Raw genomic sequence first — 57,671 nt, 5'->3', positions numbered from 1 at the left:
CTCGTCATGTGACCGAAGTGTACGCCAGCCTCTAAAAGGTCTTTTACATTTGCTTTTGCCATGTTTTCTGTTTTTGTTAGTTTACTTTCCGTCTTTTAAACAATCAACAACTTCTTTAGATGGGAGAAGCGTTTGGATGCTAAACGTAACGGGCAATTTTAAATTTAGATTAATAGATTTCAGATATAAGATACCAGACAAAAAAAGTCTGAAATCTGACATCTCCAATCTGATGTCTGAAAAAAAATTAACGTTTTGAGAATTGGAATCTCTTTCTTGCTTTTTTCTGACCTGGCTTCTTTCTTTCCACCATTCTTGCGTCTCTTGTAAGTAAACCAGCTGGCTTTAATGCTAATCTGAACTCAGCGTTGATTTCGCATAAAGCTCTTGAAATACCTAATCTGATAGCCTCTGCCTGACCTGTATTACCACCACCGAATACGTTTACGGTAACGTCATACTGACCAACAGTCTCAGAAAGGATGAACGGTTGGTTTAATTTGTAAACCATCACGTCTGTAGAGAAATATTCTTTAGCATCTTTACCGTTTACTGTAATGTTTCCAGAACCTGGTCTTACATAAACTCTTGCTACAGAAGTTTTTCTTCTTCCGATTTTGTGAACTATAGACATAATTAATTATTTAAATTCGTTAACATTAATTGTTTTAGGCTGTTGAGCTTCATGTTTGTGCTCAGTTCCTTCATATAAATAAAGATTTTTAAGGATAGCAGCTCCTAATCTGTTTTTAGGCAACATACCTTTTACAGACTTCTCTAATACCTTTAAAGAATCTTTCTTTTGAAGTTCAGCCGCAGTCATAGACTTCTGTCCTCCAGGATATCCTGTATGCCAGATGTAAGTCTTATCAGCCCACTTGTTTCCGGAAAGTGTAATTTTCCCAGCATTCAAAACGATTACGTTATCACCACAATCTACGTGAGGTGTAAAATTCGTTTTGTGCTTACCTCTCAAAATCTTTGCAACCGTAGAAGCTAATCTACCTAACGGCTGTCCTTCAGCGTCTACCACAACCCATTCTTTATTAGCAGTAGCTTTGTTCGCTGAAACAGTTTTGTAACTTAATGTATTCACACGTTTTAGTTAAAGATTAAACATAATTTACCCCTAAAAGGGTGTGCAAAGGTACAAATAATTTTTATATCTCAAAAACATATTTTATTTAATCTATAGAAAGCTGTACCCGTTAGATATTTTTAATAGATTTTAACACATCCTTAAGCTTTGGCATAAAACTTGTAAATTGTTGTTGCGATGAAAAAAAACGTTTAGAAGATTCTAAAAACACAACTGATAAAGTAAGAGTTTCTTCCCTCAACTCTTTCTTTATTCAATTTACTTTAAAAATTCCCACAAAAACTTATCGATATCATTATTTTATCTTTCGAAATATTTATCTTTGCTACAAACTTTTTCATCCATGAGCCACGGAAAGATCAGAGAAGACAAAACCTGTCTGAACTGCGGACACCACGTCGAAGAAAGATTCTGCCCACACTGCGGGCAGGAAAATATTGAAAGCAAACAACCTTTTCATTTCCTCTTTACCCACTTCATTGAAGACTTTACCCATTACGATGGCCAATTCTGGAAAACCATACAATACTTGTTTACCCGCCCCGGCAAACTTACTCAGGAATATTTAGCCGGTAAAAGGCAAATCTATGTAGCCCCTGTAAAACTGTATATTTTTATAAGTTTTATTACTTTCTTTTTACCTTCTCTTTTTTCACATTCTAAAACGGAGGACAATACGCCCAACAGAGACAATACTCTCCAGGTTATAAAAGAAAAGAAGGAGACTCCAAAAGAAATTGCACAAATTACAGACACCCTGAAAAAAAGAATTACACTTCACAAGGAAGATATAAATCTTCCGAAAGAGGATGAATCTATAAAACTTAATGACATAAAAGATGATTCTGACACCAGTCTTATCGATAAAGCATCCAATGGAAAATTAATTATTCTGGGCGCAAAGAATATGGAACAATTTGACTCCATTTCCCATGTGAAGAAAGATATTGCTTATGCTTACATAAGACCCTTTGCTAAAAAACTATTTCATCTTCAGGACAGCGGACTTAGCCATGATGAAATTTCAAAACGATTTACAGAAACTTTGGTTCATACACTTCCGAAAGCTTTATTTGTTTACCTGCCTGTATTTGCCTTCTTCTTATGGGTGTTTCACAACAAAAAAAGATGGTGGTTTTTTGATCATGGAATCTTTACGCTCCATTATTTTTCATTCCTGCTACTGAGCACTCTTATTTTGATATTTCTTCCCAAAATACGAAGTTTATTACCTGATAACGGTATCATTACCTTCGTGATGATATTGCTATATGCTGCTGTATTGGTATATATGTCTGTATATTTCTTTGTAGCTCACCACAGAGTATACGATACCAAAAAGAGCACAAGCATTCTAAAGGGAATGGCATTATTTATCGTAAATTCTATTGGTATACTGATTATGTTCCTGATTCTGCTATATGTCAGTTTCTGGATGATGCACTAGCGACGAAGTGATTTATTTCCTCTGAAGCTGGCAAATAAATAGTAGGCCACAAAAACCGTAGAAAACTTTAATATCGAAGGGATCGCCAATTTAAGGTCAAAAAGCAGAGTTCCTATTAAAACAAGAAGTCCCATAGCCACAAAAGACAATCCTAATTTTTGTGGTAACGTAAAGTTGGGAGTATCTAAATAATAAGCTATCCCCCAGGCAGAACCAAAAGCAAAGGCATAATAAATATCCAATCCAATATTTTGTGAACTTAAAAAGAAGTAATTGATAAGGAAACTTACTACTGTTCCCAACGCGAAATATATCAAAGCTTTTTGCATGTCTGTAAAATATGATGCAAAAGTAAAAATTTTAATTCGAGAATGTAAGGATATACCAATTTGTAAATGAAATCTTGCAATCTTTTTTAATTCTGCAACTACCGAACCTGAACACTTTTAAATTATCAAACCTAAAACTGGAGAGTTTTTATTAAATAAAGCATCTCAAAATATTGAAAGTCAACAATATAAAATCAAACACAAGGTTCTTTTTTTATTATTATATTTGAAAACTTAGAAACTTTCTAGAATTTTTATGGAAACCCAAAAATATACTCCAACCAACAAGGTAAGAATCGTAACAGCGGCCTCATTATTTGACGGACATGATGCTGCGATCAATATTATGCGTCGCGTCATCCAGGGAACCGGATGCGAAGTCATTCACTTAGGACACGACAAATCAGCAGAGGAAGTTGTGAATACAGCAATCCAGGAAGATGCCAATGCTATTGCGTTAACATCCTACCAAGGAGGTCACAACGAATATTTCAAATATATCTATGATCTTTTAAGAGAAAAGAATTCACCACAGATCAAAATTTTTGGTGGCGGTGGCGGTGTAATCCTCCCGGAAGAAATCAAAGACCTGATGTCTTACGGTATCGACAGAATTTATTCTCCGGATGACGGCCGCGAACTTGGCTTACAAGGAATGATTGATGATTTAGTACACAGATCAGACTTTGCTACCGGAAAAGATGTTACCCCAAAAGATCTGGCAGCCATCAGTTTTGAAAACCCTTCAAGTATTGCACAGATTATTTCTGCTGTTGAAAACTTTTCGGATGAAAAACCAGAATTGGTAAAAGCTATCGACGAGCAATCCAAAGATTTAAATATCCCGATTATCGGTATTACAGGTACCGGAGGTGCAGGAAAATCTTCTTTAACAGACGAATTGGTTAGACGTTTTCTACGTTCCAATATCGATAAAAAAATTGCTATCATTTCTATTGACCCTTCTAAAAAGAAAACAGGAGGGGCTCTTCTCGGCGACAGAATTCGTATGAATGCCATCAATGATCCCAGGGTCTATATGCGTTCTATGGCAACCAGAGAAAACAATGTTTCTGTGTCTCCATTTATCCATTCCGCATTGAATGTATTGAAACTGGCTCATCCTGATGTGATTATCCTTGAAACTTCAGGTATTGGACAATCAGGTTCAGAAGTGTCGGACTTTGCAGATGTTTCCATGTATGTAATGACTCCCGAATATGGAGCCTCTACACAATTGGAAAAAATAGACATGCTGGATTATGCCGATTTAGTGGCATTAAATAAATCTGATAAGCGTGGTGCTCTTGACGCTCTTCAAGCGGTAAGAAAACAGTTCCAGAGAAACCATTTATTATGGGAACAACAATTGGATGAAATGCCGGTTTACGCAACAAAAGCATCTCAGTTCAACGATCACGGGACAACAGAATTATACAATAGATTAGTTTCTAAAGTAAATGAGAAATTTGCTGATTTACATTTAAAAACATTTGTTGAACAAGAAGTTACAGACGAAGTAACAATTATCCCTCCAAAAAGGGTTCGTTATCTTTCTGAAATTGTTGAAAATAACAAACAGTATGATACCAATGTTGAAAAGCAAGCTGAGCTAGCCAGAAAAATGTATCATATTGAAGGGGTTAAAAATATAATTTCTAATGAAGCTTTAGACACTGAATACCAAAAGGCAGAAAAAGAGCTTCAGCAAGATAATATCGATTTCCTAAAAACTTGGGATGATACAAAAAAGGCTTTCCATGCAGAATTTTACTCTTATTTTGTAAGAGGGAAAGAGATTAAAGTGGAAACCTCAACAGAATCCCTATCCCACTTGAGAATCCCAAAAATTGCATTACCAAAGTACAATGACTGGGGTGACCTTATCAAATGGAAAGGGCAGGAAAACCTTCCGGGAAGTTTCCCTTATACAGCCGGAATTTATCCATTCAAGAGAACGGGAGAAGATCCTACAAGAATGTTCGCAGGAGAAGGAGGTCCGGAAAGAACCAACAGAAGATTCCATTATGTATCTGCAGAAATGCCTGCAAAGCGTTTATCTACCGCTTTCGATTCTGTAACATTATACGGACAGGATCCTGCTTTACCACCGGATATCTATGGTAAAATCGGAAACGCCGGAGTATCTATCGCTACTTTGGATGATGCAAAAAAACTCTACTCAGGGTTTGATTTGGTAAATGCATTGACTTCCGTTTCCATGACCATTAATGGTCCAGCTCCAATGCTCTTAGCTTTCTTCATGAATGCAGCCATCGATCAGAATGTTGAAAAATATATTAAAGAAAACGGATTAGAAGCTAAAGTTGAAGCTAAGCTTAAGGAAAAATTCGATGATAAAGGACTAGAAAGACCCCAATATAATGGTGAACTTCCACCATCCAATAATGGATTAGGATTACAGCTTTTAGGGTTAACGGGTGATGAAATTATTCCTGCTGATGTTTATGCTGAAATTAAAGCTAAGACAATTGCTACAGTCCGTGGTACTGTTCAGGCTGATATTTTAAAAGAGGATCAGGCCCAGAATACTTGTATTTTCTCTACTGAGTTTGCTTTAAGATTAATGGGTGATGTTCAGGAATATTTTATCAAAGAAAAAGTAAGAAACTTCTATTCTGTTTCTATTTCAGGATATCATATTGCCGAGGCCGGCGCAAACCCTGTTTCTCAGTTGGCATTCACTTTGGCAAATGGTTTCACGTATGTAGAATATTACCTATCCAGAGGAATGGACATCAATGATTTTGCTCCGAACCTATCTTTCTTCTTCTCTAACGGTATCGACCCTGAATATTCAGTAATCGGTCGTGTAGCAAGAAGAATCTGGGCAAAAGCGATGAAATTGAAATATGGTGCTGACGAAAGAAGCCAAATGTTAAAATACCACATCCAGACTTCCGGTCGTTCCTTACACGCTCAGGAAATTGATTTCAATGATATCAGAACTACGCTTCAGGCATTGTATGCTATCTATGACAACTGTAATTCTCTTCATACAAATGCTTATGACGAAGCAATTACCACTCCTACTGAACAATCAGTAAGAAGAGCTATGGCGATTCAGTTGATTATTAACAAGGAATTAGGTCTTGCTAAAAATGAGAACCCACTTCAAGGGTCATTCATTATTGAGGAATTAACAGATCTTGTAGAAGAAGCTGTTTATGCAGAGTTTGACAGAATTACGGAAAGAGGAGGTGTACTAGGTGCAATGGAAACGATGTACCAACGCTCTAAAATCCAGGAAGAATCTATGCATTACGAATGGTTGAAGCACACTGGAGAATATCCAATCATCGGAGTGAATACATTCCTAGGGAAAGATGGTTCACCAACAGTACTCCCGGGAGAGGTTATCCGTTCTACTGAAGAGGAAAAACAAGCTCAGATCCAGGCACTTCACAACTTCCAACAAGCCAATGAAGGAAAATCAGAAGAAGCCTTGAAAAAACTACAACACGCTGCTATCAATCAACAAAACTTATTCGAAGTTATGATTGATGCTGTTAAATTCTGTTCTTTAGGACAAATCACCAATGCTTTATTTGAAGTAGGTGGCAAGTACAGAAGAAATATGTAAGAAGCAATTTGTCTTCCAAAGTATATAAAACAAACCTAACAGGATTCAGAATCCTGTTAGGTTTTTATTTGTTTTCACTACAAAATAAAAACCGCAGAGCGATCTGCGGTTTTACTTTTGAATATTTATAAAATTATTTTTTATTAAAATCTCCGGCAAAAACAGAAGTCAGTTTGTCTTCATTGATGTATTTTCTAAGAACATCATTTACCTGGCTTACCTTTAATGCAGAAACCTTAGTTTCCAATGCATCATAATCATCTAAAGGAATACCATATTGAAGCTGGCTGTTAACCAATCCCATTAAAGTTCCGTCATTTCCTAAACCTGTTTTTCTTGAAGTCAGCCAAGAATTTAGGTTCGATTTCAATTCCTCTTCACTGAATCCTTCTTTTACAGCTTTATTTACCTCTTCTTTTAATGCTTTATTCACAGCATCTTTCTTTGTAGGATTAAAGAACGCATACCATCCCCAAGACGCTACAGTATTATCTGAAGGAACATTAATATAAGATCCTGCACCATAGCTGATTCCTTCTTTTTCACGAAGTCTTGTAGGAATTCTTGATGTTAAGAATCCTCCGCTTCCCAGCATTTCATTAGCAATTACCAATGCCGGATAATCAGGACTCCTTTTATCCATGCTGAAACTGATTTTTCCAACAGCAGCTCCGTTTTCTTTATCCGGAGTTAAATATTCTTTATCTTGTTTTTGGGTAGCAAAAAGTTCAGGCTTTACCTGCTCGTAATTCGATTTTGAATTCCATTTTGCAAAAGTACTTTCCATTAATGAGGAAGCTGTTTTAGCGTCCAGATCTCCGATCATTGTCCCTACTCCATTATTACTTCCTAAAATCTTGTTATAAAAATCTACAAGCTCTTGTCTTTTGATGGTTTTATTAGTCTCAATCTGTTCTTTGAAAGACGGTGTATAGAAAATACTTTCTTTAGGATAATTTTCCGTAATTTTTTCAATTTCGGTAAATGCCAAAGCCTGGGGATCATTTAAAGAGCCTTCCAGATAAGTATTGTATTCATTGACTGTTTTTGCTAATTCAGCTTCAGGGAAATTCGACTCGGTAAGAATCTCCTTCATTAATCCCATTACTTTTGGTAAATGCTCTTTATAAGTACTTACATTTGCATATAAAGTCTGTCCGTTGAATGAAAAACTAATATTTGACTTCCACTGGTCAAGCATATCCTGGATTTGTTCTTTTGTATGAGTTTTAGTTCCGGTTTTCATAACCTGAGCCATCAAAGCTCCTATTTGGACTTTTCCACTCAAATCTTTCGCATTACTTACAGGAAAACGGAAGCTTCCTAAAACTTTCCCTCCTTTTATTTCCTTCTTAATCACTCCATACTTCATTCCGTTGCTTAGTTTCCCTTCTGAAAGATTCGCTTTTAGGTTTTTAATGCTGGCTTCAAAAGGAGCCACTTCTTTTTCTAATGCTTTTCCTTTATAATCCTTCGTCAGGCTGGCAATTTGATCGTTGGAATATTCAACATTCTTGACTCTAACCTCATCTTTAGTGGGGATAAATACACCTACTGTTCTATTATTTGTTTTAAAATATTTATCAGCAACTCTCTGAACATCTGCCAGCGTTAATTTTTCAATATTATCGCGATACAGCATTCCTAGTTTATAATTCCCTGCTCCAACAATTTCCGTTAAACTAATCGCAAAATTGATCGTATTGTTTTTGGTGTTTTCGATTTGTTTTAAAATCTTAGCTTTTGCTCTTGTAACATCCTGTTCCGTATATTTAATGGCTGCTACTTTATCTAATTCTGCTCTGAAATCATTTTCTACAGCTTTGACATCTTTATCCGCAGGAACTTCCAAACCAAAATACATGTACGCAGCATCCCTTACTGTCGGCTGATAAGAGTATACTGAAGCTGCTTTATGAGAATCAATCATAGCTTTATACAGGTATCCGGAAGGGTCTGCTGTTAAAATTTCCGATAATGCATCCAAAGCAGCATAATCTTTATCTGCGTAAGGAGCTGTATGATATAATGCTCCTACAATTTTACTGTCTCCCGAGCGCTTCAACTCTATAAAACGTTCTCCATCCTGAGCAGGCTCCACAGTATAAGTTTGGTCTAAAACCCTTGATGGTCTCGGAATCGTAGAGAAATATTGAGAAATATAGTTTAAGGCTTGCTTTTCATCAAATTTACCTGCTACAACAAGTGTTGCATTATCCGGCTGATAATGTTTTTCGTAGAATTTTCTAAGTGTTGGGGCTTTTACTCTTTCAATATCTTCTTTACTTCCGATGGTACTGTTTCCGTAATTATGCCATAAATAGGCCGTTGATACAATACGTTCCATCAAGACATCTCCAGGTCTGTTTTCACCGATTTCAAATTCATTCCTTACAACAGAAAATTCTTTATCTAAATCTGTCTGAAGGATCGTTGCATTCACCATCCTGTCGGCTTCCATTTCTATCGCCCACTTCAGATTCTCCTCGCTGGAAGGAAAAATTTCATAATAATTTGTTCTATCATACCAAGTGGTTCCATTAGCATCTCCTCCTTTATCGGACAGTTGCTTTTTAATATCGCCTAATTTTTTAGTACTTTTAAACAGCATATGTTCAAGTAGGTGAGCCATTCCTTTTTCTCCATATCCTTCATGTTTGGAGCCTACATTGTAAATAATGTTCACCACCATATTACTCTGAGAAGGATCCGGAATCAAAAGAACCTTCATTCCGTTATTCAGGGTATATTCCTTTATACCTTCCGTATTACTCACGAATTGGGGAGACTCAGCTTTTTGCGAAAATACAGGATTCGCCACTCCCGTAAAAAACAGGACTGCTGTCCCGATTAATAGATTTTTCATGTGTTTTATTTAATTTTGTTTAAATGTAAGGTTTTATCATGTTATTTCAATAATAATTAGACAATATAAATCACCAGAATGTTACAATTTCATAATAAAATTACATTTTAATTATACCATCATCAATGAAGCCCAAAGCCCTATTCAATTGGAGCAGTGGAAAAGATTCCGCATTAGCTCTTTACCATATTTTAAAAGAAGACCGATATGAGATAAGTACTCTGTTAACGAGTATTAATGAAGAGTTTCAAAGAATTTCCATGCATGGTGTTCATGTATCTCTTTTAGAACAACAAGCTTCCAGCCTTGGAGTTCCTTTGGTAAAAATGGAACTTCCCAAGGAGCCATCCATGGAAGAGTATCAGAAAATTATGAGTAAAACAATGTCCGAAATTCAATCTACAGGAGTTACACATTCCATTTTTGGAGATATCTTTCTGGAGGATCTTCGCCGGTATCGTGAAGAACAATTAAATACAATCGGGATGAAAGCTATTTTTCCACTTTGGAAAAGAAATACCTCAGATCTTATTCATGAGTTTCTTGATCTTGGTTTTAAAACCATTGTCACATGTGTCAACGGAGCATATTTGGATAAGAGCTTTGCCGGAAGAGTCATAGATCATGATTTTATTAAAGATTTACCCAAAAATGTAGACCCATGTGGAGAAAATGGTGAATTTCATACGTTTGCCTTTGATGGACCAATTTTTAAAAAGCCAATACCTTTTGAAATTGGAGAAACAGTGAAAAAGACCTACCCCAAACCAAAATCTACTTCCGAAGACAATGATGAAGAATACATTTTCTGGTTTTGTGATCTGGTTCCTCAATAGTTTTTTGGCCACTAATGCACTAATAATATTATTTCGCTAAATTTATATATTGTGATTTTTTAAAATTATATAAATATAGTCCTAATAATGATTCTTAAAAATACAGCATTAAAATATTCGTGCATTAGTGGCATAAAATTTTACTTCAATTGTGTAATAACTTCATTCATTGTCTCAAAAATCAATTGAATATCATTTTCACCTGTCATCCAATTGACAAAAGCTGCCCGAATTCCACTATGTCCGTTATAAAAAGTAGGAGTCATAAATACTTTTCCGGTATCATTAAGAGTCTCTAAAAATCGTCCAACCTCATCTTGTTTTTCACTATCTTTTAAGGTAAAACAAACTGTATTCAGCCGTACCGGAGCTAATAATTTAAAATCATTACTGCGCTCAAGCAATTGCCCGAACTGATTGGCCAACGATATATTTTGATTTATAATATTCTTATAGCCTTCTCTACCATAAGCCATAAGGGAAAACCATGCAGGAAGCGCTTTTAATCTCCTTGAGTTTTCAGGAAGAAAGTTTAGATACCCAAAATTTTCCAAAGGATCTCCCAAATAAGGAGCATTGGAGTTTTGAAAGGTTTCCACCTGTAAAATTTTGTATTGTTCTTTGATTAAAAATACAGCACTTTCATAAGGAACATTCAGCCATTTATGGCAATCTACCGTAATACTGTCTGCATATTCCCATCCTTTCACAAGATGACTATGAGTTTCCGAGCAAGCTGCAAAACCTCCAAAAGCAGCATCAATATGCCACCAGAAGTTATATTGTTCTTTTAATTTTTTGATTTCCATAAAATCGTCAAAATCAACAGTATTTACTGTTCCACCACTGGAAATTAAAATAAATGGTTCCCCATTAAGTTTTATCATCTGATCTTCTAAATCTCTTATACAAATAGCTTCCCGTTCTCCTTCTGCTGTTTTAACTTTCACAATATTATTACTTCCTAATCCCAAAAGTGATAAAGATTTTATGGATGAAGAATGTGGTGTCGCCGTAAGGATTTTAATTAATCCTGAAATCCCTTCTTTAGCAATATCCTTCCCCTGCTCTTTTCCCACCCACTGACGAGCAACGCCCAGGCAGGTAAAATTAGACATGGTAGCTCCTGTTACAAATCCTCCCAAAAAGCTATCCGGAAGCCCTAAAAGTTCTAATATCAGATGTATGGTTTCCAGTTCTATATTTGCAGAGATATCTCCCTGTCCTATGGTAGACTGAGTATTCTGATCATAGATTGAGGTTAGCCAGTCTCCTGCAACGGAAGCAGGTGTAGTACCTCCTGTCACAAATCCAAGATACCGGGGCCCTGATGAACCCACCATAATGGGCTCAAATCTTTGATTAAATATTTTTAATGTTTCTTCCGTTCCGTAGCCGGATTCCGGAAGATTCTGTGTTTCCCATAAAGGAATATGATTTACAGATGTTGGCCTAGCGCCGATAAGCTTCAGGTATTCAACACCTTGCTTTTTTATGATGTCTAATAGATGATTAATTTGTTCTAAGTCGTGTTTCAAATGTTCTTTCATGATTGTTGGATAATGAATAATCTATTCAAAAGTATTAAATAGTCTCTAAACGAATATTGTCTATTTGTCATGATAGAAAAAACCTATTCTAGCATGGATTTTGCATCCTTTAAGACTTTTTAAGATTTTACTATCTTTAAGATTACAACCTAAAATAATAAACACCCGTGATTAAAAATTTAACGTTCCTTCTTCTTTTTTGTTTTTTATTTTCATGCAAAACAGAAACATCCCGAGCTCCTATTGATAAAAAAGCTATTATTGATTCTACGATTACTGCTTTTCAGAAAACACTTTTAGAACAACAAATTGATTCTGTTTTTAAAAAATATCATTTCAACGGAAGTGTTGCAGTTTTCAAAGATTCCCTACAGCTTTATGAAAAAGAAAATGGGTTTTCTGATTTTAAAAGAAAAACAAGAATTGACAGCAATACTATTTTTGCAATCGGATCTGTAAGTAAACAATTTACCGCCGTTATGGTTTTACTTCAAATGGAGCAAGGAAAACTGAATATTACGGATAAAGTTTCAAAATACCTGAAAGAATTCCAGACTAAAGAATATGAAAATATTACCATTCACCAACTTTTGAACCACACTTCAGGATTAAATATGTTGGGAGGAAAGCTTATGTTTAAAAGTGGCAGCAACTTCTTTTATTCCAACGACGGGTTTAATGCCTTGGGCAAAATTGTTGAAACAGTCTCAGGAAAATCGTATGATATCAACGCTCAGGAGCTTTTCAAAAAAGTGGGAATGAATCACTCTTCCACAGGCAATATTTTTAAAGGGACTCATTTCGCCAGTGCCTATCTTGGCAACGGAAGCAAACATGAAGAGGTTCCCAATATGCCGAAAAGATTAGGCGGAAAAGAAATTGGTACTCCTGCCGGAGGAATACTGTCTACGATTCAGGATCTCCATATTTGGAATAATGCGTTGTATGGCGGAAAAATCTTAAAACCTGAAACCCTCAAACAATTTATGGCTCAAAGCGCAGAAAGACATCATCCTATTTTTGGAAAAATGGGGTATGCTTATGGGATTATGCTGAATATAGGGAAACCCACTTCTTATTTCCATAGTGGATATGTAAAAGGATCTCCATCTTTGAACATCTATTATCCGGAAACAAGAACCTCTGTTATCATCTTGTCTAACATTGCCGATGAGGAAAAAGGGAAAAGCCTGATCTTCAAGCCACATATCGAAATAAAAAAGATTACGGATCATCTTGAAAACACGATCAATCAACTTAAAGCACCCGCAGTCCTGGATAAGAACTAGTGATTTGAAGTCAGGAGCTGGAAGTTATGAAAGCCATTAACAATAGCTGTTTTCTCTTTTTAAAGTGAATTTAATTATATGGTGAGTGTACTTATTATTACCAAAAACAACTTCCAGCCTTTAATTTTAGCTTTCTTATTCCGAACTCAGCTTAAAGTAAAAATTAACTACTTTAGCTTTGGTTGAATTTCACCCTTATGAAGAAATTATATTTCATTGCCATCTATCCGCCACAGGAAATTATAGAGGAGGTCAAAGTTTTTAAAAAGGACCTTGCAATCGGATATGGTAATTCTAAAGCATTGAAAAATGATGCCCATATTACTCTTTTTCCTCCTTTCTCCAGAGAGGTTGAATTGGAAAGCGATATCTTCACGGCATTTCAAAAAATCGATATACAAATGCCTCCTTTTGAAATTGAATTAAATGGTTTTGGCAGCTTTGCCAATCCAAAAAATCCAGTAATTTTTGTTCATCCTGAAAACAATTTAGATTTAAAAGAACTTCACAATAGGGTAAAACAACAATTTAATTTTATCCGTTATTCTTTCACTCCTCATATGACTGTGGGATACAGAGATTTGACATGGGAGAATTTTTTGAAAGCATGGAAAAAATACGAAACACTGGAATACAAAACTAAATTTATAGTTGATAAAATTCTTCTTTTACGCCATGATGGAAAGTGGATTCCCATTGCAGAAAAGATACTAGGATAAAAAAGACCCCGGTTATTTAAGCCGAGGTCCTTTTTTACTCTTTTATTATTTTTTGGGAGATAATCTGTTGTCCGTCTTCAACAACATTTATCAAATATGAACCCGAGGGAACATTCTTAATGTTCACCAATAGTGTTGAAGAATCTTTCAATTCCCATCGTGCAGGTATCCGTTTACCGGAAGCGTCGTATATTTCAAGGTTAATCTTTTTTGCAAAATCCTGTTTCCCTCTTATATAAAATTCTCCATCTATAGGATTCGGATAAATGCTATATCTTCTTTCTGCAGCTTTTACAAGTGTTGACGCACTCAGAGTCCATGTAATATTGGTAAAATGAAGAGTGCTGTGGTTATTAACTTTTAAAAGCGGATTATTATCCGTTACCGAAAACACTAAAGTATTATTTCCATTGTTTAGCTGAGCTGGGGCTATCGTTACTGTATTTCCGGTTGCTGCCAGCGTTGTTCCATTTAGGTTCCATGAATTTACCAACGTGTTGGGAATGGGAAGAATTTCATTAACAGTAAAAGTAACATTTCCGGCCGCACTCACTGTTGTATTATTGGCAGGGGTATAAGAATCTACCGGAGAAACCAATGAGTGGATTTTTTCAATAATTGCTTCTTTACACACAGAGCAAAATTGTTGGTTAAGATACCTCATCTCGCAGCTCTGGTGAGGCCTGAACCAACTCGGACTTTCCGTATATGGATAAACCCCTACATTGTTCAACCCTACCCAATTTTTCCATTTTATTGTTGAAGGATTGGACGTTTGTGTTTTATTAGGAGATTCTCCTGAACCGGCAAACCAATATTCATCAGCCAGTTTACCAAAAGAGTGTCCCAATTCATGAACTACAATCTCATTGGAAGATCCGTTTAACGATGCAAATGCATAGGCTCCTCCACATCCTCCATATTCAGTGGAATTTCCTAAAACATAGGTAATATCGTAATCAGGAACATTAGCCGATAATACTTGTCCTACTTTATTGGTTGTACTGCTGTAAATACATCTATGCACACCATTATCAAATCCGGATCCAAGATAGTTGTTGGGATTGGAAACAGGGATGACCGGCTCCGTAACATCTGTAGCAGTTCCCGGATGTTTCACTCCTGATTCTGCAGAAACTACTTTGACTGCATAGGCATTGAAATAATTTTTATATTCAGTATAAGGACTTTTAGTAAAAAGATAATTAATAGTTGCCTGTGCCGAAGAGACAAATGAAGTTTGTTGTGTTGAAGTAAACCCGTCTCCTAAAACGGCAATGATAATACGCTTATCATTAGCTCCGTTCTGCAAAAGAGAAACTTTTTCAAATACCTGAGCAAAACAAGTACTGCTCATTAAAAGGGATAATAAAATTTTTTTCATGATTATAGTTTTTGAGTGAATAATAACCGAAGTCCCGAATCTGTGTATTTTTCAATTTTCACAGAACGGATATCTTCAGAATAGGAAAATCTCACACTGAATTCAGCATTTTGAAGAGCAGCCTGATGTCTGGAAATACCTTCTTTTTCGTAGACTTCCAGTTCAGGATGTAATGGATTTTTCACAAGCTGCTGTGCAGCCTCTTTTCCATCTGCTTTTATAAGTGTAATCATAAAGTCTCCGGTCCGGATTTCACTTCGGTCAAAAGAAGGGGTAAATTTCAATCGTCCTTCTGAAATTTTAGTCTCCTGAAGAACAATTTTCTCATTTCCGGACTCGTCTTTTTCTGCTTTAAAAAACAGATACATAATCCGGTCGCTCATTTTCGTTGGCGTTTCCACTGTCGAATTCCAACATAGCTTTAATTCACTGTCTTTCTGAAAACTATAAAACAAAAAGACAGGAACAATTAATAAGTTAAGTAAATTTTTCATGACCATTTTTTCTTAAAGTTAAAAAAGATTTAAATACAAATCACCAGTCTTTGATTTTTTTTCGTTATAAAAAAGATTCCAGAAAGTCCTATCTTTGTCTCAATGATTTCAGAGAAAATAATTTTAGGTATTGACCCCGGAACGACTGTAATGGGATTTGGTATTATCTCCGTTAAAAAAGGTAAAATGGAGATGGTTTCTATCCATGAGTTGATCTTAAAGAAATATCCTAATCACGAAACGAAACTCAAATATATTTTTGAAAGGACTTTATCGCTTATCGACGAATTCCATCCTGATGAAGTGGCTCTCGAAGCTCCGTTCTATGGAAAAAATGTTCAAAGTATGCTTAAACTGGGCCGTGCACAAGGTGTTGCGATGGCAGCCAGCCTCTATAGAAATATTCCGATTACCGAATATTCTCCTAAAAAGATTAAAATGGCGATTACCGGAAACGGAAATGCCAGTAAAGAACAGGTAGCCGGAATGCTCCAAAATCTTCTTAAGCTCAAAGAATTCCCTACCAAATATCTGGATGCTTCCGATGGTTTGGCAGTAGCGGTATGTCATCACTTTAATTCCGGAACGATAGCAGATACAAAATCCTACTCGGGCTGGGAAAGTTTTTTGAAACAAAATCCGGATCGATTGAAATAAAAAAGCCCTTTTTTCAAGGGCTTTCATTTTAGTTATTTAAGAATTTCTTAGATTCTTTTTTATTTTTATCTGCGTAGTTGATGATAAATACTCCTTTTGGAAGCTCTTGGTTGATTTGAATCTCAGCCGACCTCGTATTTCCTTTCTGAATAAGCTTACCGCTCAAATCATAGATTTGATAATCTCCAAACACATCATTTTTATTCCCTGCCAACTGCAATTTATTTTCAGACTTTAAGTATACCACTTTTGATTCTGAAGTACCTTTTATTTCTACAGTTCCTAATGAATTGTTGACAATTCTTACCGCATAATCTTCTATTTGACCATATTGCAGCTGAGAACAGGCTGAGACATCCGGAAGTATTGCACCACCATATGTTGCTGCATCAACTGCAACTCTCATTCTTAAATAAGTCCCTGTAACCGCATTGGCAAGAGGAGTGATATTATTGGTAAGGGTTACTATATTTCCTGATGCAATAGGATTGGGTGAAGTATTATTAACAACCAGTTCAGACACCTCAAAAGAACCATTGTTATTATAATCTATCCATACCTTTGTAGTAAACTTCTCGTTCTGACTGAATCCATTCAAATAACTCACTTTCAATTCAGAGCTTGAATTTAGATCAATATCCGTATAATAAGCTGGTCTTATACAAGTCGCTGTAGCATAGTCTCCATAATACACCGGAGATGCTTCATCGGAATCATAGCCATTTGTTGTACTATTTATGGCACCTAATTCAACTTTGAATGGGCCAATGGCAAAGTTATTGTTTGTAGGATGCGCAGTACCCTGAGGCGTACACTGTGCTGCTACTACAGAAACTGGAGACGGTACTACAACAGCAGGATCTATCGCGGCTGTTGAATTCAGTAAATTCTTTCTGGATTCCATCATCTTCATAATAGCCCGATCTCTCTGCCCTGCAGTAAATTTACGGTTAGAATTGGTATAATTCATTACATTATACTGTGTTCCATCATAATTTACACCTGTACAAGGGTCAATACTGTTATTTGTTGGTACAGCAACTCCATACATACTTCTGGATGGAGAAGTATCACAAACTCTATCTCCATTTACTGTACAGTCAGTGTTTGTCGGGCATGAAGTCTGGTTTGTATAACTCACTCCTTGGAAAGTATGGTACAATCCAAAAGCGTGTCCCAGCTCATGCGTAAGTGTTGTATCATTTGTATTTTTAATAGTTGCTACCTTCATAAAGCTTTCATACGAATAGTCATAAGTCTCAGGAAATGCAGCATATCCCATTAATCCATATGATAATTGCTGTTGACCATCAAAACCAATAACCACATAAATATTAAAATATGAAGTCTCCGGCCAGTGAGGAGCCAAAGTTTTTACCTGACTATCACTCGCACCGTTACCGGCACCGTTAGAATCTACCCCTCTCGTATCATACAAAGGAAGTGAACTTCCATTATACCTTACGATCCCTGTTGTAGGAGCACATTCCGGATTTCTTTTTGCCAATACCAGTTTGAAAGGAATTACATTACCCCCGTTAGGTCCTGTTCCTTCCGGATAAAACCCATTTCCAAAGGTCGTTGCATACATTTTATTAGCTCTATCAATCCAATTAATAATTTCCTGATCCGTTAAGCTTAGATTAGTATTAGCTGTAGCATTGGATTCAATTACGTGAACTACAACAGGAATTTCAAATGTTTGTCCAGTATATAATCCATTCCAGGAAGTATTGCCTCCAACTTTATTAAGATACGATGATCTATCAATCTTACTTAATTTTTCATCTATTGCCTCTCGTCTTTTCTTTAATTCGGGATATTTTTCATCTATTCTTTGCATATGATCATCAAAACCACAATAATGATCTTGAATTTGAGAAAAAGCATTAACAAACAACAAAACACCTAAAACAGTAGTTATTTTCTTCATTTTATACTATATTTTTATTTAGAACAAAACAAAAATACATATTTAACAATCAATCATCAAAAATAACAATCTAAAATTTAATTTATTTTTTTATTATATTCACAAAACTCATCTAATCATAAGGTATATTTCAGGAACATGTAAAGAAAAACTGTTGCAGCTGCCAATGGATAAAATATTAGAGGTACAAAAAAATAAAGGAGAACGATAGACAACACTTCTTCGCACTCTTTATTTTCTCAAACAAACTAAACTGCAAAGTATTTTATAAATACCAAAGCCACTTGAACGAGTGGCTTTGGTATTAATTGAGTACAAAGTAGATTTAAATTATTTCAAGTTCGTATCCTTCTTTAATTTTCATAATATCTTGTAATAAAATGGTATCTAAAGTATCTAAATCAAAAGTAAATGCTTGGTAAACCACATCTTCTATAAGTACTTCATTAAGCTCTTGTATAGGTAGTTTTGTATCCTCACTAATTAATAAACTATTAGATTTATTGATATTCTTTTTATCAATATTTTTTATTACTCCAGCTACAACTAATTTCTTTTTATAGCTTAATGTAAAAACTCTTTTAATTATAAAAACCCACATATTATTTTAATTTTTGTGCCCCCCGGCTGGCGAGCTTCTAGCTCGTGCTACTAACAATATTTTTTAAATTTACATTTATTTCCAAATTATAAAAATAAAACCTCCACAATAGCGGAGATTTTGCTTTATTCTGAGCACGAGCTTCTAGTTCGTGCTATTTAACAATATTTTTTAAATTTACACTTATTTCCAAATTGTAAAAATAAAATCTCCACTATTGCGAAGGTTTTGCTTTATTCTGAGCACGAGCTTCTAGTTCGTGCTATTTAACAATATTTTTTAAATTTACACTTATTTCCAAATTGTAAAAATAAAATCTCCACTATTGCGAAGGTTTTGCTTTATTCTGAGCACGAGCTTCTAGTTCGTGCTATTTAACAATATTTTTTAAATTTACACTTATTTCCAAATTGTAAAAATAAAATCTCCACTATTGCGAAGGTTTTGCTTTATTCTGAGCACGAGCTAGAAGCTCGCGCCAGCTGAGGTGAAGTAAAACCATCTATTGAGATGGCCACACAGCTGGCAGAAGCCCTGGAAGTATCTCTGGATTATCTCGTAGGTTCTACGGATATTCTACTGGATAAAAATATTGTCGCTAAAATTTTAGATATACAAAAACTAAAAGAGAACGATAGACTGCATGTCTTTGCTCTCCTTGATGCATTCCTTAAACAAACTAAGCTGCAAAGCATTTTATAATACAACAAAGCCACTCAAACGAGTGGCTTTGTTGTATTGATACTATTTAGTATTTTGAATTAATGGAAAAAAATAAAAATAGAGTACAAATATTATTAGAGGTGTACACAAAATAATATTCCAAAAACTTTTTTTAAAGATAAGAACCTTTATAAAAAGATAAGCTGATATAATTAAACCTATTAAATTCGTCGGAAAGCAAAAAAATAAATATATTTTTTTAGCTGTTCCACTATATGTATAAATCTCTCCAAAAACATCTATTAAAAGATAAATGAAAAAGTTAATAATAAATATTCCCAGTGGAATATAAGCTATTTTAAGTATTCTTATTTTTTCCATCCAACTTTATTATAATTATATCCATTAGTAATTGCACGCTGATCCGCTTGTGAATCTTTCCCTTTCCCTGTTAAAACACTACTTGTATTTGCTCCATTTTTCAAAATATCTAAAGGGGCTCCAATCATTTGGAAAGCCTTTCCTGTCATGAAGTTACCCGCATCATATACATTATATAATGTATTTGTTCCTTCAAATCTTATGAAGCCACCCGTTCCATCCGGAGGAGTTGCACCACCACCTTGCGATGGGGGATAATTACCTCCTTCTTGCACAACTGTTCCCATATCTCCTGCAAAATCAAATTGTCCATGACCTAATGAGCCCATATACATCATCCAAGGAGCCATAATATATGATTGTTCACCAAATGCTTGAAGATATTGAGCAGTATCTTTTATATCTCCTATTCCTACTTGATTGAAACTATCCGCCATCTGTTGAGCTGAATATGGAGAGAATAACCTTATTCCAGCATCTTCTAGTTCGTAATCATTCATTGTTCTTCCATATGAGGCAATAGCATCTAATTGCTCTTGATCAAATTTTGAATCATTAACGTTTAACTGGTTACCGTTTTCATCAACAACAGTATGAGGAATACTTGGGTCTTGCACTTCAATTTGTGTTACATATCCTTGAGCATTGACTTTGATAATATCTTCATTTTGCCTCCCGTCAGGATCGATAAAACGAATCGGATTATTAAAGGCATAGTTATACGGTGACCATCTTCTTGATTTTTCTGCTAAAGGATCTACCACACCCCATCTTCCAATATCCGGCATATAAAATCTCGCTCCATAATCATACATCCCAGTCTCCTGTAGCTCCTTGCCGTTGTACTTGTAGCTATAATAACTTCCAAAGTTAGAATTCAACGATCCACCGATATGATTTAACCCAAATGGGTAATAATTATTCTTATCTATAATTTGAAGAACACCTGCGGTATTCTTAGTATAGCTTATTCTTATATTTCCTAAATGATCCTTGTACTGGTAAATATAACGATTTTCTGCAAAACTGTAAAAACCTTCTGAAGTAGATACAAAATCAAGCTTCCAAGCTGGTGTAAGAGGAATTCCGGGATCAATGATTTTACGATAAGCCTGCTCTTCATAAGCAGATTCAGTTCTACATGTAAAGCACATACTTCCATCGTCTATATATTTATATTGAAATCCATCCAGGTAATCTGTCATACGAGTTGTAGGAAGCCCCATATGAGGGGCCTGGGTATATGTTTTACGAAGTTTTATTCCATCCGCTCGGTAAAGGTAATCTATTTCAGAAGTGCTTACATATCCTATTGGATTAACATTCTTCATAGCAATTATGTTAGGTAAATTCAAATAATTATAAGTAATATTCTCTATCCTTTTATCTTTCATACTAATCATATTCCCATTTACATCATAATCAATTGGATTATTCCCGCCTTCATAACCTGCGGTATTTGTTGAATGGTCAATTATCTGATCTAAACGGTTGCCGGTATATTTATATTCAAGGTCATCAACTTGAGTTGCTGTAGTTCCGGATACCGGATAGGCATTTCTTTTCAAGGTTTTGATATTTCCATTAGCATCATAAGTCAGACTTTCGTTGAAGTTGTTATTATACGGATTGGTAGAATTGGGTTCTGTATAAATGGCATCTTTTAACCTGTTCAAACCGTCATAAGCATAAGAATATCTTTTCAAAACATCTTCTGAAGAATTTTTCCAGTCGACCTCTGCAATATTTCCATTAAATCTGCCTGAAGTGAGATTGATATAAACAGGATTGATATATTTCATCTCATACCCAAATAGTTTTCCGTTCAGATTCACAGGATCATTGATCTTAGTCATCCAGCCTCTGATATTATAAGCATAATCAATACTTTGTAAATTGTTTCCGACTTTTTTATTGGAAAGTTGAGACAACTCATTATATGTATTTTCTGCCAGTAATTCCTGAGGGTTACTATCTACCTGATGCCAATGCTTCTTTAATCTGTTTTGGGAATCATACTCAAAATTTTCTGTAATGACTCTTTCCGTATCGGTATCCAGTCTCTTATGACGGGTAATGACCTGCCCAGCTATTCCTGCAAAATCAAGTTTAGATTCTGTTTTGGTATACCCTCCCAAGTGATTGATAGAATGAGTGCCTATAGCTCTTCCTTTTTGGTCATAATAGGTATAATTCTTTGTCCAATTATCATCTTCGATATTCTTCACCAAGCTCATCACAGGTAAGCCTTTGGTGCTTCGGCCATCTGATGTCGGAGTTTCCGTTAAAGTAGGTTCTCCCTGAATACTGGTAGGGAAAGCCGGATTGAAGCTGTATTGTGGATAAGTGTCATAATAATTAATCGTATATATTTTTTCAAGATGTTGTCCCGGATAAACTGAGTTCGTATAATTAACAGCTATGCCTCCAAAACTAAAACCTGCTACTGTTCTTTCTTCTGTAGCCGGGCTTCCGTTATCAACATAATAATAAAGACTGTTTTGTACCTGTTCTCTGGCAAAATGCGCTCCTATGTTGGCCACACCTGTAAAAACAATACGTGAGAATTTATCATATTTATTAAACAACCATCTGCCTGAGGGGCGCATATTGGCATCCTGAGTCATGATGAGTCTGTCTGCTTTATCATACACCATATATTCCCAACCTTTCCCGGGAACCTTTTTTTCTACCAATCGACCTCTGCCATCATAACGATATTCATAATACAACTTCTCTACTGTATCTTGGACCACTACCTGAGCAGAGGCTAAAGGAGGGATAACAAATGCTAATTGATCATATTCATTATACACATAATAAGTATCTGCATTTTCTGAAGCATTTAAAACTTTTCTCGATAAAAGAAGCTGGCCTTTTCCATTTTTAAATTCTATGGTTTTATTTCCATCTTCATCAGTGACTGTATTTTTGTATAATTGGGAAGCCCCGAAATACTGAAGAAGTTGAACAGAAGTTTGTGTTCTCCCTTCAACCCATGTTGTAGTAGTTTCATATTTTCTTACGTAATCTTCCCATATATTGGCTTCGTAATCCAATTTGACAGATTTATTAGTCCAGTCATTACCCACCTGGATCTGTTGCTGTATTCTATCCAAAGGTGAATTTTCCAAGACCTTTTCTGAATAGATCTTTTCTCCTCCATAAACAGAGGAAGCGTTTCCAAGAGGTGATGTATAGATAGCTCCATTTTGAGTCCCTGATTGTGGAATAGGAAGATAATCTTTTGTTTGTCTTCCAAACTGATCGTATTCGATATGGGTGACCACATCTTTTCCTGAAGGAGAAGCTTTTACTCCGACCACTTGTTTGGGTCTTCCCAGTCCGTCAAAATATTGAACGGTTTCTGAGGATTTTGCGGGTGTGGTCCCGTTATAATCCAGATAGGTTTTGGTCTGGACATAATTTTCCGTATTAGGAAGTGGGGTAAGCTGGGCTTGCAAAGTACTTGTAACAAGCAAAGCACTTATAGGAATTATAATTTTTTTCATCGTGTTAGTTTTTATAGTTGTACTTCATTTCCTTCAGCACTTTACCGTTGGCATCAACCACTTTTTCAAGCCTGTTCGCTGAATCATAAAGGTAGCTTTCTCTGATTCCTGATGGTGGAGTAATACTTCTAACTCCAATTAATGGATCATAGGTATAAGTGGTAATTTGATAGTTAGGTAAAGCATTTCTAAAGTCTTTGAAAGCATTCAATAAATTGGTTTCATCGTTATTAGTTCCTGCTGCAGCATCTGTATCAGAAGCACCTACAATAGCATTGATTACAGATGGATTGATATCTGATAATTTTGCATTTTCTATTTTAGCAATAGGTTTAGTTTGGTTATAGCCCCAGATGATTACTGTAGATATTCCATCTTTTGTAGTGTATTGCTGTAGATTTCCTTTGGAGTCGTATTGGTCATAAGTAACTTCGGTTACAGGGTTATTCTGTAAGTCATAGGAAAATACAGATGTAGGCAATACTAAATTTCCTGTTTGTGGTGTTGGAACTGAAGTTGGATATATTGTTTCTGTTCTGGATAATGTCTTGGTCACACCATTAGCTACTTGAGTAGTAATCGTTTCTAATGGATAACTAATCATATTTTTACTAATCATCAACTGATTCCCTTTTTCATGAGCATAAGAATATCCTACTTCTATTTTATTGCCATCCGGAAGCACCTTATTTTCACGTGTTAAGTTTTGATGAGAATCGTTTTCATAATAATAATTAGCTTCAGTTTTTAACTGTTTTCCATCTAAATACTCTATGATCTCTTTTTTACTTAAATCATTTTGATAATAATATAATTTATTGGCTTGTGAACAAATTCCTGAATTATGTAATACCGTAGTAAAATTAGAAAATCTATTAGGTGATTGATTATAAATAAAATTTTCTATTCTTTTTATATTATTTGAATTATCAAAAATTGTTTTTGATTTTAATTTCCCTCTTTCAACACTTGTATCATTATAAAATAGCCCAATATAATTTTTCATTAATTCATTATTGTTACTAACAGCCAAAGGATGATTGCTAATAATTTTTATATTAAAATCATTGATATCAGGGTTTGATACATAGTTGGTAAATTCTGTAACAATCTTTCCATTATTAGTAAAGTTTTCCGTTACTTTAGAATAATTGATTAATCCATTTTCATATAGTGCAGAATTTATGCTTACTGATCTAAAGAAGCCATATTTTTGATATCCATTTTCCAGTATCATTACATATCTTGGCCAATTTTGCAATATACTATTCTCATAATTAAAAGTTTTATCATTAAATACAGTACCATTTTCATCCTGATCATATGTTCTATATACTCTTATACCTCCCGCTACTCCAGATGTATTAATAACCTTAGGCATGAAATTATTGCTACTCAACCTTTCTATCCTTGATGTATATTGATTGGCTTCATATTCAAAATTAGTTGCTCCTTTGGTGGGGTAAGTTATTTTTTTCAGCGATCCTATAATAGAAAAATTAACATTTGCATCTCTAATATCCGAGGTTATAATCTCATCTCCTTGTGGGGTCTGGGTAGTGGCTGGAAACAAGTATACATTCGAAGGTTCATTACCTATTTTTCCATTATAAAACCCCCAATGGTCTATTTGTTTAGTAACAGGAGAAGGTAGGATAATATTGCTATCCAAATTATATTCAAAAATATAAGGATTCTTATTTTTTTCAACCAATTCATCTAAAAAAAGTCGAGGATTCGACCCTGTAGCAGTAGTCCCCCCTTTTAACGAATATTTAAATGAAAATCGATTTATTTCTTGTAAATTACGATCATATAATACGATTGCATCCAATTGCAAATCTTTTGTAGAGCTAAAAAAAGATCCAAAAGTACGGTTAAAGAATTTATATGGTTGTTGAGAATAATTAAATATAAATTTAAAATCAGTTCCTTGTACCTCATCTAAAATAACTTTTTTCGTTAAAGAATATGCTTTAGTTGAAGATTCTGTAGTAATACAATCTAAATTTATATTTCCAGCTCCAGGAGCAGTTACACATTTAAAATCTTGTAAATTGCTTTCATTATAAAGTATAAAGTTTCTTTTATTAACCATAGCCGGACTGGTCTGTGCACCATGCCATTCCATTGCTTGATTATTACAAAAACCGCTGGTCAAAATTGAATCATCCCTATATTTATAATTAATTACCTCTCCGTTCTGATATTCAATTTTTGTTAAAAACCAAGATGTGATGATTGGAACTCCCGATTGAGATGAATTACTATTAACATCACTTGCATTTAGAAAGATATTATATTCCAAATTACTTGAACTCCCACCAAAATAATATACATTTCCTTCATCATCGGTAATCTTTATTTCAGAAGCTAAAGGTTTACATAGGTTGGTATAGGGTTGGAATGACATATTTGAAATATCAATTCGCATTTTTTTTCCTGACTCTGAAACAATTTTGAATTCCCCATCATTGGCCATGAAAAATTTTCCTGTTTTACCATCAAAATTAAAGTTAAAAATATCAGGATTACCTTCGTAATCTTCCTGAATATTACAACCTTTTAAATAATAATCAAAATCTAACTTAAACATTCCCGCAGCAGGATTAAAGTTAAATAAATCATCATTTGAATATAAAGGTAAACATTGTCTTTTTTTAGTTATTCCTACAATAAAACCATTTTGCAGCTGACCTGCTATTCCTCCATTTGTTGCACTTGCTCCTATTTGATCATCTGGTGTAGAATTAATTGTTCTAGAAATAACACCACCAACATTTAAATGCCAATTTAACCCAACCATGTCTGGTCTCTTATTGGGTATAAATCCCGAAGAATTATAACCTAGAGAAATTTTTACAGGCTTGTTTCTGGTATTAATATTATACAAAGGAATATCTATCTGGGCTTCTCCGATATATAAATTCATAGGTATGTTTCCATATTTAATAAATTCAGAAACCTGAGGACTTTTAGTATTCGCCAACGCATCATACCCTACTGATCCCGGAGTAAATTGTGAAAAGAGATTATTGAAAAATAGAACACCCGTAATAAAAATTAAATTTTTAGTTGTATTCATGATATTAGTTCTTAATAATTTTAGTATTCGCCGTTTTATTAGTATCCGTTTTTATAGTCACCAGATAAGCTCCCTGTATCAAAGCAGAGGTATTTATTTTAGTTACTTTATTCTTTGTTTTTAAACCTTGTAATTGTCTTCCCGACATATCATATAGTAAAATCTCCGCTTCCTTAAAGTCGAATCCGATTTCTACATAAGCATAATCCGAAACAGGATTTGGATAGATTTTGATGTCTTGTTTTTCGATCAGTTGATCAACCTGTTTATCCCCAAGCTTTACAATCTTCCAGTTTTCCTTTCCGAGTTCTTCTGCGCTGGTTCCTGCAAGCACGATTGACCCATCTCTGTTCAATTTCAAATCAGAAAGTCTTTCTTCTTTCTTTCGAGATTCACCTTTCACGTGCTTTCTCCACTGCTCATTGCCATTTCCATCCAGATACAACATCCAGAACGTTTCATCATCTGTTTGGGCTCTTCCTTCTGCCTGTGTATAACCGCCCAATAAAATTCCTGTGGTAACATCTTGATTCTTGGTTCTTGTATCTTGGCTCTGAATCACACTCATTCCCATTAAAATATCCCTGTTACCCAAATTATAAGACTTTTGCCATTGTTCATCTCCGTTGTTATTTAGAGCAATCAACCATAAATCAGTACCCTCTTCTACACCTACCGTTTTATTTCCGGATCTTTCAGATCTCGATTCTCCACCAATGATATATCCGTTTGAAGTCAAGGCTAAAGTCCTGATGTGATCATCTCCTTTTCCGCCAAAGTTTTTTTCCCATTCAACTTTTCCGTTTTTATCCAGCTTTATGACTAAATAATCTCCTTCGCCAAAATTGCTACTGGCTTTTGCATGATAAGCAATGGGTAATGAGTAATTAGCAATGGACTTTGAGTTGTTAGAAGAAGTATTACTCATTACTGATTGCTCATTGCTCATATTGCTCGCTCCACTTCGGGAATAAATTCCTAATAATGCTCCGCCATCTTTTGTTGGAATAATCTTCTCAATTTCGTCTAAGCCTTTTCCGCCAAAAATCAATTGGGATAATTCTTTTCCGTCTTTGTCTAATCTTACAACCCAAACATCTTTAGATCCATACCCTTTGGAAGAATTTTGTACATTACCTGCTACAATAAATCCCTGATCTATAGTTTGAATGACAGCTCTGGCCTCTTCATCTGCTGAAGTGCCTAAAGTTTTTTGCCATAACTCATCTCCAAATTCGTTGATTCGGATCAGCCAGGTATCTGATCCTCCTTTGGAATCTTCTTTTTTATCCAATCCTTTTCCTGAATAAGAAGTTCCCGCTAATAGAAAGCCTCCATCTTGTGTAGTCACCGTAGCAGATAAATAATCATGGTTCTGTCCTGAAAAATATTTTTCCCAAACCTGCTCTCCCTGTTGGTTGAGTTTTACTAAATGGAAATCATAGCCGTTATTTTGCTTACTGCCTGAAGCTTCAAGCCTACTGCCTTGAATACTGCTTCCCGTAATAAGATATTGCTGATCGATTGTTGTGGTAACCTGGCTTAGAAAATCCTGTGAGGAAGACTTTATGTCTCGTTGCCAGACGACATCTTGAGCAGACAAACCCAAGATCGTACACATCGTAAGTGCACTCATGTAAAGCTTTTTCATCTATTATTGTTTTTAAAATTATTACTAGATTAATTTTTCGCAAATTTAACAATTTTTAACATTCCAAATCATATTAATGTGACTTAAAATAAAGTGTACTAGTTATAAACTTTCATACCACAAAACTAATGGCACAAAGCGACAGAAGTTGACGTATTTTGCAGTATCTCCACTGATAATTTAATTAATTAAAAATCAAATACTTAAATACAAACACTATAATTACTTGGTAAAACATAATACCATCCTTTACATTGGTATGATTTTTAGTATTACATTTGTATAAATTTTCATTATGAAAACAAACCAACAAACTATAAATCAATCGAATCATAAAATAAATTGGTTCCAGAAGTTTCTTATGGTATGTTCAGGCGGGAACATCCATATTCTAAGAAAAACTCCAAGCGAATGGAATAAATTTTCAGGAATTGGAGGAATCGTACTTTTCACCGCAGTTTTCGCCACTCTTTCTGCGGGTTATGCCATGTATACGGTATTCGATAATATTTGGGCTGCTGTAGGATTTGGAATATTATGGGGATTAATGATCTTTAATCTGGACCGATATATTGTTTCGTCCATCAAAAAAACAGGAACATGGTGGAATCAGATTTTAATGTCTATTCCCCGTCTGATCCTTGCTACATTTTTAGGGATTATTATTTCAAAACCTCTGGAACTTAAAATATTTGAGAAGGAAGTGAACAAACAACTGAATACCATTATTCAAAGAAATAAGAAACAGCTTCAGGGTGAAATGAATGGCAGAATTCTTCAACAAAGCGGACCTTTTGAAACCGAGAAACAACAAATCTCAGAAAAAATTGCCCAATATCAAAAATCGTATGACTCAGCTTCCGTAGAATTGGAGAAAGAAATTCTAGGAAAGCAATCCGGATTAACCAGTGGAAAAGAAGGTTTTGGTCCAAACGCCAAACGTAAACAGGAATTAAAGGAACAACGTAGAAAAGATCTTGAAAATTTCCAAAAACAATCCGCTCCAAGATTGGAGTATCTGGATAAAGAAATTTCAAAAGTATATACCAATCTGGAAACTGAAAGAAAGTCTACTGAAACTTTTGAAGATAAATTCAATGGTTTTGCAGCAAGACTTCAGGCTTTGGATGAATTGGGGAAAAACTCTGCCATTATAGGACTTGCAGCGACGTTTATCATGGGATTATTTATTTGTCTTGAGATTTCGCCGGTCTTAGTAAAATTAATTTCCCATGTAGGTCCTTATGATTATCTTCTGGAAAAAACAGAAAACGATTTCAGGCTTTATTCTAAAGAAAAAATTGAAAAAGGAAATGCTCAGACCGACTTCCGGATAGAAGACTTCAAAGAAAATTTAAAAAAAGAATCATAATATTCTTCTTATTAAAGCCTTTCAGTAATTCTGAAAGGTTTTTTATTTCTCCAAGGAATGTTTTTTGCTTGAATATCACATGCCTTCAAGTGTAGTTAAACATTATATTTATTTTCCGGAAACTGAAATATTGACAATTATATATCAGTCGGGAGCGATTTATGACTACCTTAAAGTACCTTCCAGTATTGTTGAAAAATTTAAAAAGGCAACATCAAAAGGTCAATTCTTAAACCATGTCATCAAACCTGGTTTTAAATACAGCAAGAGAGGATAAGAAAAATGCCTCCATACAAGATGAAGGCATTTTTAATATTATTATCAATCAATTTATTTAATGATCACTTTCGAAGTTTTGTTATCTTTTCCATTAGAAACCTGAATCATATAAACTCCTTTTTCAAGTTGTTGATTTACTTTGAAAATTCCATTTCTTTCTTCAACTACAGAAGGGCTGGCCACCAATCTTCCTGACATATCGGAAATAGAAACTTTTAAGTTTTTACCATTTTTAGCTTTAATAAAGATTTTATCTCCAGTTGCTACCGGATTAGGATAGATTGTAAGATCATCAGAATCCGCCGCTTTAACTTCACTTGTAGCCAAATTGTTCACCAATCTTACAGAATAATCTTCAACTTGTCCATAATTTAACTGTCCACAAGCTGAAATTAATGCCGGATTATTAAAATCTGCTAAAACTCTCATTCGCAAAGGAGTATCTAAAACCGCTGATGCCGGTGGTGTAAAACTAGCAGAGAAAGTCCCGGTTTTAGTAGCAGGATCAATGACTACATTATCTCCGGAAGCCACTAATTCTGATGCTTCAAATGAACCATTATTATTATAATCAATCCATACTCTTACAGATTGTGAATTCCCAAAGATATTCACCTGAACATTTTGAGATTGGTTAACAACCAACGGAGTATAAACATTCATTAAGCACCCCTGAGAAGTGTAATCTACATAATAACTTGGTGCTCCACTCCACATTCCTGCAGATGAGTTATTGATTTGCCCTAGCTTAACAGAAATTGGCCCCGTTAAATATCCTCCAGAAGCCGGGTTAGTTAATCCCGATGGGGTACATGTTGCAGCAACCGGAACGATAGATCCCACAGGAGTTGATGGTAACGCAGTGGCAGCTGCAGAAGTGGTAAGACTACTTCTTAACAACATAAACATATCTCCTATTCTGTCGCCTTGACCTTTAGTAAACTTCTGAGCACTTGAATTAGTATAATTCATAATATTATACTGTACTCCCTGGTAATTCACACTAGTACAAGGGTTTATCTGAGAATTGGTTGGTGGTGGGGATTGGAAGAAAGCTGCTCCTGAAACTTCTGTATCACAAACTTTATCATTGTCTTTAGTACAATCTCCCGTAGGAGAAGGCGGACAATACCCCGAAGCACCACTTGCCGCTTGATAGTTTCCTCCTTGGAAAGTATGGTACAGCCCCATTGCATGCCCAAATTCATGGGCTAAAGTTGTATCATTAGAATTGGTTACCACACCTGATTTCATAAATGACTCGTAATTAGCATCCGAGTTGTTAGGAAAAGCTGCCCACCCCATTAATCCTGCATTAGGTGTTGTATCTCCGTCAAACATACTGATAACATAAATATTAAAATAAGCTGCTTCCGGCCAGTGAGGAGCTATTGATTTTATTTGTGCTGTGCTTACACCATTAGCTGAAGCATCATCACTTTTAACACCATAAGTATCATAGCCTGTTAATGCACCTCCATTATATCTCACAATACCTGTAGTAGCATTACAATTTGGATCTCTTTTCGCCAAAACCAATTTTATAGGAAAAACAGCAGATGTTCCAAAATCAGCCGGAGGGTTAGGCCATGAATATGTTCCTGCATACATAGCATTCGCACGGTCAAGCCAAGCCTGAATTTGAGCATCTGTTTTATTGTATGTACTCCCTACAGCTGCTCCTGTTGGATAGATCACATGCACAACAACCGGAATTTCATACACTCCATTTACTATCTTGTTATATGCAGATGATGGATTTGCATTCCTTTGGCTCTGAATTTCTCGAACGATCTTATCAAAAGCCTGCCTTACTCCAGGATTCTCTCTGTCCTGCTCTTCTAATGTTCTTTCAAACCCACACAACCGCTGTTGTTGCTGTGCTGATAGTAAAAGGGAAAATAGCATCATCCCACAAAGGATAGTTTTCTTCATATATATTTTTTTAAAAAATTAAACAAATAACAAATTAATCATTCTAAGCTAAATTTCAATAATATAAATCATCAAAATAAAACATTAGATTAAAAATACATTATAGTTAGTAGAAAAACATGAACATTTGTTACAAAAATACACAAAAATAAATTGAAATAAATTCATCAAATAACTTAACAAAACAATAAATAATCAAAATAAAATGCAAAAAAAACGAATAAAATACAAAAAACAAAACAAGTGCATAATACGAACGAGATTCGATCAATAAAAGATTCTTCTATACAATGCATAATAAAAAAACCGCACAAATTGTGCGGTTTTTTTATTATATACTTATTCTTAGTTATAAAGAATAATTCGGTGCTTCCTGAGTAATAATTACATCGTGAGGGTGCGATTCTTTCAATCCGCTTCCTGTAATCATAACCAATTTAGATTCTTCTTGCAGAACTTCAATATTTTTAGCCCCACAATATCCCATACCGGCTCTCAAACCTCCTGTTAATTGGAAGATTACATCTTCTAATTTCCCTTTATGGGGAACTCTTCCTTCAATTCCTTCCGGAACGAATTTTTTGGCTTCACTTTGGAAATATCTTTCCTTACCTCCTCTCTTCATTGCAGAAAGACTTCCCATTCCCTGGTAAGATTTAAACTTTCTTCCCTGGAAGATAATCTCTTCACCCGGAGCTTCATCAGTTCCTGCTAAAAGAGATCCAAGCATTACTGCTCCTGCACCACTTGCAATGGCTTTTACAATATCTCCTGAAAGCTTAATACCTCCATCTGCAATTACAGTTACATTTTTAGACTTAGCATATTCGTATACATTGTAAATAGCAGATAATTGAGGAACTCCTACTCCTGCTACCACTCTTGTTGTACAGATAGACCCCGGACCAACTCCTACTTTAAGCACATTAGCTCCTGCTTCGATAAGATCTTTTGCAGCTTCCGCTGTTACAATATTACCACCTACAATATCTAAGGTTGGATACGCTTGTCTGATTTCTGCAATTTTATCCAATACCCCTTTAGAGTGTCCGTGAGCAGAATCAATCGCAACAATATCCACTCCTGCTTGTACCAATGCTTCGATTCTCACCAAAGTATCTTCCCCTACACCTACTCCGGCACCTACAATAAGACGACCGTTTTGATCTTTGTTAGCATTAGGATACTCTAACTGATTATCAATATCCTTAATGGTGATTAATCCAACAAGTTTATTATCCTTATCTACGATTGGAAGTTTTTCAACTCTGTTTTTAAGAAGGATTTCCTTTGCTTTTTCAAGATTGGTATCTTTATCCGAAGTGATCAGGTTTTCTTTTGTCATGATCTCTTCCACTTTCATATCAAGGTTTTCCTGATATTTCACATCTCTGTTGGTAATGATTCCGATTAAAACATTATCAGTATCTACTACGGGAAGTCCGGAAATTTTGAATTTTGCCATCATCTCTTTAGCTTGCCCTAGAGTATGGTCTTTGGAAAGGGTAACCGGATCAGAAATCATTCCGTTTTCAGAACGCTTCACACGGTTTACTTGTGCTGCCTGCTCAGCGATCGGCATGTTTTTGTGAATAAAGCCTAAACCTCCAACTCTCGCTAATGCAATAGCCAGATCAGCTTCAGTAACTGTGTCCATTGCAGCGGAAACTATCGGAACATTCAGCGTGATTTTGTCGGTAAGTCTTGATTTTAATGAAACCTGGTTAGGTAAAACTTCTGAATAAGAAGGGACTAGAAGAACGTCATCGAAAGTGATGGCTGTCTCTACAATTTTGTTATGAATAGACATCTTTACTTTCTTTGCAAAATTAGGTTATTTTGACGACATATGAAAATCCTTTTTAATAGTTTACATAAAATTTAATAATCAATAACTTAAATCAAAAAACCATCCTTATATCAAGAATGGTTATGTACAAAATAATTAGTATGTTTAGAAACTACTGTTAGATAAGTCTTCCTCTACATTATTCTGTCATTACAATTATTGAACCGAACCGACCTTCAGTTCCCCATTACTTTCATTTATCCGACACAGAATTGATCATTTTTGAAATGTCATCCGCTGTAAAACTTCCCCTTACGTCTACAAACACAAGCTCTTTATTTGAATTCACAGTAATCAGCATGTTTTTGATAGCATCACCATTTTGTTTTACACGTACATTAACATTTTCCCCATCATGTTTTATGGTTGCCCAATCTTCATAGTGATTGTTATTTAAATAGGCAGCATAATCTTTAAGCATATCCCTATTTCCGTTTTCTACCGTAAGAACTTTTATTTTGGAAATTTTCTTCATGAGGTTAACAAGCTCCTCACTTTCCCCATCTTCTCTTAAAGCTTTTTTAATATAAGGTTTTGCTAAAAACAACGGCACATTAAAACTTGTAAACTTAGTCCCTTTGAAATCATATCCGGAATCCGAAAAGAAATCGATATTAGGTTTCTTTGAAACGATACAAGATTGAAGCGTGCATACCGTTAAAACTGCGAGAAAAATACCCCTTAGCGTTTTCATAAACGATAGTTTTAGTCGATATTTTTTAAGGAACCTCCTGAAACCTTACTGATGTTTGAATCTATTTCAGGTCTTCCTTTATATCTTATTGAACCTCCTGAAGAAGCTCTCACTTTTAATTTATCCGAGACACTTATACTTAAGTCTCCACCAGAGGTTGCTTCTGCATTCAGAGTACTCAGCTTTAAATCATCTGCTTTACACATTGCCCCACTGCTCACATCAATCGTACCTGAATCTGCTTTACCGGACAGGCTGGTATTAGAGCCGCTTGAGCAATCTATTTTAATATTTCCTGTAGTAACACCTGCTCTAATGTTTGATCCTGACGAAGCCGAAATATTCGTTGATCCCGAAACTTTAAAATTTCCTGTGATATTAGATCCTGACGATGCATCAATATTCATATTCTTTTCTTCAATAGAATTCACTACTGTTAAATTTGAGCCTGAAGAAACATCAATCGTATTCATTCTTGGAGAAGAAACATTTACACTTAAGTTTTTAAACCTTAAATTTCTCATCCCCTTATTATCAATATAGATTCTCAGAACCCCATTTTCTACCTTAGTCACAATATATTGTAGCTTATCGGCATCAGCGATTACTTTAACATTAGTAGGATTTTCCTGTTTGAAAATAACATTTACCCCTGTACTTACCTGGATACCTGAGAATTCACCTACATTTCTTGCCTCACCATTCAAATAAGATCCATTTCCTTCAGAAGTAATTGTATTTCTTGTGTTCGAAATAGGATTCTTTTTAGTTTCGCTGGAATTGATAATTTTACTGACATCATCCATAGACAATTTTCCGTCAAGCATTACAAAAATATTTTCTCCGCTTCCGCCGTCAATACTCAACAGAAGATCATCCAGAATTCCGTTCTTAGCATCAGCTGAAAGAAATTTTATTTTTGACCCGGAATTATTCACCGTCATAATCTCATTATAATTCAGGTTTTTCAGATAGGAGGCAATATCTTTACCCAACTGCGACTGATTATTCTGCACTCTACGTCCATCAGCATTATTAGACTTTTCCGAATTTTCAGTAATCAGAATCTTTAATCCATTAATCTTTGACAATAACGGTTTGATCTGATCCAGTTGCGAATCATCAATATTAAGACTGCTGAGCATTCCAAACATGGGTTTGGCAATTTTAATGGAGGTTATCCCTTCCACTTCCTGATATTTGTCAAAAAGCTGATCGAATTTATCTTTTTGCCCATATACATTAAAGAAATGAGAAAAAGCAAGGGCGAATATGATGAATAGTTTTTTCATGAGTCAATTTATTTTTTAAGGTTGATAATTATTAATTCTACTTTTTGATTAATAATCATCATCTACTACTTTAGGTTGCACCAATTTTTCACTAACGTTATTTGCAAATATCTGGAATGAATACTTAGTCACATTGATTGCTTCTTTTACGTTCTCAATTCTTTTACCATTAACAATGACATAAGAATCTTTATATCCTGTAGAATCATTTGAAACATTATTATTTTTAAAAGAGGAATTATTTACATATCTCGGTTTTCTCTCTTTTTTAAGCCTTCCTCTTTTAGGCAGGATCTCATCCAATACATCTTTTTCAGCGACAGCGTTTTCCTGAAAGATGGAGTCTTTTTTAGCTCCAGAAATAGAATCCGAATGGTTAACTGCTACTTGTTCCTGATGGTCATTATTTTCTTCAATGAACCCAGACTTTTGCCTTAAAACTTCATCTTTTACAAGCTTTTCTTTGTCCTGAACATCTGCATGTTGCTGATTATAAAAGAAGAAACCAACACCGAAAAGCAGCATTATACTGGCGGCCATCCAGAACCATTTAGGAAAAGAAGGTTTTTTCTTTTCATCCAATGGAATAATAGGAGTAACATTATTTTCTTCTGTTTCTCCACCTTCTGCTTTTTGAAGAAAGTCTTCAAAGCTCCAGTCCATTTTTTCGTCTTTGATGTCCTGGAAAATCTCGTCATATTTATTCTGTAATTGATCTTTTTTCATAGCTCATCAATTGTGAGATTTGTTCTTTTACTTTTTGTCTTGCTCGCATAAGGTTTACCCTTACTGCATTTTCTTCCATTTCCAGCATTTCGGAAATTTCAGACACATCATACTCTTCTACATCTTTCAAATGGATGACCATTTTCTGTTTCTCCGGGAGTTTATTGATAAACCCCAGAATATGTTCTTTCAGATTATCAACTTCCATACTGTAGAGTTCCGATCGGTGTAACTGCATATCTGCAAAACCTAACTTCACATCGTGATGTTTCAGTCGATTCAGACATTCGTTCCGGACGGCCTTCAGTGCATAGGATTTTAAATTGCCAAATTGTCCCAGCTCATCTTTCTTCTGCCAGAATTTGATCATCAGATCCTGCACCACATCTTCTGCTTCATCACTGCTCATGACGAACCTTTTCGCAAAACGATACATCTCGTCTTTGAGAATAAACACCGTATTCTTGAAAATTTCTTGGGTCATGAGTTTTGTTTCTTATAGGTAAGACAATTACCATTTCAAATCTATTACATCGAAAATAAAAAAACTTCAAAAAAAATTGAAGTTTTTTTTATTTTTAAATTAATATGTATCAAAGATATGCTTTAGAATAGCCTTGTCCTCCGCTGTTAAAGGAACTTTTCTTCTGGCCATTGCTCTTTCTGCTACTTCATAAACTTTATCTAATCTAAACCTTTCATCATCTTTCAGGCCACCCCATGAAAAGTTTTCCACAAGATTGGGTGGAAAACCCGGTTTGAAGATATTGGATGCTACTCCAATTACTGTTCCTGTATTCAGTTGGGTATTGATCGCCGTTTTAGAATGGTCTCCCATAATCAAACCTGCAAATTGTAATCCCGTATCTTCAAAAGCTTTGGTTCTGTAATTCCAAAGTTTAACATGGCTGTAATTATTTTTAAGGTTTGAAGAATTCGTATCGGCACCAAAGTTACACCACTCTCCGATCACAGAATTTCCTACAAACCCTTCATGACCTTTGCTTGTGTATCCGAAAATAATAATATTATTGACTTCTCCTCCAACTTTACACTGTGGACCGATGGTAGTGGCACCATAGATTTTGGAACCTAAATTAAATTTAGAATCCTCTCCCAACGTTATAGGACCACGAAGATGGCAACCTTCCATCACTTCAGCATTTTTACCGATATAGATCTTTCCGGTTTTGGTATTCAACGTAGAGAATTCAATTTGGGCCCCTTCTTCAATAAACAGATCTTTTTTATCTCCTAAGAAACCGTTGGTAGAAGATAGCTCCTGTGAAGTTCTTCCATGGGTAAGCAGGTCAAAATCAAAATCAATGGCATGATGGTTATAGGTAAACAGGTCAGCCGGTTCTTTAAAGAAAATGAGTTCTTCTTTAATGTCCGTCATTTTTTCAATCTGATGAAGAGAAAACCCTTTCATATTGATTTTCGCCGCGACAAGCTCATCTTCATACACCAAAGCTTCTCCCTGTTTAAGGTCTTTGATCTGCTGAATTACAGTTTCTGTGGGTAAGAAGTTAGGAACTAAAAAGAGGCTTTCTTTATCTTCCGGGCTTTTAAATTTTTCCTGAAGATACATCTCTGTAAAGTAAGAAACTTCGGTATTCTCGAGAATTTTTTGCCATCTTTCCGAGAATGTAAGAATTCCACATCGCATTGCGGCAACAGGACGAGTAAAAGTAAGCGGAAGAAAGTCTTCCCAATATTGTGCGTCTGAAAATACTAATTGCATTTTTTAGAAGTTATAAGGTTAGAAACAGGTCTTTTTAGTTTTTGATTTCTATCTAAAACAAAAATACAAAAAGATGTGGGAAGTTGGAATGGAAGACAAAAAAGATAATAGACGGATAGATAATAGACAGGAATGGAAGATTCAAGATTTACTGTTCCTATAATAGTACTCTGACACTATTTACCTTCTTAATATACATTTATCATTGTACCACCGATTCTGTTTATTGTTTTCATGAATATTTTTAGTGTAACCCGCAATTTGTCATCCCGGTAGGGATCTAGGCTGTATTATATAATTCTGTGATTTAGATGAAAGTGTAAGGAAAGAATTCCCAGTATACATAGTCTTTTAATTGTTGAGATCCCTACCGGGATGACAAAAGACAGCAGACAACACAAATTACAATGATTCAATTACTGATTAATCATCATTAATTCAATAGGATTGGTTATCCCGGCGTTGGCGGGTGGATAGGCTTGAGAGTGGAAAGACACTACACTGGATTCGGGAATAGGGATCAAGCGCAAAAGTTGTGGGGCTTAGAATATTTAGATCTGTTTAATTTTAAAATGTAACGCAAAGGATTTCTATTATCCGGTGTTGTATTTTAGGAAGCAAAGGCTGAATCAATACAATTGCTTTTTTCTTAGCGTACGCATATCTACATCGCTTCATCAGCGACTTTTTTCGCTTTCTTAACTCCCTTATCAATAATGAATTGAGTCTTGTCTTTGCGTTGAAATTAAATTTCAATATAAAGCTTAGAGGAGTAAAAAGATAATTCATTTTTTTTCTTCAGATTAACTAATTTTTTACCCAGCCCCCAAGTTTTGCACCTGATCCGGGAATAGTATAAGTGAATAGCGGGAAAAGCTTCTAAAAATTAATTTCATCCAATAAAAAAGCCTCCCAAAGATTGGAAGGCTTCAATATTTTTACATATCAAAAAATTACTTAGCGAATTTTTTGTATTTGTTCATGAACTTATCAACTCTACCTGCAGTGTCAACTAGTTTCACTTTACCAGTGTAGAAAGGGTGAGAAGTTGAAGAGATTTCCATTTTGATTAGTGGATACTCTTGTCCTTCGTACTCGATAGTATCTTTTGTTTCTGCAGTAGACTTACAAAGAAACACCTCGTCGTTACTCATATCTTTGAAAACAACAAGTCTATAATTTTCTGGGTGAATTCCGTTTTTCATAATACTTATTTTTAAAAAAATTAAAGTTTGCTTTCGAAATAGTAATGGATATTTCTCTGCTAATTTTAGGTTGCAAAAGTACAACATTTTTTCTAATTTCCAAATACTGAATTCAATATTTTTTTATTGATAAGAAATTCAAAGTATTTTCGTTAAATTTGGAACTTACTTAAACCTTAATTTCGATGAAATTCAAATTATTACTGGCTTTTTCGTTTTGGGCGCTCCTTGCAGCAGTATCATGTAATAAGGATGATATTACCTTTGATGCTCCTTCTCAGCAGTTGCGATTTTCAGCCGATACTGTATTTTGTGACACGGTATATCATCAGGTACGCTCAGAAACTTATGTTCTAAAAGTATATAATAAGGAGAATAAAGATATTTTGATTCCAAAAATCAATCTTGAAAAAGGGGCTTCATCATTATATAGAATCAACGTGGACGGAAAACCCGGATATGATTTTAATAATGTTCCTCTAAGAAAAAAAGACAGTCTTTATATTTTTGTTGAAATTGCTCCGGAGGCTACAGGACCAGAAGCGATTGCCGAAGACAGAGTTGTTTTCACAAGCCCTGGCGGACAACAATATGTTACCTTATTTTCGGTAGTACAGGATGCGGAGTTTTTCATTCAAACGCCTACCAATCCTAATATTATTTCAGCTTCTACGACCTGGACAAATAATAAAGCTAAAATTATATACGGTGATCTTACCATTAATCCTAATATTACATTAGATATAAAGGAAGGTACAAAAGTATATTTCCATAAAAACAGCGGAATGAAAGTCTCTTCGGGAGCTGCCCTCAACATTAGTGGAACTCTGGACAAACAGGTCATTCTTCGCGGAGACAGAAATGATCTGGACCATGATACACTTCCTAAAAACTGGAATTCTATCAGAATGGAAGCCAATTCTACTCTTAATATAAATCATGCAAGGCTTTTTGGAGGTACCCGAGGACTTGAAATGAAACAAACGAATGCAACCATTACCAATTCATTTATTCATACATTTTTTGAATATGGCATTTATGCTATAGGTTCTACAGTGAACGCCAATAACCTGGTAATGAATAATTGTGGCTTATCATGTATAGGAATTTTCAAAGGAGGAAATCATAGTTACACTCATGCTACGATTGCCAATTATTCTAAAACCATGACCTCCAATGACAGAAAAGGAATTTTTGCCACCAATGAATGGAAAAATGATTCGGGTCAAACAGAGCAGGGAGCATTGCAACAACTTAGTATTAAAAACAGTATTGTTTATTCTGACAGGGAAAACTCTATTCACATTGAACCTACTCCGGGACAACAATTTGAGTTTCTGATTCAAAACTGTTTAATAAAATATTCCGGCACCTCAGAAGCGGGATTTGCTTTTGACAACGCCAATTACGTGATACAAAGTATTAAAAATGAGGATCCTCAGTTTATGAATTATTTCATGGCCAAAATGAATTTAAGGGTTAAACCTGCTTCTCCTGCAAAAAATAAAGGAAATACTTCCATAGCAGCCGGTGTTCCTTTTGATATTGTGAATGTATCCAGAACGACTAATCCTACTCTTGGAGCTTATCAATAATGGAAATTACTCATCTACAACAACAGGTCGATGAATGGATCAAAACCATCGGCGTACGATATTTTAATGAACTGACCAATATGGCCATGCTGACGGAAGAAGTCGGTGAAGTAGCCAGAATCATCGCCAGAAGATATGGCGAACAAAGTGAAAAGGAAAGTGATAAAAACAAAGATCTTGGAGAGGAACTGGCAGATGTACTCTTTGTAACCTTGTGTTTGGCCAATCAAACGGGAGTAAATCTACAGGAAGCCTTTGATAAAAAAATGAAGATAAAAACTGATCGCGACAAAGACCGTCATCAGAACAATGAAAAATTAAAATAAGATTCCAGATGTCAGATTTCAGACAACAGGCTCTGAATGTCTAAAATCTGATACCCGGATTTTGAAATATGAAGCAATAATGAAGTTAGAAAAATCAAAATTAATAGGAAATAAAACAGTACAGATCAGCGGTTCGAAAAGTATTTCGAATCGTTTATTGATTTTGGAAAGTTTGTTCAACAACATAAAAATTGGCAACTTGTCTAATTCCCAGGATACGCAATTATTAAAAAAAGCTTTATCCGAGAATACAGATATTGTAGACATTCATCATGCGGGAACTGCCATGCGTTTCCTTACTTCCTATTATTCCATTTTTGAAGGAAAGACAACTGTTCTTACCGGATCTAAAAGGATGAAAGAAAGACCTATTCAGAACCTGGTCAATGCACTGAGAGATCTTGGTGTCGAGATTGAATATCTTGAAAATGAAGGATTTCCTCCTTTAAAAATTACCGGAAAAAAAATAACGCAGACCGAAGTAAATGTACCGGCTAACATTTCGAGCCAGTTTATCACCTCACTCCTTCTGATTGCCGGAAAACTTGATAATGGACTGCAGATACATCTTGTAGGGAAAATTACCTCCAGGTCTTATATTGAAATGACACTGGATATTTTAACAAAATTTGGTATTCAAAGTAGTTTTGAAGGCAATACAATAAGGGTAGAACCTTTTATCAATACTCATTCATCAGCGATTAACTATGAGGTAGAGAGCGATTGGAGCTCGGCTTCATATTTTTACTCGATTTGTGCCTTGGGAAGAGAAACCATTCATTTGAAAAGTTTTTATAAAGATTCTACTCAGGGAGATTCTGCCATTGCCAAAATTTATGAAGACTTCTTCGGGATCAAAACAACTTTTTCTGAGGATGAACATAAAATCACTTTAGAACCTCAACCTGATTTTTCTTTCCCGGAAAAAATCATTCTGGATATGAACAATTGCCCGGATATTGCACAAACTCTTTGTGTAACGGCAGCAGCTTTAAAAATTCCTTTTGAAATTTCGGGACTGGGTACGTTAAGAGTAAAGGAAACCGACAGACTTCTGGCATTGTACAATGAATTAAAAAAATTAGGTACAGAAACGGAAATCACAGATCTAACGATCAAATCACTCAGCTTTGGAGAACCGGAAGATCATATTTCCATTAAAACTTACCAAGATCACAGAATGGCCATGAGTTTTGCCCCATTCTGCCTGATTAGGGAACTTAATATTGAAGAAGAAGATGTTGTTGAGAAATCTTATCCAATGTTCTGGGAAGATCTTTCCGAAGTGATGACGAATTAATTTGAAAATTTGAGAATGCGGTAAATTGAAAATGAAAAATAATTTCAAATTACTGCATTTGAATAATAATTTTAAGCTTGCTGAATCATTTCAAAATTCTTAGTTCTAAGGTTGATTTTATTTTTTCACTATTTTCCCTATTATAACTTAATTTATTTTTAACATTAAATTAATTCCTAATTGTTTGAAATATTATTATATTTATTATGTTAAATCACAAATAATATAACGATGTTCAAACACACCATGAGACATGTAAAAGTCTTCACAATTGGTCTTGCAGCTGCAAGTCTATTTCTTTCTTGCTCACAAAGTATGGATGAGAGAGATTCCACAGATACTCTTTCAAATTCAGTCCAAAAAGCATCCAGAATTACCACAGTGGTTCCAACTGACATGAGCAGCTGGATGTCTGGTCTGCAAGACAATATATCTCTCTCAAAAATTTCTATCCCCGGAACCCATGATTCTGGAGCGAGAATAGAAATACCATCCGGTAGTGGAACTGCAAAAACCCAAAACCTGACCATTGCTGAACAACTTAACGCCGGTGTTCGCTTTCTGGATATCCGTAATAGACATTATTATGATTCTTTTATGATTCATCACGGTCCTATTTATCAGGAACTAACTTTTGATGATGTCTTAAAAGCTTGTTATGAATTCCTGGACAGTCATCCTACAGAAACAATCATTATGTCTGTAAAAGAAGAATATAGTTCGACCAATACAACCAGAAGTTTTGAAGAAACTTTCGATTATTATGTACAAAAAAATCCTACTAAATGGGACTTAGGAAATAACATTCCTAAATTGGGAGATATCAGGGGGAAAATCAGATTGTTAAGAAGATTTCCAGCGACAACAGCAAAAGGTATTGATGCTACCTCATGGGGAGACAACACTACATTTGAAATCAATAACCCTGAAGCTCGTTTGAAAGTGCAGGATAATTATAAAGTTTCTGATACCAGTGTTAAATGGAATCAAATCCTTAATGTGCTCAACGAAACAAAAGACAATGGAGGTGATAAACTTTTTATCAACTTTACAAGTGGATATAAAACATGGTTTTTTATTCCAAACATTCCTGCTGTTTCCAACCAAATTAATCTTGACCTCAGATCATTCTTTCAAAACAATACAAAAGGATCATATGGTATAATACCTACTGATTTTATTGATCAGGAATTATCTTCAGACATTGTGAAAACCAATTTCTAGTTTAATATTCACTCCAAATAAAAATAAAATGTAGCTCTTCATTTTGAAGAGCTACATTTCTTATATAAAAAAATCAAAATTAAACCGGTTTATTACTTCTGCATACCGTAAGCAGCTAAAATCTTATTGAAGATTTCCGTATTTTCAAATAATCCTGTAAACTCTTTAGAATTCGGACCATAAGCGAATACGCTGGAAGGAATTGAGGTATGGTCATTCGTACTGAAATTTCCGAATACCCAACCTTCTTTAAGACTTCCGTCTAAAAGAGTTAATCCACCCGTTTCATGGTCTCCCACTACAATCACTAAGGTTTCTTTATTTTCATCCGCAAATTTCATTGCTTTTCCAACGACATAGTCGAAATCCAGTAATTCGGTTACCAACTGTTCTATATTATTGCTATGCCCGCCTCCATCTGTTTGTGAAGCTTCAATCATCATAAAAAATCCTTTTTTATTGGATTTCAGGTCATTTAAAGTAAGATCAAAAGCATCTGCCAGCCAATTTCCTCTTCCATTGGTTATCCTTTGAGAAGCTAAAGGATCAATAACGAGTGTACGGTTGTTTATTTTACCTACTGATTTCAGATCATGATATATATTTATTTTAGCTTCTTTAAGCTTTTGTTCGTTTTCTGGTGTCAAACCATTGGTAGGCCCTCCAATCAGGATTTTCGTTTTGGAAGCAGCAAAGGCTTTCAAAATAGGTTCCGAGCTATTTCTGTTATCCGAATGTGCATAAAAGTCTGCAGGCGTAGCATCGGTAACATCTCCTGTGGAAATTAGTCCTGAAACCATTCCTTTATCAGCGATAATATCCGGAATCTGGGCTAAAGCTTTTCCCATTCCGTCAACACCTACGAATGTATTTTTGGTTTTTACTCCGGTAGCAAATGCAGTAGAACCCGGAGCAGAATCTGTAATGTAAGCATTGGATGAATTAGTCTTAGACAACCCTGTAGATTTCATATTGAATACATTCAACTTTCCTTTATTGGCTGTAAACGCAGCATAATATTGTGGCAAAGAAGTTCCATCCGGAATCAGAAGAATTACATTTTTTACTTTTTTGCTGATGCCATCAGTTTTATAAGTAGGAGTATATGTTGTGTACTCTTTTGTATTTTTATAAAAGTTTTTTGGAATCGTGTTCATGAATTTTTTAAGGTCAGGAATATGATCTGTATTGATATAATCCACTCCCAAATCCATAAAATTCACCCATGCATTAGGAAAATCAGGAGCCCCATAAAAGCGCATCGGTTTCTGTTGGGCATGTGCTTTTTCAACTGCTTTTTTTATTTTGTCGGTTTCTTCATCCCTTGGAATTCCTTTCCCGTTCCACTGTACAAGTCCCGGAAGGTCTGCACTGAACATGCCTATTCTTTTTAACTGATCGACTGTATAATTTTTCTCAAGATCTCCATCGAAATGAAGATAGTTCGGATAGTTTTTAAAATCATTCGGTTGCGGCCGCCCTCCGGTAATTACAATTTTAATTCCTGGATTTCCTGTAATCTCAGGATATTTTTTCAATGTATTAACCAGTGCTGCCAACGTTGTTTTATAGTCCTGTTTAACATCAATCAACAATTGCAGTTTTTTATTGGCATCCGGATAAATATTTCCTTTGTTCAGCTTAATTTGTTTTGAAATATTATCAAGATAAAGATTTTCTAAAGTACGATCTGCCGACAGCTCCTTCTCTGTGTGAGCTACCCATAATTTACCTTTTACCAGAAAAACGTCAGCCTCAATAGAACCAAACTGTGCATAATAAGCCTGCCAAAAGGGAATTTCCTGCATATAATCATTATGTGAATGAGCATTCCCAACACTATATTTTAAATAATTCTGAGCCTGATTTTCAGAAAAAACGGCTAAGGCCAACAAGGCCAATATTTTTGATAGTTTCATTCGTCAATTTTTATTGTTTATTCAGGTTGAATGAAACACCATCTTTGCATACCAAAATTCGTAATGGACATTTCATAATACCTGTGAAAAAACTATATCACCGCAGAAACTCCCACGATGATATAGTAGATAATATATAAAATTACAATTTTACCAACCTTCATTTTGCTTAATGATCCCGTGACTGTTTACAATTTCAGCCTGTGGAACTGCCCAAACATTATGTATTGCCGGATTGAAGTTTCTTGCAGCCCACACAACAGTCTGCCCATCCATATGATGCAGAGGTTTTGCATACGCAGCCTGGGCATCCCCCCAACGTACAAGATCTCTGTGTCTGTCTGCCCATTCACCTGCCAGTTCACAACGTCTCTCATGTTTCAGATCAACCATAGTACATCCTGTTTTCGGAGCTAAACCTGCGCGGGTTCTTATCATATTGATTTCCTGATCAGCAGGTTTACCCTGCATCAACATAGCTTCTGCTTTGATTAGAATAACCTCAGCATAACGCATAATTGGAACGGCAAGGTCAGTACACGGATAATCTCCGTTGCCACTCACGTGTCCACTCTTCAGTGGATATTTAAAAGCATCCATATATTTATTGAACTGGTATCCTGTCTGAGAGTTAATAGATGTATATGTTCTTTGTGTTCCGTTAAAAGTAAATTGATCTCCTAATTTCAGAATTGTTGCACTTCTTCTGAGATCTCCCGCCTCATACTCATCATATAATTCCTTTGTAGGTTGGAAATATCCCCAACCATTATATTCTCCCCAGCCTTTATTTTCTAACATAACCCCCGGAAGAATACTTCCTATGGAGTTAAATTTAGGGGTACTTGGTATAGACCAGATATATTCTGTACTATAATTATTCTCTGCCTTGAAAACATCAGCGTAATTGCTCAATAAGTTTCTATTTCCTTTTGTCATTACTTCGTTCGCCCAAAACTCTGCATTTTTCCAATCCTTCATAAACAAATAAACTTTTGCCAGAAGGGCCCATGCTGCAGCTTTATGTGGTCTTCCGTAATCTTTTGCAGGAAGCTCTGCCTGGCTTGGTAATAGTTCTGCAGCTCTCTTTAAATCATTAACAATGTAGTTGTAGTTTTCCATAACATTGGCTGCTCTAGGAATAGGATTAGGATCCGGTTCTTTGGAACGATCAATAATAGGAATTCCTGCTTTTTCATTACCATAGTTATAAGCCAGTTCAAAGTACATTCTGCTACTCATAAACAAGGCTTCACCTAAATACTTATTTTTAATGGTTGTAGAAGTTTGAATGTTATCAATATTACGGATTACGCGGTTTGCCACTCCAATTACATTATATCTTTTATTCCATTGGGTTTCCAGATCTCCTGCAGCAATATAATTACTGCTGAAATTTTTTACATTATCGGCCTCACTTTTTCCTCTTCCCGTCACCATATCGTCACTGGCATTAATAAACCAGAAAAAGCCTCTTCCATAAAATTCACTATCAGAAAGTGGTTTATACATCGCATTGGCTCCGGTGATCAGATCATTTTCCGTTTTCCAGAAACTTGCTTCAGTAGGTGTCCCTTCCGGTTGAACGTCCAGCTCCCCCGTACATGATAATAGCATGACAGAGATTCCCGATACTAAAAATATTTTATTAAAAATTTTCATTTTTTATTTTTTTGATTGTTAAAAAATTATAACCCGACTTCTACACCGAAAATGAATGAACGGGCTTGCGGATATCTACCGGTATCCACTCCATAAGAATTCATCCCAACTTCAGGATCGAAACCTGTATATTTTGTAATAGTAAACAGATTATTGGTTGTCACATAGACTCTTACTTTATTCACATCAAGTTTGCGATAAAGCTCTTTGGGTAACGAATATCCGATGGTAAGGTTTTTCAATCTTAAATAAGACCCGTCTTCCACATAGAAATCTGATACTTTGGAATAATTACCACTAGGATCTCCGTATGCCAGTCTTGGAATATCTGCATTGGTATTTTGCGGTGTCCAGGCATTAAGAATATCTCTATCCATATTATAATTCTGTCCTGTTCCTCCGGGATTTAATGAGATAAACTTCAGTCCGTTAAAAATCTTATTTCCATAAACTCCTTGGAAAAATACATTCAAATCAAAGTTTTTCCAGGTCATATTATAAGAAAACCCATATGAAAACTTAGGATATGGACTTCCAAGATTTACAAAGTCGCTATTACTAAGGACACCTGTATTTCCTTCTTTTTTCAGGAATTTGATGTCTCCCGGTTTTGCATTAGGTTGTATAAGAGTGCCATTTGCATCTCTGTAATTATTGATTTCTTCCTGAGACTGGAAAATCCCCCCCGTTCTATAACCATAGTAAGAATAAAGTGGATCTCCTATTTTTACACGGGTAGGTTTCAGCACCCCTCTCACTCCGTTATCATTGATAAAAATTTCATCTACATCAGCCAATTGCTTCACCGTATTTTTTAGTTGACTAAAAGTCGCCCCTATTGAATACGTAAAATCCCCTGTTCCTTTGCTATTGTAATTGATTCCCAATTCATATCCTTTATCCTGAAATAAACCTGCATTCACATATTGGTTATTGTAGGTTGCAGTACTTGGTAAGCTTACATTGAAGATTTGGTCTTTGGAGTTCTTCACGAAATAATCGAATTGTAAAGAAAGGCTATTGTGCAGGAATGCGGCGTCAAGTCCGAAGTTTGTCTGTTCAGATTTTCCCCATTTCAAATTTGGGTTAGGGCGAGTCGTCGCATAATAAGCAATATTCTGAGAAGGATCCTGTCCAAAGATGACATTATTATCACGGGTCATTAACGGATTAACGGCTTGTGGAGAAATTCCTCCAAGGTTCCCCAGAATACCATAACTTCCCCTTAACTTTAAACTCGAAAGCCAGGAAATATTCTGCATAAAATTCTCTTTCGATACCATCCATGCTCCGGAAAGGGCATAATAGTTAGCAAAACGATTTTGTTTCGCAACTAATGAAGAACCATCACGCCTTCCCAGTACACTCACAATATATTTTCCGGCATAGTCATAATTTACTCTTGCCAGATAAGAAACCAAAGCCTGTTTGTATCTATAACTGGAAACCTCTTTATTCGTATCCGCAGCGTTCTGAAGATATTGGAAAGCTTCTGCTTCACTTCTGAAATCAAAGGATTTTGCTATAAATCCATCATCAATAGTTTTCTGGAATGTAAATCCTCCTAAGAAATCGAAGTTATGCTTTCCTGTTACTATTTTATAAGTAAGGAGTTGCTCTGCAAGCGATGTGGATGAATTGTTAGATTGATATTCCAAATTGTTCGTATCAAAAATCTTTCCTACTTCCAGAACTCTGTAGGTGAAATTTTTAATATTTCCAATTTTAAAGGTTTGTGAAAAATTTGATCGGAATTTTAAATCTTTTGCTAATGTCACCTCAACATATGGATTCACCAGGATTTCATGAGTCGGATTTTTGAGACTGATTCTTTTAAGATAGGCTACAGGATTGATCATATCTCCATAACCTCCGGCAACATCAATAGGCAATCCGGAAAACGCTCCTGTTGGCGTATAAACCGGGACATTGGGCGGATAATACATCGCAGCCACTACAGCTCCTGTATATCCACTTTTGGTATCGGCTGTATTTCCATCAGAGTAATTATAATACATATTCTCTCCAATGGTCAACCAATCTTTCACCTTATGTTCAGAATTAACTCTGAAATTATATCTTTTAGCCTGTGTATTTAATAAAATTCCTTCCAGGTTTCTATGATTCATCCCTACAAAATATCGGGATTTTTCATTCCCACCACTAACGTTCATATTATATTCCTGGATGGTTCCTGTTCGAAAAATTTCTTTCATCCAGTCTGTCCTCGTAATTCTTCCGTCCGGATATAAATTGGGATTAAAAGCAGTGGGCAAACTATTTAGCTTACCTGCATTTTCATAAGCTTTATACATGACGTCCTGAAATTCGGCAGCATTTAAAGACTCTTTCAGTCTCCATGCCTGATTTACACCGTATTTAACATCAAAGTCTACTGAAAGATTTCCTTTTTTTCCCTTTTTTGTGGTAATCAAAATAACCCCTCCTGATGATCTTGCTCCATAAATCGCGGCTGATGCATCTTTAAGAACGGAGATATCCTGGATATCATTAGGATTGATAGATGGAGTACCGTTAAAAACAACTCCGTCCACAACATAGAGAGGAGTCTCCCCATTAATACCGCCTAATCCTCGGATATTTACTTTAGGTGAACCATTGGGATCCCCTCCTTCGTTGACTACAGTGACTCCGGGAGCTTTGCCTTGAAGTACTTCCCCTACTCCTGATAATGATCTGGAAGTAAGTTTGTCCAGTGAAGCTTCAGAAACCGCACCTGATACCTTACTTTTTTTCTGAGTTCCATATCCTACAACGACAACCTCATCCAATACCTTTTCTTTTAAACTGTCTTTTTTCTGGGAGAGGAACATCGGTGAAGCTGAAATTGCACCAATAAGTAGTACCCGGCCTGTGAGATAAGTTACTGAGACTGGGATTTTAAATACATTCATGACATCCTTAATTTAATTAGATGCAAAATTAGATCAGTCCTATCTCCCAGATCATTAACGTTTTCTTATATTTTCATTAATAAATTTTAGCATTTTCCAATGAATGCTTATCATACCACAAAATTAACCAACTGTTTATCAATAATATAAACAAATAAAGTAATCATTCTAGTCGTATTCTGAATACTATTGAGATTAATTTTATTTTAATTTTATCATCAATTGGAGACAATAAGGTAAGAATGTACAGTACTTGTATAAAACAAATAACCTCCAACTGGAGGTTATGTATAATTAATTGTATTGTTTCTACTGTTTTGTAAATACTAAGTTTTCAGTGTCTGGTAAATAAATTTTCATATCAGGATTTCCAGAACAATTAACTGTTGTTATAGTTGTACTATTAGGATAATAAGACCAAGAAATTTGATTATCACTCAGTTTTTTTAAATTAATTGTGCCCCAACCTACACCACAATTTGTTCCTGTATAATATAAATTTACTGTATCATTCTTTAAGTACATACTAGCAATAAAATTTTTATCATACTCATGTTGCGTAGTTGAATTACTTTGTAGAAGGTTATTGTTAGAATCTTTTACTTCAAATTTGACAATTAGTGCATCTTGATAATATACATCAAGAAGATTGGGCAATCTAAAAGATCTATGTTCTTGTTTTACAATCTCTAATTTAACTGATTTTCCATTATAGTGACCTATCCATATACCAACAAATGGATTAAGTTCATTATTTAAATCTTTTATATAAGAACCTACAGGAATTTTTTCTGGAAATGTGTTTAAAGGAAATATCTGCTGTGCTTTACAAGAAAATACAGCAAATACCCCTAATATAACTAGTCTACTTTTCACTATTGTTTTGTAAATACTAAATTTTCAGTCTCTGGAAGGTAAACTTTTGTATCAATCGGATTAGGACAATTTATGTTATCTAAAGTAGTACTATTGGGATAATATGACCATGATATTTGAACATTATTTAGTTTTTTAATTTCAATATTCCCCCAACCGATACCACAATCTGCTCCCGTATAGTAAAATTTAACTATATTTTGAGGAGTGAGAACTATTGTATTAGAAATAAAATGTTTCTCATCATCTAAACTATTTAAAGTTGTTTGAAGGACATTTCCAAATGAACCTTTTATTAAAAACCTTATAACTAATGCATCTTTGTAATAATAAGATACGGTAGAACTATTTCTTGTAAATTTTTTCTTTATTTTTTTTGAAATATCCAGTGTGATTTCTTTGCCATTATAAAGTGTTTTAAAAACCCCTATAAAAGAATCTAATTCATTATTATAATCTTTTATATATGAATCATTAGGAAGATTCATAGGCATCGTATTGATTGGATATTCTTGTGATTTACAAGAAAACATAACAAATACGGCCAATATGATTAAGCTATTTTTCACTACTGTTTTGTAAATACTAAGTTTTCAGTCTCTGGAAGGTAGATTTTATAATCTAGATTAGGAGAGCACGTAATATCATTTCTGGTTGTAGTCCCAGGATAATAGCTCCAATAAAACTGAGTGTCATCTATTTTTTTTAATACAATTTCACCTATTCCAACGCTGCAATTTCCTCCAGCAAAAATTAATCTTATTGAATTATTTTCTATGTCAGAACCTTCAATTAAAAGTTTAATTTTGCTATTAAAATCATTATTCAATGAACTTTCCAAAACAATTCCGTTACTATCTTTTATTTCATACCTTACTAATAATCGGTCTTTAAAATTATTCTTATTCCATATTTCAAAAGGAACTTTTAATTCTTTGGTTATTTTTAATAGAATTAGTTTTCCTTGAAAATTAGCTTTCCAGTTACCTACATATGGATTTAGTTCATTATTTATATCTTTAAAATATGAATTGTTTGGAGAACTAAAAGCAGAAGTATTCAAAGGAAGTATTTGTTGACCTTTGCAAGATAAAGCAAAGAAAGTAAGCAGTATATAAATAAGTTGTTTCATAATATTTTTCTTTATTAATTACATGGAACAGGAGTTATAGTTCCATCTGAATTTTGGTTTACCGTTAAGACTGTATTATTATTTTCTATTTTTTGCAAAGCAATTTTATTTTGTAAACCCATTTTTTCAAGTGTATTGAAAAAAACTTGTTCAAGTCCTTTGTTATTTAAAACTTTTTGTCCATTTATTATACTATAAAAACTTGGATCCTTCAATAAATCTCGTTGCAATACAAACTGTGAAAAATTCCAAATATCTATTTTGTCGGGATCAAATACATTCGCTGGTAAGTTTCCATGATTCCCTTTGAAAAATATTACATAATGTATGCCATTAGGAGCCATCAATCCCACATAAGCGTTTCCGATATTTCCTATACTTTGATATCTTGCAATTTCTATTAAAGTAGCAATATCTGTAGCAGAAAATATATCAATCTTTGTTCCCGTATGATTATGATATCCACCATTCATTGTTGAAGGGTCGCCAAAGTTTACACTATGGTCCCCATTATTGCCCGCTTGTGTTGGATCACCTGTTTTATTATCCCGCCATCCCTTTTCACCTTTTTTACCACTGTTCATATGATTTTTTAAATCTTCGGTAATGGCTTTGGTTTTCGGACTTTCTAATAACCTTTTTGTTTTACCACAAGGAGTTCTGGTCTCTTGTATTGGCTTAGGGTCTTCAGGATAAGGATATCCGCCACCGCCACCCGGTGGTGTACCTCCTCCTCCCGGACATTCCCCATTAGGACCTACAACTCCTATGCAAGTGTCTGGTTCTTGGTCTCTTTGTTCACATTTTATCACAGAATAAGTTTCCCAATGCCCGGGACCGGTTTCAGGATAAGGTAATTGCTCATTATCCGGCATCCAGACAGAATACCAGCTTGTTGTACATATCACATCTCTGGTCGCAGGATTAGCACGATCATTTGTATAAGCCCTTTTCTCATATTTTGAAAAGAGAAGCGTTTGGAAAAAAGCTATATGATTGCTAAAATCCGTAAAATAAAAGTAAATTGTATCTTTTTTTCTTGGAACCTGTAATACGGAAATTACCTTGCCATTGTCTACCACAGGTACCATAAGGAAACTTTCATTGTATGTGCCTACCGTAGTAGCGTAATCCCAATAAATAGTACCATTTATTTTTTTTATTTTCCCTTCATTCTCAAAGTAGACTTTCATTACATTTTTAATGTACGTTTCATCTTCTTTCCAAAGACTTTTCGAGGTATATTCTTTGGAATTAGGATCTGCTGACGAATAAACTTCGTCTCGAATACAGGAGTGTAAAATAAAACTAAGGACTATCGATAAGGATAGTAAAAAGGTTATTTTTTTCTTCATAAGCATTTTGTTTTTAGAATGCCAAATATAAATATTTTATCCCAACAAAATGAATTATTCTAAAAAATCTCGATTAATTTCATTAAAGCATAGATGCTTTGCTGTAATATTCATAACAGAGTTCATTTTTCTTTTTTTACATTTGCTGAAAATACATTTTACTTTGGCTACCGGGTACAGAACAATCATCGGTGGATGAAGAAAATAAGAATAATTTAAAAATTCACCTTCAATGACCATTATCATCACAGGAACCTCTTCAGGAATCGGATTTGCATTAGCCGAATATTTTGGTAAAAAAGGACATAAAGTATACGGTTTAAGCCGAAAACATACAGAAAGTCAATATTTCCAGTCCATTCCAACAGATGTTACCGACAATACGGCTGTTCAAAATGCCATTTCTGAAGTATTAAAAACAGAAACCAGAATTGATGTTCTGATCAATAATGCCGGAATGGGAATGGTAGGGGCTGTGGAAGATTCCACCAAGGAAGATATTTTAAAACTTTTCAGTCTGAATCTGGCCGGTGCTGTCCAGATGATGAGTGCTGTTCTTCCCACAATGCGTCAAAACAAATTTGGAAAAATCATCAATATATCCAGTATCGGAAGTGAAATGGGTCTCCCTTTCCGTGGTTTTTATTCTGCTTCAAAATCCGCTTTGGATAAAGTAACAGAAGCGATGAGGTATGAAGTCTATCCCTGGAATATTGACGTATGTTCATTGCATTTGGGGGATATTAAAACGAATATTGCAGAAAACAGAGTCATTGCTCAGGTTTCGGCACCTTACAAAAAGGTATTTCATAAAGTCTACGCTTTAATGAATGCTCATGTAGATGACGGAACCGAACCTTTGGAAGTCGCAGAATACATTGAAAAACTTTTGGCGAAAAATAAATGGAAAGCTCATTATTATTTTGGTAAATTCGGACAGAAAATCGGTGTTCCGTTGAAGTGGATTCTTCCACAGGGAACTTATGAGAATTTGATGAAGAAATATAATAAACTGGATAAAAATTAGTTGATTGATAGAGCGCATTGTCATTCTGAACGGAATGAAATGCTGTGAAGAATCTATTGTAGATTATAGAGATTCTTCATTTCGCTCCACTACATTCAGAATGACACGTTGAAATTAATTTTAAAAATATTTTTTGTACTGTTCTGCGTTTTTACACAAGCGCAGAAAAAACAATATTGGCTGATTGATACAGAAACAAAGGTCAAGAAAAAAGTAAAAGATTCCATTTCCGCCGTAAAATTTTTGGATTCTTTGGCTCAAAACAATTACTTCTTCACTCAGTTAAAAGATGTAAAAATAACAGGTGACAGCACAGAAATCTTTTATGATAAAGGGAAGAATTACAATCAAACCTATGTAGACCTTTCCGACTCTATTGTTCAGAAGCTAAACATTCAAAAAGATTTTTTTACCAAAAATTTAGATTCGACGAAGAAAAGCATCAATAAAAGTTATATTGATGACGGATATTCGTTCAGTAGGATTAAATCCAAATACAAGGGCCAGAAAAACGGCTACCCCGTCATAGAATTGGATATCAATAAAAATGACAAAAGGACGATCAATGGATTTGTGATAAAAGGATATGAAAAGGTTCCTAAAAGATTTATGAAAAATCTCGAAAAGGAATTTAAGGGAAAAAATTACGATGACAAAAATCTTCTGGCGATCAATAAAACTTTTCAAAGCCATCCTTTTTTAACCTTAGAGCGACAACCACAAACCTTATTCACGAAAGATTCCACCAACATTTACCTGTTCCTGGAAAAGAAAAAGACCAATACCTTCGACGGAGTTATCGGTTTTGGAAATGATAAGACATCCAAATTTACCTTAAATGGTACCATGAATGTGAACTTCAGAAATATGTTCAATGGTTTTGAAACAATTAATCTCTATTGGCAGAGAAACCCGGATAAAGGTCAAAATTTTGACCTACAGGTTGATATTCCCTACCTTTTCAAATCGAATGTCGGGATGAATGCCAAAGTGAATATATACAGACAGGATTCTACTTTCGCCAACGTAAAGTTCCTTCCTGCTTTCTATTATCACATTAACAATCGAAACAAAATCGGAATCAGGGGAACCTTGGAAACATCCAGTATTATTGATTCATTGTATGTACAAGGAAAAGATTACAACAAAAAGGGAATCGGGATTTGGTTTGAAATGACCGAGCCTTCCGATATTGATCTCTTTTTATACAAAACCAGAATCAATGCCGGCTATGATTTTTTAACAACTACTTATACCAAAGGGAATACCAAGGCTACCCAAAACCAGTTTTATTTCTTTGGAGAGCATAACTATCATATTTCGGGGAATCATTTTCTTAATATAAAAGGGGAAGGTGCCATGATGGATTCTAAAATAGAGTTTTCTGCCAATGAATTATACCGTTTCGGAGGCTGGAATTCCATGCGGGGATTCAATGAAAATTCCCTTGCTGCCGATTTCTATTATTACGGAAGTTTAGAATACCGGTACCTCATCGGAAATCAGGCCTTCTTTGATATCTTTGGACAATATGGCCAACTCAATAATAAATCTTTAAATGTAAAGCCCAAACTCTATAGTGTGGGGCTCGGATTTAATTTCTTCATCCCGATTGGATTGATGAGTTTCCAGATTTCTAATGGTAATGAGTTTGGAAATCCTTTTAAATTCAATGATATCAAAATCCACTGGGGAATTCTGAGCCGTTTTTAAAGTTTCTTAAAGCGTTTATGGGCATCAGATATCAAGCATTCTTTGGGCTAATTGTATTGTTAACTCTCAGTAATTATAACTGAAAGTAACTTCCGGCTTCCTTCCTTTCATCCTTAATTTTCTTACCCAAGTCCGGAATTAACACTATTTAAGATACCACAAAACTCTATAATACAAACATTTACCATAAAAATTAATTACATTTGTTTGATAAGACACAATGCGGAAAACAGTAAATAAACTTATTATGAAAGTTAAATTTTTATTGATCATCGGATTCTGTCTGAGCCTTTCTATTCGAGGCTTTGCACAAAGTACTGCTCAGTTGCTTCAAAAAAGTATGATCGCATTGGGAAACTGGGAAAAAGTAGACCATTTTGAGTATACAACAAAAAGGATGAACTTAGATAAGTGGCAGGGATATGATTTTAGTAATCCTTTACCGGAAAAAGACTCCTTCTATTTATCTTTTGACCTGAAAGGCAACCGTTTTCTGCATCACACCCAAAATCATTATCCTGGTGGCTATTTGTTTGACACTTACAGATTGGGACGGGATACAACCTATTATGTATATGATGGCATTGGCAGCAGAACCGGAAAAGATCTATTGAATCTCGGTTCATCATCTTTTAATAATAGAAAAAATGCTCTGTTGAACAATTTTCCTTATTTCATCCTGAAGCAACTCCTTACAGAAATTAAGGATGAGCCTGTACTCACAGAAGAGAATGATCTCATTATTTCCAGAAAAACGCCAACCGGCACTGAAGAATATAGGTTTGATAAAAACACTTTTCTTTTAAAAAGAATCTCAAAAATACAAGGACAAGATACTCTGGTACAACGTTTTGATAATTATTCCTCTTCCAATGGATTGATGATTGCTCAAAAAAGCAGTCTGGAACGTAATGGAAACCTTATTTATTCGGATTCACTGGCTTCATTTAAATACAATAAGGGAATTGACAATAACGTTTTCGATTTTCCTTTAGGCTATAAACCTGTAACGGAACAAACTCCAAAACTCTCAGCAAAAATGTTGGTTAAAGACGTTTACCTGATTGAAAATGTAGATGGGGATCGAAATGTTTTGTTTGTCAATATGGGAACCTATATCGTTCTTACCGAAGCTCCACTATCTTCAGCTACAGCCAGGTCCATACTAGAAGTTATTCATACCACTTTACCAGATATTCCTGTTAAATATGTTCATCTCTCTCATTTCCATAATGATCATATTGCAGGTATTGCTGAAATGGTAAAAGAAGGTGCAACCATTGTGTGTGCAGAAAGTATGAAGCAACCTGTTATAGAAATGATATCAAACACCGACAATACTCTCTATAAAACCGGAAAAGTAAATTTCTCCGTTTTTAATAATCAAAAGGTATTACAAGATGAACAGAAAAAATTGGAATTCTATGAAAT

At 35.0% G+C, this 57,671-nt stretch carries 44 protein-coding genes (1 of these 44 running past the window's edge); 16 read left to right on the top strand and 28 right to left on the bottom strand.

Features of this window, described 5'->3' with window-relative positions:
• The 3 genes from rpsB to rplM form a co-directional block, all read right to left on the bottom strand.
• On the bottom strand, positions 1 to 62 hold the beginning of the coding sequence (gene rpsB, locus CW752_RS07840) for a 30S ribosomal protein S2 (RefSeq protein ID WP_027375421.1). Its footprint begins 700 nt before the window's first position; the window shows 62 of its 762 coding nt (coding positions 1-62); its start codon is at positions 60 to 62; the stop codon falls past the left edge of the window.
• A gap of 185 nt (positions 63 to 247) precedes the next feature.
• Positions 248 to 634: a 30S ribosomal protein S9 gene (gene rpsI, locus CW752_RS07835; RefSeq protein WP_047373582.1), complete on the bottom strand. Its 387-nt coding sequence runs from the start codon at positions 632 to 634 to the stop codon at positions 248 to 250.
• 6 nt (positions 635 to 640) lie between these two features.
• Complete coding sequence (rplM, locus tag CW752_RS07830) at positions 641 to 1,096, bottom strand: 50S ribosomal protein L13 (RefSeq protein WP_027375420.1); 456 nt, start codon at positions 1,094 to 1,096, stop codon at positions 641 to 643.
• Positions 1,097 to 1,442: 346 nt separating this feature from the next.
• Here rplM and CW752_RS07825 point away from each other — a divergent pair, with 346 nt between their 5' ends.
• Positions 1,443 to 2,546, top strand: a complete 1,104-nt coding sequence (locus tag CW752_RS07825; protein ID WP_101239189.1) for a DUF3667 domain-containing protein — start codon at positions 1,443 to 1,445, stop codon at positions 2,544 to 2,546.
• Here CW752_RS07825 and CW752_RS07820 read toward each other — a convergent pair.
• Entirely contained in the window at positions 2,543 to 2,875 is a 333-nt protein-coding gene (locus CW752_RS07820) for a hypothetical protein (RefSeq protein ID WP_101239188.1), read from the bottom strand. The two genes, CW752_RS07825 and CW752_RS07820, sit on opposite strands and share 4 nt — an antisense overlap.
• Before the next feature lie 256 nt (positions 2,876 to 3,131).
• Here CW752_RS07820 and CW752_RS07815 point away from each other — a divergent pair, with 256 nt between their 5' ends.
• Positions 3,132 to 6,479: a methylmalonyl-CoA mutase family protein gene (locus tag CW752_RS07815; RefSeq protein WP_101239187.1), complete on the top strand. Its 3,348-nt coding sequence runs from the start codon at positions 3,132 to 3,134 to the stop codon at positions 6,477 to 6,479.
• Between the two features lie 133 nt (positions 6,480 to 6,612).
• Here the strand turns inward: CW752_RS07815 and CW752_RS07810 are convergent, their stop codons facing one another.
• Positions 6,613 to 9,345, bottom strand: a complete 2,733-nt coding sequence (locus CW752_RS07810; RefSeq protein WP_101239186.1) for a M16 family metallopeptidase — start codon at positions 9,343 to 9,345, stop codon at positions 6,613 to 6,615.
• Positions 9,346 to 9,470: 125 nt separating this feature from the next.
• Between CW752_RS07810 and CW752_RS07805 the strand changes: the two genes are divergently transcribed.
• The gene (locus CW752_RS07805) at positions 9,471 to 10,181 is read left to right on the top strand and encodes a diphthine--ammonia ligase (RefSeq protein ID WP_101239185.1); all 711 of its coding nucleotides are present in this window, start codon (positions 9,471 to 9,473) and stop codon (positions 10,179 to 10,181) included.
• A gap of 140 nt (positions 10,182 to 10,321) precedes the next feature.
• On the opposite strand, the gene CW752_RS07800 is transcribed toward CW752_RS07805, so the two are convergent.
• The gene (locus CW752_RS07800; protein WP_101239184.1) at positions 10,322 to 11,731 is read right to left on the bottom strand and encodes a pyridoxal phosphate-dependent decarboxylase family protein; all 1,410 of its coding nucleotides are present in this window, start codon (positions 11,729 to 11,731) and stop codon (positions 10,322 to 10,324) included.
• Positions 11,732 to 11,898: 167 nt separating this feature from the next.
• Here CW752_RS07800 and CW752_RS07795 point away from each other — a divergent pair, with 167 nt between their 5' ends.
• Both CW752_RS07795 and CW752_RS07790 read left to right on the top strand, forming a co-directional pair.
• Positions 11,899 to 13,020, top strand: a complete 1,122-nt coding sequence (locus tag CW752_RS07795) for a serine hydrolase domain-containing protein (protein WP_101239183.1) — start codon at positions 11,899 to 11,901, stop codon at positions 13,018 to 13,020.
• 197 nt (positions 13,021 to 13,217) lie between these two features.
• Complete coding sequence (locus CW752_RS07790) at positions 13,218 to 13,739, top strand: 2'-5' RNA ligase family protein (protein ID WP_101239182.1); 522 nt, start codon at positions 13,218 to 13,220, stop codon at positions 13,737 to 13,739.
• 34 nt (positions 13,740 to 13,773) lie between these two features.
• On the opposite strand, the gene CW752_RS07785 is transcribed toward CW752_RS07790, so the two are convergent.
• Together CW752_RS07785 and CW752_RS07780 are read right to left on the bottom strand one after the other, a co-directional pair.
• On the bottom strand, positions 13,774 to 15,123 hold the full coding sequence (locus tag CW752_RS07785; protein WP_101239181.1) for a M64 family metallopeptidase: 1,350 nt from the start codon (positions 15,121 to 15,123) through the stop codon (positions 13,774 to 13,776).
• A gap of 2 nt (positions 15,124 to 15,125) precedes the next feature.
• Positions 15,126 to 15,617: a hypothetical protein gene (locus tag CW752_RS07780; RefSeq protein ID WP_133121664.1), complete on the bottom strand. Its 492-nt coding sequence runs from the start codon at positions 15,615 to 15,617 to the stop codon at positions 15,126 to 15,128.
• Between the two features lie 102 nt (positions 15,618 to 15,719).
• Between CW752_RS07780 and ruvC the strand changes: the two genes are divergently transcribed.
• Positions 15,720 to 16,274 carry a crossover junction endodeoxyribonuclease RuvC gene (gene ruvC / locus CW752_RS07775; RefSeq protein ID WP_034692903.1) on the top strand — a complete coding sequence of 185 codons (555 nt, stop codon included), beginning with the start codon at positions 15,720 to 15,722 and terminating at the stop codon, positions 16,272 to 16,274.
• 28 nt (positions 16,275 to 16,302) lie between these two features.
• Here the strand turns inward: ruvC and CW752_RS07770 are convergent, their stop codons facing one another.
• Both CW752_RS07770 and CW752_RS07765 read right to left on the bottom strand, forming a co-directional pair.
• On the bottom strand, positions 16,303 to 18,207 hold the full coding sequence (locus CW752_RS07770) for a zinc-dependent metalloprotease (protein WP_101239179.1): 1,905 nt from the start codon (positions 18,205 to 18,207) through the stop codon (positions 16,303 to 16,305).
• Between the two features lie 325 nt (positions 18,208 to 18,532).
• A complete protein-coding gene (locus CW752_RS07765; RefSeq protein ID WP_101239178.1) occupies positions 18,533 to 18,808 on the bottom strand; it encodes a hypothetical protein in 276 nt (91 codons plus the stop codon).
• Between the two features lie 510 nt (positions 18,809 to 19,318).
• Between CW752_RS07765 and CW752_RS07760 the strand changes: the two genes are divergently transcribed.
• Positions 19,319 to 19,510: a hypothetical protein gene (locus tag CW752_RS07760; RefSeq protein ID WP_101239177.1), complete on the top strand. Its 192-nt coding sequence runs from the start codon at positions 19,319 to 19,321 to the stop codon at positions 19,508 to 19,510.
• Positions 19,511 to 19,839: 329 nt separating this feature from the next.
• Here the strand turns inward: CW752_RS07760 and CW752_RS07750 are convergent, their stop codons facing one another.
• The 3 genes from CW752_RS07750 to CW752_RS07740 are packed head-to-tail and all read right to left on the bottom strand — an operon-like array spanning position 19,840 to position 28,100.
• Positions 19,840 to 23,364: a DUF6443 domain-containing protein gene (locus tag CW752_RS07750; protein ID WP_101239175.1), complete on the bottom strand. Its 3,525-nt coding sequence runs from the start codon at positions 23,362 to 23,364 to the stop codon at positions 19,840 to 19,842.
• A gap of 4 nt (positions 23,365 to 23,368) precedes the next feature.
• Complete coding sequence (locus CW752_RS07745; protein WP_101239174.1) at positions 23,369 to 26,449, bottom strand: RHS repeat protein; 3,081 nt, start codon at positions 26,447 to 26,449, stop codon at positions 23,369 to 23,371.
• A gap of 4 nt (positions 26,450 to 26,453) precedes the next feature.
• Complete coding sequence (locus tag CW752_RS07740) at positions 26,454 to 28,100, bottom strand: T9SS type A sorting domain-containing protein (RefSeq protein WP_101239173.1); 1,647 nt, start codon at positions 28,098 to 28,100, stop codon at positions 26,454 to 26,456.
• 295 nt (positions 28,101 to 28,395) lie between these two features.
• Here CW752_RS07740 and CW752_RS07735 point away from each other — a divergent pair, with 295 nt between their 5' ends.
• Positions 28,396 to 29,472, top strand: coding sequence for a DUF4407 domain-containing protein (locus CW752_RS07735; protein WP_101239172.1), 1,077 nt, complete (start codon positions 28,396 to 28,398; stop codon positions 29,470 to 29,472).
• A gap of 79 nt (positions 29,473 to 29,551) precedes the next feature.
• Complete coding sequence (locus CW752_RS07730) at positions 29,552 to 29,749, top strand: KTSC domain-containing protein (RefSeq protein ID WP_101239171.1); 198 nt, start codon at positions 29,552 to 29,554, stop codon at positions 29,747 to 29,749.
• 53 nt (positions 29,750 to 29,802) lie between these two features.
• Here the strand turns inward: CW752_RS07730 and CW752_RS07725 are convergent, their stop codons facing one another.
• The 8 genes from CW752_RS07725 to CW752_RS07690 all read right to left on the bottom strand — a co-directional run bounded on the left by CW752_RS07725 (position 29,803) and on the right by CW752_RS07690 (position 39,196).
• Positions 29,803 to 31,686 (bottom strand): GEVED domain-containing protein, encoded by a 1,884-nt coding sequence (locus tag CW752_RS07725; protein ID WP_101239170.1) that lies wholly within the window; start codon positions 31,684 to 31,686, stop codon positions 29,803 to 29,805.
• Positions 31,687 to 32,035: 349 nt separating this feature from the next.
• A complete protein-coding gene (gene guaB, locus CW752_RS07720) occupies positions 32,036 to 33,496 on the bottom strand; it encodes an IMP dehydrogenase (RefSeq protein WP_101239169.1) in 1,461 nt (486 codons plus the stop codon).
• A 232-nt stretch (positions 33,497 to 33,728) separates the two neighbouring features.
• Entirely contained in the window at positions 33,729 to 34,229 is a 501-nt protein-coding gene (locus CW752_RS07715; RefSeq protein WP_101239168.1) for a DUF4252 domain-containing protein, read from the bottom strand.
• An 11-nt stretch (positions 34,230 to 34,240) separates the two neighbouring features.
• Positions 34,241 to 35,521, bottom strand: coding sequence for a DUF4252 domain-containing protein (locus CW752_RS07710; protein ID WP_101239167.1), 1,281 nt, complete (start codon positions 35,519 to 35,521; stop codon positions 34,241 to 34,243).
• A gap of 48 nt (positions 35,522 to 35,569) precedes the next feature.
• Positions 35,570 to 36,247 (bottom strand): hypothetical protein, encoded by a 678-nt coding sequence (locus CW752_RS07705; protein ID WP_185117594.1) that lies wholly within the window; start codon positions 36,245 to 36,247, stop codon positions 35,570 to 35,572.
• Positions 36,222 to 36,731 carry an RNA polymerase sigma factor gene (locus CW752_RS07700; RefSeq protein WP_101239166.1) on the bottom strand — a complete coding sequence of 170 codons (510 nt, stop codon included), beginning with the start codon at positions 36,729 to 36,731 and terminating at the stop codon, positions 36,222 to 36,224. The genes CW752_RS07705 and CW752_RS07700 overlap by 26 nt, the downstream gene beginning before the upstream one ends.
• A 99-nt stretch (positions 36,732 to 36,830) precedes the next feature.
• The gene (locus CW752_RS07695) at positions 36,831 to 37,991 is read right to left on the bottom strand and encodes a GlmU family protein (RefSeq protein ID WP_101239165.1); all 1,161 of its coding nucleotides are present in this window, start codon (positions 37,989 to 37,991) and stop codon (positions 36,831 to 36,833) included.
• Positions 37,992 to 38,944: 953 nt separating this feature from the next.
• Positions 38,945 to 39,196 (bottom strand): type B 50S ribosomal protein L31, encoded by a 252-nt coding sequence (locus CW752_RS07690; RefSeq protein WP_002976190.1) that lies wholly within the window; start codon positions 39,194 to 39,196, stop codon positions 38,945 to 38,947.
• Between the two features lie 185 nt (positions 39,197 to 39,381).
• Between CW752_RS07690 and CW752_RS07685 the strand changes: the two genes are divergently transcribed.
• The 4 genes from CW752_RS07685 to CW752_RS07670 all read left to right on the top strand — a co-directional run bounded on the left by CW752_RS07685 (position 39,382) and on the right by CW752_RS07670 (position 43,641).
• A complete protein-coding gene (locus CW752_RS07685) occupies positions 39,382 to 40,791 on the top strand; it encodes a hypothetical protein (RefSeq protein WP_101239164.1) in 1,410 nt (469 codons plus the stop codon).
• Complete coding sequence (locus CW752_RS07680; protein ID WP_101239163.1) at positions 40,791 to 41,117, top strand: nucleotide pyrophosphohydrolase; 327 nt, start codon at positions 40,791 to 40,793, stop codon at positions 41,115 to 41,117. The genes CW752_RS07685 and CW752_RS07680 overlap by 1 nt, the downstream gene beginning before the upstream one ends.
• 79 nt (positions 41,118 to 41,196) lie before the next feature.
• The gene (locus CW752_RS07675) at positions 41,197 to 42,417 is read left to right on the top strand and encodes a 3-phosphoshikimate 1-carboxyvinyltransferase (protein WP_101239162.1); all 1,221 of its coding nucleotides are present in this window, start codon (positions 41,197 to 41,199) and stop codon (positions 42,415 to 42,417) included.
• Between the two features lie 231 nt (positions 42,418 to 42,648).
• Complete coding sequence (locus CW752_RS07670; RefSeq protein ID WP_228401672.1) at positions 42,649 to 43,641, top strand: phosphatidylinositol-specific phospholipase C; 993 nt, start codon at positions 42,649 to 42,651, stop codon at positions 43,639 to 43,641.
• A gap of 92 nt (positions 43,642 to 43,733) precedes the next feature.
• Here the strand turns inward: CW752_RS07670 and CW752_RS07665 are convergent, their stop codons facing one another.
• From CW752_RS07665 to CW752_RS07635, 7 genes are all read right to left on the bottom strand, one after another.
• Complete coding sequence (locus CW752_RS07665) at positions 43,734 to 45,560, bottom strand: alkaline phosphatase (RefSeq protein ID WP_101239161.1); 1,827 nt, start codon at positions 45,558 to 45,560, stop codon at positions 43,734 to 43,736.
• Between the two features lie 150 nt (positions 45,561 to 45,710).
• Positions 45,711 to 47,222, bottom strand: coding sequence for a RagB/SusD family nutrient uptake outer membrane protein (locus CW752_RS07660; protein WP_101239160.1), 1,512 nt, complete (start codon positions 47,220 to 47,222; stop codon positions 45,711 to 45,713).
• A 26-nt stretch (positions 47,223 to 47,248) separates the two neighbouring features.
• Positions 47,249 to 50,137 (bottom strand): SusC/RagA family TonB-linked outer membrane protein, encoded by a 2,889-nt coding sequence (locus tag CW752_RS07655; RefSeq protein WP_101239159.1) that lies wholly within the window; start codon positions 50,135 to 50,137, stop codon positions 47,249 to 47,251.
• A gap of 309 nt (positions 50,138 to 50,446) precedes the next feature.
• Complete coding sequence (locus CW752_RS07650; protein ID WP_101239158.1) at positions 50,447 to 51,013, bottom strand: DUF6705 family protein; 567 nt, start codon at positions 51,011 to 51,013, stop codon at positions 50,447 to 50,449.
• On the bottom strand, positions 51,013 to 51,582 hold the full coding sequence (locus tag CW752_RS07645) for a DUF6705 family protein (protein WP_133121663.1): 570 nt from the start codon (positions 51,580 to 51,582) through the stop codon (positions 51,013 to 51,015). Before CW752_RS07645 ends, CW752_RS07650 begins: the two co-directional genes overlap by 1 nt.
• The gene (locus tag CW752_RS07640; protein ID WP_101239156.1) at positions 51,582 to 52,145 is read right to left on the bottom strand and encodes a DUF6705 family protein; all 564 of its coding nucleotides are present in this window, start codon (positions 52,143 to 52,145) and stop codon (positions 51,582 to 51,584) included. Before CW752_RS07640 ends, CW752_RS07645 begins: the two co-directional genes overlap by 1 nt.
• 14 nt (positions 52,146 to 52,159) lie before the next feature.
• Positions 52,160 to 53,500 carry a hypothetical protein gene (locus tag CW752_RS07635; RefSeq protein ID WP_133121662.1) on the bottom strand — a complete coding sequence of 447 codons (1,341 nt, stop codon included), beginning with the start codon at positions 53,498 to 53,500 and terminating at the stop codon, positions 52,160 to 52,162.
• A 232-nt stretch (positions 53,501 to 53,732) separates the two neighbouring features.
• Between CW752_RS07635 and CW752_RS07625 the strand changes: the two genes are divergently transcribed.
• The 3 genes from CW752_RS07625 to CW752_RS07615 form a co-directional block, all read left to right on the top strand.
• Complete coding sequence (locus CW752_RS07625; protein WP_101239153.1) at positions 53,733 to 54,527, top strand: SDR family oxidoreductase; 795 nt, start codon at positions 53,733 to 53,735, stop codon at positions 54,525 to 54,527.
• 108 nt (positions 54,528 to 54,635) lie between these two features.
• The gene (locus CW752_RS07620) at positions 54,636 to 56,240 is read left to right on the top strand and encodes an autotransporter assembly complex protein TamA (RefSeq protein WP_101239152.1); all 1,605 of its coding nucleotides are present in this window, start codon (positions 54,636 to 54,638) and stop codon (positions 56,238 to 56,240) included.
• Positions 56,241 to 56,487: 247 nt separating this feature from the next.
• Positions 56,488 to 57,671 (top strand): MBL fold metallo-hydrolase (locus CW752_RS07615; protein ID WP_185117593.1); only part of this gene is annotated, 1,184 nt, incomplete at its 3' end.

Origin of the sequence: Chryseobacterium sp. PMSZPI, assembly GCF_002835665.1 — a bacterium.
In the GTDB taxonomy this organism is placed as follows: Bacteria; Bacteroidota; Bacteroidia; order Flavobacteriales; family Weeksellaceae; genus Chryseobacterium.
This window is presented reverse-complemented; position numbering and strand designations above follow the sequence as displayed.

Coding starts and splice junctions, on each gene's coding strand:
- rpsI (WP_047373582.1), bottom strand. CDS start 634: ATGTCTATAGTTCACAAAATCGGAAGAAGAAAAACTTCTGTAGCAAGA.
- CW752_RS07825 (WP_101239189.1), top strand. CDS start 1,443: ATGAGCCACGGAAAGATCAGAGAAGACAAAACCTGTCTGAACTGCGGA.
- CW752_RS07820 (WP_101239188.1), bottom strand. CDS start 2,875: ATGCAAAAAGCTTTGATATATTTCGCGTTGGGAACAGTAGTAAGTTTC.
- CW752_RS07815 (WP_101239187.1), top strand. CDS start 3,132: ATGGAAACCCAAAAATATACTCCAACCAACAAGGTAAGAATCGTAACA.
- CW752_RS07810 (WP_101239186.1), bottom strand. CDS start 9,345: ATGAAAAATCTATTAATCGGGACAGCAGTCCTGTTTTTTACGGGAGTG.
- CW752_RS07805 (WP_101239185.1), top strand. CDS start 9,471: ATGAAGCCCAAAGCCCTATTCAATTGGAGCAGTGGAAAAGATTCCGCA.
- CW752_RS07800 (WP_101239184.1), bottom strand. CDS start 11,731: ATGAAAGAACATTTGAAACACGACTTAGAACAAATTAATCATCTATTA.
- CW752_RS07790 (WP_101239182.1), top strand. CDS start 13,218: ATGAAGAAATTATATTTCATTGCCATCTATCCGCCACAGGAAATTATA.
- CW752_RS07785 (WP_101239181.1), bottom strand. CDS start 15,123: ATGAAAAAAATTTTATTATCCCTTTTAATGAGCAGTACTTGTTTTGCT.
- CW752_RS07780 (WP_133121664.1), bottom strand. CDS start 15,617: ATGAAAAATTTACTTAACTTATTAATTGTTCCTGTCTTTTTGTTTTAT.
- ruvC (WP_034692903.1), top strand. CDS start 15,720: ATGATTTCAGAGAAAATAATTTTAGGTATTGACCCCGGAACGACTGTA.
- CW752_RS07770 (WP_101239179.1), bottom strand. CDS start 18,207: ATGAAGAAAATAACTACTGTTTTAGGTGTTTTGTTGTTTGTTAATGCT.
- CW752_RS07765 (WP_101239178.1), bottom strand. CDS start 18,808: ATGTGGGTTTTTATAATTAAAAGAGTTTTTACATTAAGCTATAAAAAG.
- CW752_RS07760 (WP_101239177.1), top strand. CDS start 19,319: ATGGCCACACAGCTGGCAGAAGCCCTGGAAGTATCTCTGGATTATCTC.
- CW752_RS07750 (WP_101239175.1), bottom strand. CDS start 23,364: ATGAAAAAAATTATAATTCCTATAAGTGCTTTGCTTGTTACAAGTACT.
- CW752_RS07745 (WP_101239174.1), bottom strand. CDS start 26,449: ATGAATACAACTAAAAATTTAATTTTTATTACGGGTGTTCTATTTTTC.
- CW752_RS07740 (WP_101239173.1), bottom strand. CDS start 28,100: ATGAAAAAGCTTTACATGAGTGCACTTACGATGTGTACGATCTTGGGT.
- CW752_RS07735 (WP_101239172.1), top strand. CDS start 28,396: ATGAAAACAAACCAACAAACTATAAATCAATCGAATCATAAAATAAAT.
- CW752_RS07730 (WP_101239171.1), top strand. CDS start 29,552: ATGCCTTCAAGTGTAGTTAAACATTATATTTATTTTCCGGAAACTGAA.
- CW752_RS07725 (WP_101239170.1), bottom strand. CDS start 31,686: ATGAAGAAAACTATCCTTTGTGGGATGATGCTATTTTCCCTTTTACTA.
- guaB (WP_101239169.1), bottom strand. CDS start 33,496: ATGTCTATTCATAACAAAATTGTAGAGACAGCCATCACTTTCGATGAC.
- CW752_RS07715 (WP_101239168.1), bottom strand. CDS start 34,229: ATGAAAACGCTAAGGGGTATTTTTCTCGCAGTTTTAACGGTATGCACG.
- CW752_RS07710 (WP_101239167.1), bottom strand. CDS start 35,521: ATGAAAAAACTATTCATCATATTCGCCCTTGCTTTTTCTCATTTCTTT.
- CW752_RS07705 (WP_185117594.1), bottom strand. CDS start 36,247: ATGAAAAAAGATCAATTACAGAATAAATATGACGAGATTTTCCAGGAC.
- CW752_RS07700 (WP_101239166.1), bottom strand. CDS start 36,731: ATGACCCAAGAAATTTTCAAGAATACGGTGTTTATTCTCAAAGACGAG.
- CW752_RS07695 (WP_101239165.1), bottom strand. CDS start 37,991: ATGCAATTAGTATTTTCAGACGCACAATATTGGGAAGACTTTCTTCCG.
- CW752_RS07690 (WP_002976190.1), bottom strand. CDS start 39,196: ATGAAAAACGGAATTCACCCAGAAAATTATAGACTTGTTGTTTTCAAA.
- CW752_RS07685 (WP_101239164.1), top strand. CDS start 39,382: ATGAAATTCAAATTATTACTGGCTTTTTCGTTTTGGGCGCTCCTTGCA.
- CW752_RS07680 (WP_101239163.1), top strand. CDS start 40,791: ATGGAAATTACTCATCTACAACAACAGGTCGATGAATGGATCAAAACC.
- CW752_RS07675 (WP_101239162.1), top strand. CDS start 41,197: ATGAAGTTAGAAAAATCAAAATTAATAGGAAATAAAACAGTACAGATC.
- CW752_RS07670 (WP_228401672.1), top strand. CDS start 42,649: ATGTTCAAACACACCATGAGACATGTAAAAGTCTTCACAATTGGTCTT.
- CW752_RS07665 (WP_101239161.1), bottom strand. CDS start 45,560: ATGAAACTATCAAAAATATTGGCCTTGTTGGCCTTAGCCGTTTTTTCT.
- CW752_RS07660 (WP_101239160.1), bottom strand. CDS start 47,222: ATGAAAATTTTTAATAAAATATTTTTAGTATCGGGAATCTCTGTCATG.
- CW752_RS07655 (WP_101239159.1), bottom strand. CDS start 50,137: ATGAATGTATTTAAAATCCCAGTCTCAGTAACTTATCTCACAGGCCGG.
- CW752_RS07640 (WP_101239156.1), bottom strand. CDS start 52,145: ATGAAACAACTTATTTATATACTGCTTACTTTCTTTGCTTTATCTTGC.
- CW752_RS07635 (WP_133121662.1), bottom strand. CDS start 53,500: ATGAAGAAAAAAATAACCTTTTTACTATCCTTATCGATAGTCCTTAGT.
- CW752_RS07625 (WP_101239153.1), top strand. CDS start 53,733: ATGACCATTATCATCACAGGAACCTCTTCAGGAATCGGATTTGCATTA.